The sequence below is a fragment of the Nocardiopsis sp. NPDC055551 genome (genome assembly GCF_053619415.1).
Window position 1 is genome coordinate 1 of the sequence record NZ_JBSHJJ010000004.1, and the last position, 56,992, is coordinate 56,992.

Genomic DNA, 56,992 nt, shown 5'->3' on the forward strand with positions numbered 1-56,992 from the left:
TGATAGGTGGATCCGGTCATAGGGGAAGGGGTTGTGGATAACCCAGAATGGCCACCCCATCTATGGTAGGCACATTCACCGACATGGAAATAGGTTGAATATACCCGCCGGTAAGCCTGCCATTTTCTGGGGTGTTCTCATATAATCAGAGTATGAGCTTTCCTCCCCACGCACCGCGCCCGACCGGGAACACCCCGGTCGATCAGGCGATGGCGGGTGCGCGGGAGATGGCGGTGGAATTCTCTGGCCGGGATATCCCGTTCGGGTGTGAAGCCGATGTGCTCGCCCAGTTTCGCCGGCTCAATGGGGAAGTCGACCGGATCCGCTATGGGATGCTGCCCGCCCTGGCCCGTATGGAGGCCACCGGTGTCCTGTTGGAAGAAGGCGGACAGCGCAGCATCCAGGCGTGGATCACCCACCAGTGGGGGACCTCTCCGGCCGAGGCCAAGAGCCTTGCCACCCTCGCCCGAGCGTTGCATCAGCAGCAGCTCTCCCTGCTGGAAGAAGCCTTCCAAACCAGCGCCCTGTCCTTGGGTGAAGCGTGCGCCATCGCGACCTCCACCGAAAAGGCCACCACCGAGTGGGCGAAGGTCCTCGAAACAGCGGATGAGGAATTCCGTGCCCAGCACCCTTCGGTGGAGGGGTTTCGGGCCCGGTTGGAATTCGGGCTGATCGCCTATAAGCAGGAGTGCCCGCAGGCTTCGGTGCGCCAGTTGCGGGACGCGGCGAAATGGTTCGTCGCCCGCCTGGACCCGGATAAGGCCGACCGGGACTACGATGAAACGTTCGAGAACCGGGGCGCGCAATTCTCGCCCACGTTCGAGTCCGGGTTTCTGTTGCGGATGTGGGGGCCGGGGGCCGATAACGAGCTGATCCAGGCCGCCCTGCAGGCTTACACCGAGCCGTATGGGCCGGAGAACGCCGCCGTGGCGAAGCATCAGCACACCTATGACGCGATGATGCGGATCTTCGAGACCGCTCTGGGCCACCGGGGTTGCTCCAGCCTGAGCCGCCAACCGTTGGCGACCCTGAACATCACCGTGCCGCTGAAGCGGTTCCTGGGTGATGGGTCGGCTGAGCCGGCCGTCACGGAGGATGGTGTGGTGTTGCCTGATCAGATGGTGGCCCGCCTGGCCCCCGAGAGTTGGTTGCGCCGGTTCGTGACCGATGCCCAGGGTCGGACTCTGTTGGATGTGGGGCGCAAGCAGCGGTGTGCTCCGGAGCCGGTGCGTCAGGTGGCGGGGTTCAAGAAGTCCTACTGTGAGTGGCACGAGGGTTGTGATGTGCCGCGTAGCTGGTCGCAGTACGACCACATCGTTCCGTTCTCCCACGGCGGGGCCACGAGCGCGGACAACATGCAGATCTTGTGCTCGACCCACAACAGGCTCAAGCACCGGCTCCAGGCCAAGGTGAACCGGCAGATCTGGGAACACCACCACGCCCAGAACCGCCAAGAAGCGGGAAAGGAAGCCGGGTCCGGGGATGGGGAGGGGGAGCCAGCCCCAGCCACCGCCCCCTAACCACCGCGTACTTCCACCACCCGTTTCCGCCAGGTGGAACACCACCCCGGCGAGACCCCCGCTGTGACCACCCCGAGTGGGTGTCAGACCCCAAGGGCCCCATGCCCTGTGGGGATATCCCCATGCCCAGGGGCAGAAACACCGCGCCCCCGCCCAGAGCCACATTCCGGGACCGGAGTGGCTCCCGTTGGGGGTGTCGGCACCACTTCCACCCCCGGTACCGGCTCCCGCCCCGGGTACCGGCCCACCGGCACCATCAACCTCGTGTTGTCTCTCCACCATGATGATCTTGTCCGTAGCGCCATGTTGGGCGCCCAACATGGCGCTACGAGCAAGATCATCGCTGAGAAGACCAGGGCCGGCCACCGCGAGGACGCGGCCCGGGCCCGCCCCGTGCCTGGCCTGTAGCGGGTACTTCGTGACCGGACCCGTCACGTAGTGGCGACGCGGCCCACGAGGACACCAGGCGGAGGGGAAGGAATCCGGCCGGCCACGGCCGGACCGGGCGAAGCCCGGGGCCCTTGGGACCTCAACCACTCTCCCCCCTTCCCCGATAGCCGCCAAACCGCCGCCCGTGCCGTACGGGTCAAGGCCACCCACCACAGCGCCACAGAACCCGACATCGCCTTGACGCGTGCGGTGCGGGCGGCAACAATCACGCGGCGGGGAAGGAGGGAGAACCCACCCCCACCCCGCCCAACCACCCCAAGAGCCAGAAACCCGAGGCGCCCCACCAACCACCCACACAACGCCCAACAACCCCAAGACTCTCAATCCGAGGCTCACCCACCTCAGATGCAGGACCGTTCACCTGGCCGAGGTTCGTCAACCGGCAGACTCTCTGTGCTCCCTTCTGCTCCTCCCGTTCCTTCCCGGTCCTTCCCCTCCCGTCCCGTTCCTTCCTATTCCTTGCTCTCGACCTGGTAGGCGTCGTGTCCTGTGGCAGCGTCATCGATGAGTTTCTTCCAAGGTGCGGGGTCGAGGCCCAATGCGTCGAGGAGGTAGCCGGCGGCGGCGTCCGCTACCAGTGCGACGCGGGCCGGGTCCTCGTCGGTGGTCTCGGCGACCGCCTCTCCGGCGATGCCGCCGAGGGTGTGCTCGCCGTCGGTGATGGTGAGCAATCTCTTGGGGGCGGGGGAGAGGCTGTAAGCGTCGGTGAACCAGTCCGGCCCCCGGGTGGACATCGCCGACTGGTCCTTGTCCCCGGCGATGACGAGCGCCGGCGCGGTCATGGTGGAGTAGTCCGGCCGCATGAACGGCAGGTGCTCGGCGGCGAACGGGGTGAGGGTGTCTCCGGTGCCGGTCGCCGTGATGAGCACGCCGGCCTTGACCCCCGGGTGGGTGAAGCCCTCTCCGGGGTTACCGTCGGAGTCGAACACGCGGGCACCGAGCAGGGTGCCGACCGTCTGGGCGCCCCAGGAGTGCCCGACGACGGTCACACGGTCGAGGCGAGCCCGGGTGTTCAGTTCCCCGGCGCGGGCCAGGACACCGCCGAGGTCATCGATGATGGCGTGCAGGTCGGTGATCCGGGTCCGCCAGATGGTGCCGAACCTGGGGTCGTCGAACCCGATGCCGTGTCGACGGGAATCGAGGTGGGTCGGCTGCACGACGACGAAACCCGCCGCCGCCCAGCGGTCGACGAGTGGCGCGTAGCCATCCATCGACCAGGCGTTGCCGTGCGAGAACACGATGATGGGAAGGTCCTCACCGGTCGCGGGTGCGGTGACCTTCACCCGCAGCTCGATGTCTCGGTCGGGCGCGGGGACGATGATGGGCCTGACCGTGATGAGCTGCTGTTCGGACGGGTTGATAGGCATAGGAGTGCTCTCTTTCGAGGGTGCGGTCCTGCCAGACTTGGCGGAACATTGTTCCGTCAATTTAGCGGAACATGGTTCCGCGAGCAAGGGGAGAGAAGTGACCGAGCCGATCGGCGTGCGAGCGGCGGGAGCGCAACGCACCCGCAAGACCCTCTTGGCGGCCGCGGCGGCCGTATTCGTGGAGCAAGGGGTGAACGCGCCCATCCGTGACATCGCCGGCCGTGCCGGGGTCGGAGTGGGCACCGTCTACCGTCACTTTCCGAACCGGGCGGAACTGGTCATCGCCGTGTACCGGCACCAGATCGAAGAATGTGCCGCGCTGGCCCCACGACTCCTGGGAGAGTCGATCGCCCCGAACGAGGCGCTCTCGCGTTGGGTCGACGCGTTCGTGGAGTTCCTCGTGACCAAGCACGGGCTGGGCGCGGCGCTACAGTCCGATGACGCCGGCCTCCAAGGCCTACATGCCCTCATGCTCGATGAGCTCGTCCCGGCCTGCGGATCACTGATCGACGCGGGAGTCGCGGCGGGCGAGATCGATCCGGACGTCGCCCCGTACACGCTCATGCGCGCGATCGGGAACCTGTGCGTCCTCGGCCCCGGTTATGGAGGGGAGGACGCCCGAACCATGGTGGCCCGCCTACTCGTCGGATGCCGCAGCGCCGACTGAAACAGGCGATATTTCCTCGTGCGCGTAAATGGCATTTTCCTGAATCGCGTGCCTATTTCTCGATGATGGCGCCGGTGGCGATACTTCTCACATAAAAGGGCCCATGGTCCTGGCATAGGGTTGTGCGGTGACCGAATCTCCCACGGCTTTCCAGGTCCTTCGTCGACCGCGCCTTCTCACCACCGAAGTACTCGCCGGCATCGTGACGACCCTCGCGCTCATCCCCGAGGTGATCGCGTTCTCGGTGATCGCGGGCGTCGACCCGAAGGTCAGCCTCATGGCCTCCGTCGTGCTGGCCGTGTCGATGTCGATCCTGGGCGGACGGCCCGCCATGATCACGGCGGCCGCCGGCGCCGTCGCCCTGGTGGTCGCGCCGCTCGTACACGAGCACGGTGCCGAGTACCTGCTGCCGACAGTGATCCTCGCCGGCCTCGTGCAGATCCTGTTCGGCGTCACCGGCCTGGCCCGGCTCATGCGCTTCATCCCGAGGTCGGTCATGATCGGCTTCGTCAACGCCTTGGGCATCCTCATCTTCGCCGCCCAGCTGCCGCACGTGATCGGCGTTCCGTGGCTCGTCTACCCGATGTTCGCGCTCACGCTCCTCATCGTGATCGGCCTGCCGCGACTCACGAAGGCGGTGCCCGCACCACTCGTGGCGATCATCGTCGTCACCTCGATCGCGATGGTCGCCCACATGACCATTCCGACCGTGGGAGACCAGGGGGCCGTCGGCGGTGGGCTGCCCGGAATGACCCCGCTGCTGGTGCCGCTCAACCTCGAAACGCTGCGCATCATCGGGCCGACGGTGCTCAGCGTCGCCTTCGTCGGTCTCATGGAGACCCTGCTCACGGCCAAACTCGTGGATGACATCACCGACACCAAGTCCGACAAGGGCCGTGAGTCGTGGGCGCTCGGTGTCGCGAACATCCTCGCCGGCTTCTGGGGTGGCATCGCCGGTTGCGCCATGATCGGCCAGACCGTAGTGAACGTGAAGCTCGGCCGCGCCCGTACCCGCATCTCCACGTTCATCGCCGGGGTCATGCTCTTGGCCCTGGTCACCGTGCTTTCGGACGTCATGGAGCAGATCCCCATGGTGGCCCTGGCCGCCGTGATGATGGTCGTGGCCATTTCCACCATCGACTTCCACAGCGTGCGGCCCTCGACACTCAAGCGGATGCCACGCTCGGAGACGAGCGTCATGCTCGTCACCGTCGCGGTCGTGGTGGCGACGGACAACCTCGCCATCGGTGTCGGCGTGGGCGTGCTGCTCGCGATGGTGCTGTTCGCGCGCCGGGTCGCGCACGTGGTCACCGTCGAGCGCGTCGTGGAGGCGGAGTCGGTCGTCTACACCGTGCACGGTCCCCTGTTCTTCGGCAGCAGCAATGACCTGGTCGAACAGTTCTCCTACGCGGAGGATCCGGAGTCGGTCACCGTCGACTTCTCGGCGGCACAGATCTGGGACGCCTCGACGGTCGCCGCCCTTGATTCGGTGCAGGCCAAGTACGCCGATCACGGCATCGACGTGCACTTCACCGGACTGGACGAGAACTCGACCCACTTCCACAGCCGCCTCACCGGAACACTCGGCTGAGCCGAGCCGGCACCTTCCGGTCAGGCGTGCTCGTCAGGGTGGGGGAGAGGAAAAGGTTTCTACCTTCACGTTTGTGAAATCACCCTCTTTCAGGTCGGATTTTTGAATGAACCAGAAGTGGATCATGGTGAATTCAGGAAAGTAACCCAAATGGTGCTGGGCCTGGGCCAAGAGGAGCCACTCTCCGCCCTTCTCGTCCGGTGGAGTGTTGGGGTGGGGTGGGTCCTGGGGAGAAAAGGCGTGTCCACCCAGGGTGAGGTCGTATCTCCACATCTCATGACCCTGCTGGTAATAATCCAGATCGTGTTCTCTGTACAGCCGACTCATTTCCGGGTCGGCGGCGATGAACGCTTCGTCGTAGCTCATCGGCATGTCCCAGGATCGCCGAGCGTATATGGGGTGCGGCTCCGTATAGGGAGACGGATCGTACCCTTCTTCGTCATACCGAAAAACTCGCTCTACAGTGGCGGTACCTGCCGGAACATGGATCACGCGGCCTTCGCTGTTGTCCTCCTCGTGGCGGTTTCGGCGGCCACCGCTTCGATGACGTCGCGCAGGGCCGTGAAGCCGTGCGCGGGCAGTAGCGCGTCGCAGTGGGGCAGGGCCGCGGACATGCCGCCCGTGGACGGGGTGAACCCGTGAGCCGCGGCCCTGGGGTTGGCCCACACGATCCGGTGGGCGCGGCGACGCAGTCGTGTCATGGCCGCCGTCATCGCCTCGGGTGAATCGCTGTCCCATCCGTCGGAGAGCACCACCACGACCGCGCCGCGCAGCAGGGCGCCGTGGCGGGAGGCGAGCAGTTCCCGCAGGCTCGCGGCGATCCGGGTGCCGCCGAACCGGTCCGTCACCGCTTCGGTCACCTTGGCCACCGCCTCGTCCACGGTGCCTCGGCGCAGCAGCGGCGTCAGGCGGGTGGTCCGGGTTCCGAAGGCGAAGGTCTCGGTCTCCAACAGTGAGGTGAGGGCGCGCGCCAGATGCAGGTGCGCGGCGGCCTGGGCGCGCATGGACCCGCTGACGTCGCACAGCACCACTACGCGGCGCGGCCGTTTCTCGGGACGTTCGCGCACCAGGGTGAGGGGTTCCCAGCCGGTGCGCCGGGCCCGCGTCAGGGTGGCCCGCAGCGACACCTTCCCCCCGGTGCGTCCTCGGGCCCGCCTGCGGGTGCGTCGACGGGGAGGGTCGGGTCGCAGTGTCGCCAGCCACTCGCCCAACAGCGTGATCTCCGCGTCGGAGAGCCGCTCGAAGGGTTCCTCGGCCCGGGCCTCCAGGTCGCTGGGCGAGAGTTCGGGCAGCTCGTGGGTCTCCTCGTCCTCGGATTCCCCCGAGGGCGACAGGGTCGCCCAGGGCAGCCCACCCGAAGCCTCCCCCTCGGGTTCGTCGCCGCTGTCGGAGGTGCCGGGGGAGTCGTCGCGCACCCGCGGGGAGGACGGGGCCGGGATGGTCTCCGTGCCCGACATCCCTCCCTCGAAGGATTCGGCGAACACGGCGTCGAAGCGCGCCAGGTCCTCCGACCGCCGCACCAGGCACACCCGGGCCGTCCAGTACAGCTCCCCTGTGTCGTCGGGAAGCCGCACGGCCAGCGCACGCGCCAAGGTGCCCGCGGCGTCCAGGTCCACCCGGGCCCCGCGGGTGCGCAGACGCTCGGTGAAGGCGATCGCGAACGCCGCCCGGTCCACCCCCGGCAGTGGGGAGGCGGCGGACTCAGCCGAAGACGGCATAGCCGATGAGGAATCCCGCCGCAAGCGCCACCACCACGGCGATCGCCGGCCACAGCAGCCTGCCGCCACCGGAGACCGCCATCAGGTCCACCGGTTCGGCCTCGGGCCCGTCGATGGTCCGCTTGGTCGGCGCGGTCGGAACCGTCGAAGCGGGCTCGGCGCCGCCGTCGCTCTCGTTCCTCTCGTCGGACAAGGGTCCGCTGCCGGCCATCTGGTCACCGCCGGACATGTGCGCGCCCCCGCTCATGTGGCCGCCACCCGACATGTGGGCACCGCCGGACATGTGCGAGGTCGATCCCGTTCCCTCGCCGGCCTGGTCCTTGTCTTCCGTCATGTCTTCAGCCTCCGTGGTGTCGGGGGCGGCGAGCCTTTCCTCCGCCCTCTCCACGAACTGCCCCAGCAGGCGCTCCGAAACGTCCTTGATCATTCCGCCGCCCAACTGGGCGAGCTTTCCGGTGATCTTCAGGTCGGTCTCGACGGTCACGTCGGTGCGCCCGTCGGCCTCCGCCAGACGGACCGTGACCGTCGCCGCGGCGTTGCCCGCGCCCCGGTCGGCCCGCCCGGAGGCCTCCACGACCGCGCGGTGCGCCTCGTCGTCGCGTTCCACGAACCGGGCCGTGCCCTTGTAAGCGGCCACCACCGGCCCGACCCTCACCTTCACCTTCCCGGAGTAGACCTCGTCCTCCACGCCGGTCAGCTGCGCGCCCGGCATGCACGGAGCGAGCTCCTCCACGTCGGTGAACAGCTGCCACACCCGTTCGATGGGTGCGTCGACGGTGAACTCGTTGTCGATCCTCATGTGGTCGTCTCCGCTCGGGGCCTGGTCGGGGGTAGTGCCGCGACCACGGTTTCGTGGTCGTCGGGGGTCTTGACGAGTGCGGACAGGGTGCGAACGACGTCGTCGCGGACCAGGTCGGTCACTCCCAGGGCGCCCAGGGCCGAGACCCAGTCGATGGTCTCGGCCATCCCGGGCGCCTTGTCCAGTTCGAGTTCGCGGACCCGGCCCACGAACTCGGTCGCGGACGCCACCAGGGCGGCGTTCGCCCCGGGGACCCGTCGGCGCAGGATGGCCGCGGCCCTCTCGGGCTCGGGGTAGGTGATCCAGTGGTAGAGGCAGCGCCGCCGCAACGCGTCGTGCAGGTCGCGGCTGCGGTTGGAGGTGAGCACCACCAGGGGCGCCCGCTTGGCGGTGAAGGTGCCCAGCTCGGGCACGGTCACCGACGCCTCGCCCAGGAACTCCAACAGCAGCGCCTCGAACTCGTCGTCGGCGCGGTCCACCTCGTCGATCAGCAGCACCGGCGGCACCGACCCCCGGTGGCGGACCGCCCGCAGGATCGGCCGGTCCAATAGGAACCGTTCGGTGAACAGGTCGTCGTCGGACAACCGCTCCCCGCGCGACTCGGCGAGCCGGACCGCGAGCAGTTGCCGCTGGTGGTTCCACTCGTAGAGGGCCTCACCGGCGGTCAGCCCCTCATAGCACTGCAATCGGATCAACGGTGTGTCCAGGACCCGGGCGAGGGCCTTGGCCACGGCGGTCTTGCCGACCCCGGGCTCCCCCTCCAACAACAGGGGGCGCCCCAGGGTCATCGCCAGCCACAGGGCGGTGGCGGTGCCCTCGTCCACCAGGTGGTCCTGGGAGTCCAGCCGCCACCGGACATCCTCGGCGTCGAGCATCTAGCCCTCCGCCGCCTTGCGGTCCCGGCAGCCCGGGCAGCAGAACCACACGTCCTGGCCGTCGACCTCCAGGTGGGGGGTGGTGGGTCCCACGGTGACGGTCATCCCGCACACCGGGTCCACCGCCGTGACCGGGGCCGAGGTCCGCGTCGTCTCCTCGGAGGCCGGGGCCTGCGGGGCGGTCAGCCCGTTCACCCGGACCTCCCGCACGAGCTGGGCCAGGATCGACAGCGCGATCTCCGACGGGGTGCTCGCCCCGATGTCCAACCCGACCGGCGCGTGCACCCGACCGCGTTGGCAGTGGCTCGGCTCCAGGGAGTCCAGCACCGCGGCGCCGCGCTTGCGTGAGGCCACCAGCCCCACGAAGCCCACCCCGGCGTCCAGGGCGGCGCGGATCACCGCGGCCTCGTCACCGCCGTGACTGGCCACCACCACGGCAGTGGCCCCCGCCACCACCTCGGTACCGGCCCCCGACTCCACGACGAACCCCAGGGGCGGGGCCATCTCGCGCAGCGCCGACACGATGGGGGAGTCGCCCACGACCCCCACCACCGGATCCGGCAGCCGCGGCTGGAGGAAGATCTCCAACGCGCCCCCGGACAGGCACGGGTTCACCACCACGTGCGCGCCGGGGGTCTCCGGGAAGGGCTCGCCCTTACCCGGCAACACCCGCAGCAGCACACTGCGTCGGTCGCGGATCGCGCCCAAGGCGGCCTCGCGCACCGAACCCTGGGCGCACTGTCCACCCACGAACCCCTCGATGGAACCGTCCTGGAGGACGATCGCGCCGTCCCCCGGTCGAACCGAGGCGGGCACCTGCGCCCGCACCACGGTCGCCTCGACGAACGGCACCCTGCCGGCGAGCAGCTCACGGCCGCGCCCGGACACGTCAACGGCGACCATCACGTGGCCCCCTTTCCTGTCTTCTTCCCACGCCTCAGAACGAGGGCTCGGCCCGACCGTTCATGGCGTCCCACACCCGGGAGGGGGTGAGTGGCATGTCGGCGTGGCGCACACCGAACGGCTTCAGCGCGTCCACGACCGCGTTGACCACCGCCGGCGGCGAACCCACGGTCGCGGACTCGCCCACGCCCTTGGCGCCGATCGGATGGTGCGGCGACGGCGTGACCGTGTACCCGGTCTCCCAGTCGGGGACCTCCATCGCGGTGGGCAGCAGGTAGTCCATGAAGGAGCCGCCCAGGCAGTTGCCGTCCTCGTCGAAGGAGATCATCTCCATCAAGGCCATCCCGACCCCGTCGGTCAGACCACCGTGCACCTGGCCCTCGATGATCATCGGGTTGATGCGGGTGCCGCAGTCGTCGACCGCGATGAACCGGCGCACCTTGACCTGCGCGGTGCCCGGGTCGATGTCCACGACGCAGATGTAGGCGCCGTGCGGGTAGGTGAGGTTCTCGGGGTTGTAGCAGACCTGTGCCTCCAGGCCGCCCTCGATCCCGTCGGGCAGGTCACCGGCGCCGTGGGCGCGCAGCGCGATCTCCTGGATGGTGACAGAACGCTCCGGGTCGCCCTTGACGGAGAACGCGCCCTTGGTCCACTCCAGGTCGGCGACCGAGGCCTCCAACATGCCCGAGGCGATGATCCGCGCCTTGTCGCGCACCTTGCGCGCGACCATGGCGGCGGCCGCCCCTGATACCGGGGTGGACCGACTGCCGTAGGTGCCGAGCCCGAACGGGGTGTTGTCGGTGTCGCCGTGCACGACGTCGATGTCGTCGGGCGCGATGCCGATCTCCTCGGCGACGATCTGCGCGAACGTCGTCTCGTGGCCCTGGCCCTGGGACTGCACCGACAGCCGCACCACGGCCTTGCCGGTGGGGTGGACGCGCAGTTCACAGCCATCGGCCATGCCCAGGCCGAGAATGTCCATGTTCTTGCGCGGACCGGCGCCGACGGCCTCGGTGAAGAAGGACAGCCCGATGCCCATCAGCTCGCCCCGGGCGCGCTTCTCGGCCTGTTCCGCGCGCAACTCGTCATAGCCGGCGATACGCATCGCCTCGCGCAGGGTGGGCTCGTAGTCGCCGGAGTCGTACACCCAGCCGGTCTTGGTGGTGTACGGGAACTGGTCCGGCCGGATCAGGTTCTGGGACCGCAGCTCCGCCGGGTCGGCCTCCAGCTCGTAGGCCAGGCAGTCCACCAGGCGTTCGACCAGGTACACGGCCTCGGTGATCCGGAAGGAACACGCGTAGGCGACGCCACCCGGCGCCTTGTTCGTGTACACCGCCGTCATCTTGGCGTGCGCGGCCTCGATGTCGTAGCTGCCGGTGAACACCCCGAAGAAGCCCGCCGGGTACTTGGTCGGCGCGGCCTGGGCGTTGAACGCGCCGTGGTCGGCGAGCACGTTCGTGCGGATTCCCAGGATGCGGCCGTCATGGGTGGCGGCGATCTCCCCTCGCATGATGTAGTCGCGGGCGAAACCGGTGCTGATGAGGTTCTCGGACCGGTCCTCCATCCACTTGACCGGCTTGCCGACCACCAACGACGCCACGATCGCGCACACGTACCCCGGGTAGATCGGCACCTTGTTGCCGAACCCGCCGCCGATGTCGGGGGAGATCACCCGGATCTTGTGCTCGGGCAGCCCCGCCACCATCGCGTACAGGGTGCGGTGGGCGTGCGGCGCCTGGGTGGTGGACCACAGTGTCAGCCGGCCCTCCACCGAGTCGTAGTCGGCGACGGCGCCGCAGGTCTCCATGGGGGAGGGGTGCACGCGCGGGTACACGATGTCCTCGGTGACCACCACGTCGGCCTTGGCGAACACCGCCTCCGTCGCGGCCTCATCACCCGTCTCCCAATCGAAGACGTGGTTGTCGGCCTTGCCCTCCAGGTCGTCGCGGATGACCGGGGAGCCCTCGGCCAGGGCGTTGCGCGCGTTCACGACCGGGTCGAGCAGGTCGTACTCGACGTCGATGAGCTCCAGGGCGTCACGCGCCGAGTAGTGGTCCTCGGCCACCACGAACGCGACCTCCTGGCCCTGGAAGCGCACCTTGTCGGTGGCCAGGACCGCCTGCACGTCGTTGGACAGGGTCGGCATCCACGCCAGGCCCTTCTCCGCCAACGCCTCGCCGGTCACCACGGCCTTGACCTTGGGGTGTGCCTCGGCGGCGCTGGTGTCCACCGACACGATCCGGGCGTGCGCCACGGGGGAGCGCAGGATCGCCAGGTGCAGCATGCCGGTCAGCTGAACGTCGTCGACGTAGCGTCCGCGCCCGCGCACGAACCGGGGGTCCTCCTTGCGGAGCATCCGGCCGTGGCCGAGGGGCTTGTCGTCGACGGTCTCGTGGTCGTTCAGCGCGGTCATCGGACCTCCTCCTGCGTGGAACCGTGGGCCGGACAGCCCTTCGCCTCGTGTTCGGCCGCCCAACGCACCGAACGCACGATCGTGGCGTATCCGGTGCAGCGGCAGATCTGACCGGAGATCGCCTCGCGGATCTCCTCCTCCGACGGGTCGGGGTTGCGGTCCAGCAGGGCGCGGGAGGTCATCATCATCCCGGGCGTGCAGAACCCGCACTGCAGGCCGTGGCACTCCATGAACCCCTGCTGCACCGGGTCGAGTTCGGCGCCCTTGGCGAGCCCCTCGACGGTGCGGACCTTGCGACCGTCGGCCATCGCCGCGAGCACGGTGCAGGACTTGACGGGTTCGTCGTCCATCCACACCGTGCACGCGCCGCAGTTGCTGGTGTCGCAACCCCAGTGGGTGCCGGTCAGGCTCAGGTGGTCGCGCAGGAAGTGCACCAGCAGGAGCCGGCTCTCGATCTCCCTGCTGACCTCTTCGCCGTTGACGGTCATGGTGACGCGCATGTTCAGGCCCTTCCGGTCCCGGCGACGGCGCGGCGCAGCGTCCGTCGGGTGAGTTCCTTGACGAGGTGGCGCTTGTACTCGGCGCCGCCTCGGCTGTCGGTGGTGGGGTCGCAGGAGGCCGCGGCGACCTCGCCCGCCCGCGTGTACAGCTCCTCGGAGGGGGCCCGACCGCGCAGGGCCTCGGCGATCCCCTCGACGGCCACCGTGTTGGCGCCGACGGCGGTCAGCCCCAGCCGGACGTCGGTGAGGACCCCGCCGTCCAGCCACACGGCGGCGGCGACCGCGGCGACCGCCCAGTCGCCGGCGCGACGCTCGACCTTCTCGAACGCGCTGGACCCGCCAGGCCGGACGGGGAATCGGACCTCGACGAGCATCTCGCCGTGGCCGACGGCCGTCTCGTAGGGGCCGACGTGGAACTCGGCCATGGGGACCAGGCGTTCGCCGTCGGTGCCGCGGATGACGCAGACCGCGTCCAGGGCCCCGCACACGGCGGACAGGTCCTCGGAGGGGTCGGCCTGGCACAGTGAGCCGCCCAGGGTGCCGCGGTTGCGGACCAGGGGGTCGGCGATGACCTTCTCGGCCTCGGCGAAGACGGGGAAGACCTCCGCCAGTTCCGTGGACTCCAGGAGTTCCCGGTGCCTGGTCATCGCCCCGATCCGGACCTCGTCGGCCTCGACCCGGATGTACCCGAGCTCGTCGTGGAGCTCGTTGATGTCGATGAGGTACTCCAGGTCGGTGAGCCGGAGCTTCATCATCGGCAGCAGACTGTGGCCGCCCGCGACCAACCGCGCGGACTCACCCAAACGGTCCAACAGACCGATCGCGTGATCCACGCTGGTCGCGCGTTCGTATTCGAACGGTGCCGGGACCTGCATGCGCACTCCTTCGCATCGTGTGTGAGGCAGTGCACACCGCTTCGTGTTCGGCGGTCAACGGCGACCTAAGGCTTCGCTTAATCAGCGAGGTGGCAGGGGGCGGTGTGAAAGGAGTGCATGATGGGGCGCGGCCGAAAACCCGGTGCGCCGAGCCGGAACATCGTCACCGTCGCCCGCGCGGTCTGAACGACCTCACGTGGGTCGCTGCCCGGGGGGTTCTCCCTCGTCCCTGGGGAAGCGCTCGTCACTCGGTGGGTCCCGTGGCGGATCCTGGGGCGCGTCCTGGGGGCGGTCCCGGTAACCCTCCGCGGGGCCGGAGACGGTGGGCCCCTCACCCCAACCGGTCGGATACGTGCGCCCGTCCGGCTTCTCGTTCCAGTACTCGGGAGAGCGGACGGCCTTCTCCGCCTGACGTTGAACCACGTAGAAGATGCCCAGCACCAGGAAGATGGCGATGACGACCACGGCGATGATGATCAGTGGGACGAACGCGGAGAACGCGGACATCGAACTCACCTCCTTGGTCCGCGCCTACCCGGTCACCCGGGTCCTCACCCATCGACGAGGGGAGGAGGGGCCACCCGGCCCCTCCTCCCCATGTACGGACCGCGCCGTTCCTACCGGACGGGCAGGCCGGTGATGGTGCGGCCGATGATGAGCTTCTGGATCTCGCTGGCACCCTCGAAGATCGTGTAGATCGTGGCGTCGCGGTGCCAACGCTCCACCGGGTACTCGCGGGTGTAGCCGTTGCCGCCCAGGATGCGCAGGGCGTTCTGGGTGACGAAGGTGCCCGTCTCGGAGGCGTAGAGCTTGCTCATGGAACCTTCGGCGTTGTCGAAGTCCTTGCCGTTACGGGCCATCCACGCGGCGCGCCAGACCAGCAGGCGCGCGGCGTCGACGCGGGTGGCCATGTCGGCCAGCAGGAACGCCACGCCCTGGTTGTCACCGATGGGTCTGCCGAACTGCTCGCGCTGGACGGAGTAGTCGCGGGCGTACTCGTAGGCGGCGCGGGCGGTGCCGACCGCCATCGCGCCCACGACGGGACGGGTCGTCTCGAAGGTCTTCATGGCGGCTTGTCCCTTGGAGCGCTTGCCCTCCTTGGCGCGGGCCAGACGCTCGTCGAGCTTGTCCTTGCCGCCCACCAGGCAGGATCCGGGCACGCGCACGTCGTCCAGGACCACCTCGGCGGTGTGCGAGGCGCGGATGCCGTGCTTTTGGAACTTCTGCCCCTGCGACAGCCCCGGGGTGTTCGGCGGGATGATGAAGGACGCCTGCCCGCGCGAGCCCAGTTCGGGTTCGATCGAGGCGATCACGATGTGGACGTCGGCGATGCCGCCGTTGGTGGCCCAGGTCTTGACGCCGTTGAGGACCCACTCGTCCTTGGCCTGATCGTAGACGGCGCGGGTCTTGATGGCGGAGACGTCGGAGCCGGCGTTGGGCTCGGAGGCGCAGAACGCGCCGAGCTTGACGTCGTCGGGGGTGCCGAACATCTGCGGCGCCCACTCACCGACCTGCTCGGGGGTGCCCGTCGCGCTCAGGGAGGCGGCGGCCAGGCCGGTGCCCATGATGGACAGACCGATGCCGGAGTCGCCCCAGAACATCTCCTCGATGGCCACGACCATGCCCAGGCCGCTCTCCTCGAAGGCCTGGGTGGCGAAGAAGTCCAGGGAGTACAGGCCGATCTTGGCGGCCTCCTGGATGATCGGCCAGGGCGTCTCCTCACGCTCGTCCCATTCGGCCCCGGCGGGGCGGATGACGTCCTTGGCGAACCCGTGGGTCCAGTCTCGGACGTCGCTGATCTCTTCGGGGAGTTGGAGCGAGAAGTCGGACATGGGGGTGGCTCCTTGGGGTCGGGCAGGGGTGTTACCGGTGGTTACGCATCTATGTTACCCATGGGTAGCAGTCCGCTTTCCGTTCTGTCCAGCCTTGGGGTCCAGGGGTGCGAAAAGCCGCACCCTTTCCCTTGAAAACCGAAAGGACTAGGGTGATGTGTGTCCTAAGTCACACATCGAGGAAGCCGCCCCCAGGAGTACACATGACCTCCGTTCCCGGCACCGCGGACGCCCCCACGAACCGCACCCTTCCCGAACTCCTCCTGAGCAACGCACGCGATCACCCCGATCGCCCGGCACTGTCCTGGCGCGAACCCGGGGCCACCGACTGGACCACCCTGACCTGGGCGCGGGCCCACGACACCGTCGTCGCCCTCGCCGAGGGTTACGCCTCGCTCGGCCTCCGAGCCGGCGACCACGCCCTCATCATGATGGGAAACCGGCCCGAACACTGGCTCTCCGACCTCGCCCTGGTCCAGGCCGGGGCCGTCCCCACCACCGTCTACTCCACCTCCGCCGCCGAACAGATCGCCCACATCGCCCGGCACAGCCGGGCCCGCGTCGCCGTCGTCGAGAACACGGAGGTGGCCGCCCTCTGGGAGAGCCTCCTCAAGGACCCCGACACCCCGTTGGAGCGACTGGTCGTGGTCGAGGGCGCCGATCCCGACCGCGGCCACACCCCCTACGCCATCCTCACCGCGGCGACCCCCTCGGGGGCTGCCGACCGTTGGCGCAACCGCGCCCCGGACGACCTCGTCACCGTCGTCTACACCTCCGGTACCACCGGCGACCCCAAGGGCGTGGCGATCTCGCACCGGCGGGTCCTGGCCCAGGCCGGTGCCCTGGACGCGGCCCTGGAACTCCCGGAGTTCCCCGACCACGTCTGCTACCTGCCACTGGCCCACATCGCCGAGCGCATGCTGAGCGTGTACATGCCGCTGGTACGCGTCTCGCACGTGTGGATGTGCGCCGACCCCACCGCGGTGGTCGGGGTCCTGCCACAGGTACGACCCCCGCACTTCCTCGGGGTGCCGCGCGTGTGGGAGAAGTTCGCCGGAGCCGTCCAGGCGGTCCTGTCCTCCCTGCCCGAGGAGAAACGCACCGCCATCGACCAGGCCCGGGCGGTGGCCACCGAACACGTCGAACGGCTCGAACGCGACGGCGAGGTCCCCGCCGAACTGGCGGAACGCTACCGGCGGGCCCACTCCACGGTCCTCGAACCACTGCTGGCCAAGATGGGGCTGGACCGGGTGCTCCTGCCCTCCAGCGCCTCGGCGCCCATGCCCCTGGAGGTGGTCCGTTTCTGGGCCTCCCTCGGCATCGTGATCATGGACGTCTGGGGCCTCACCGAGTCCGTGGGCGTGGCCACCATGAACGTTCCCGAAGCCGGGGGGTTCCGGCTCGGCTCGGTCGGTCGCCCCATCGAGGGCGTCCAGATGCGTCTGGGAGAGGACGGTGAGGTCTTCCTGCGCGGGGCCTCCGTCTTCGAGGGATACCTGGGGGCGGACGGAACCGTCCGTCCCGACACCGACGCCGACGGCTGGTTCGCCACCGGTGACGTGGGCCGGGTCGACGAGGACGGCTTCCTGTGGATCACCGACCGCAAGAAGGAGATCATCGTGACCTCCGGCGGCAAGAACGTGTCGCCGGCACTGGTGGAGAACACCCTCAAGGAACATCCGCTGGTCGGCCAGGCCTTCGCGCACGGTGATGGCCGCCCCTACCTGGTGGCGCTCATCGTGCTCGACCCCGAACTGGCCCCGCTGTGGGCCGCCTCCAAGGGGATCGAGGCGACGGGGGAGGAACTGGCCGCCCACCCGGAGGTCATCGCCGAGATCGAAGAGGCCGTGATGGCGGCCAACGGTCGCCTCAACCGCGCCGAACAGATCAAGCGGTACCGGGTGTTGTCACGGGAGTGGGGGCCGGAGACCGGTGAGCTGACCCCCTCTCTCAAACTGCGCCGCCGCGTGGTGGCCGAAGGTCACGCCGACGAGATCGACGCCCTCTACGAGGACTGACACCCGGGCCCTGGAAGGGTGACCCTTCCAGGGCCCGGTGCTCAGCCGCCCACGAGCCTCGGGGCCAGCCGCGTCAGGGTGCCGAGTCGGTCGTACTCGCCCGGCAGCGGCTGCACCACCACGTGGTCGGCCCCCGCGGTCAGGTGCGCGGTCAGCGCCGCGGCCACCTCCCGCGCCGAACCCTGGGCCACGAGGTCGTCGATGAGGGCGTCGCCGCCGTCGCCGCTCAGGTCCGACTCGCCGAACCCGAGCCGTTCCAGGTTGGCGACGTAGTTGCGCAACTTCAGGTAGAAGGACATCCCGTCACGGGCCGCCGCCCTGGTCCGGGCCTTGTCCTCGCCCAGGACCACCTTGTGCTCCACGGCCAGCAGCGGAGCGTCGCCCAACTCCTCTCGGGCCTCACGTGTGTGGGCCGGGGGAACGAGGTACGGGTGGGCCCCCGCGGCTCGATCGGCGCTCAACCCCAGCATCTTCGGCCCCAACGCCGCCAGTACTCGGCGCTCGCGAGGCACCCCCTTGCGGTCCAGCACGTCCAGGTACTCGCGCATGCCCCGGAGGGGCTTGATCGCCTCGGGACCGTTGGCCTCCCGGTGGCCCGCGCCGATCCCCAGCAGGAAGCGCCCCGGGTAGGCGTCCTCGATCCTGTGGTAGGAGTCGCCGACCTCCTCCGCGGGAGCGGCCCAGATGTTCACGATGCCCGTGGCCACCGCCAGGCGGGACGTGGCCGCCAACGCGGTCGCCACGGGCTCCAGCTCCGAGGAGGGCGAACCGCCGACCCAGAGGGTCCCGAAACCCAGGCGTTCGATCTCGGCGGCCACGTCCTCATCGATCTCCTGTTGTGGCAGCCACACCCCGTGCCGCCCCAACCTCACCGGTGTCGCGTCCGACCCCAAGGGCCCTCCCATCATCGTTCGATCCGTGCGTTCACCAACCTACGGCGATGTCCGCCTCGGGGCCTCGGCGAAACCCGCGTCGTCCCAAGGGGAACGCAGTATCCTCAAGGACTCGACCCCCTTTGGAGACGGCACATGAGCGTGTTCCCCTCACCCGACGACTCCGAACAGATCATCACCGTCCAGCAGGACTACGACGGTGACACCCCCATGGAGACCCACCACCTGGAGACGGGGGAGTCCCGCACCTTCGGACGTGGTGGGCGCAACCGTCAGGTGGACATCCCGTTGGCCGGAGGCGACCGGGCGGTCTCGCGGGTGGCGGGCGAGATCGTCTCGCACGGGGACCACTGGCGGATCAGCAACCTCAGCCCCACCAAGTCCTACGTCGTGGAGAACACCGAACGGCTCGCCGGGTTCGTCCAGGTCCCGCCGCACACCCAGGGCATGCTGGTGCCCTTCGAGACCTCCCGGGTACTGGTCCCCGGAGGCCAGGGCGAGCACGGGTTCCTGGTGATGGCGCCCGCCGCGTGCAGCAGCGTGCTGGTGCCCTCCGGGGAACCGTTCATGGAGGCCGACACCACCGACACCCACGCCGAACGCACCGACATCCGCAGCTTCCGGATCGACCGTCTGCACACCTACTACCGGGTGCTGGCCGCCTTCTGCGAACCCCGCCTGCGCGACCCGGGCACCCGGTACACGCCCACCCAGCACCAGGTCGCCGAACGGCTGAAGCTGTCCAAGGCCGCGGTCAACTCCCACATCGACTACCTGCTCAAGAGCAAGTTCCGCGTGGAACCGGAGGACGCCCGCCAGGGGCAGGACTGGCGGGTGGACATGCTCACCGAGAAGGCCCTGCACTTCGGTCTGGTCACCGAACGGGACCTGTCGGTCCTCCCCTGAGCCGGCTTTGGATCAACACCACCACGATCAGGAACAGCCCGCTGACGACCTCCTGGAAGGCCGAGGTCAGCGTGCCGACCGCGTTGATGATGTTCTGGATGACGCCGAGCAGGAGCACGCCGCCCAGGGTGCCGGCCACGAACCCGTAACCGCCGGTCAGCAACGTCCCGCCGATCACCACCGCGGAGATGGCCTGGAGTTCGATGCCGATCCCGAAGATCGTCACGCCCGACCCCAACCACAACGCGTTCAGCGCGCCCGCCGCCCCCGCGCACAACCCGGAGAACGTGTACACGGCCACCTTGGTGCGCGCCACCGGAACGCCCATGAGCGCGGCGGTCCGTTCGTCGCCGCCCACCGCGTACACGTGCTGGCCCGCCGTAGTGCGGCGCAGCACCAGGCCGCCCACGAAGAACAACGCCACCACCAGCAGGAACGAGTATCCCAGCACGCCGAAGAGCCGGCCGTGCACCAGCGGGGCCAACGCCAGCCCCTCCGGTACCAGGTAGGTGGTGTTGCCCTCGTCGGAGATCGACAGCATCAGCCCCCACGCGCCCAGCATGGTCGCCAGAGTCACGTTGACTTCCTCCCCGTGCCTGAAGGCGGGGATTCCGGCAACCACCTACCGGTGGTTCGAGGCTTTCACCTCGTCACGGGTCGCCCCGTGGCCTTCCTGTTTCGACGCCGATCGCCTCGTCCGGGAGGATTCCCGTTGAGGTCTTACATCGGCTCCGCAGGCAGATGCCGCCGGTCCGGCGGCCTTGAGGTTGATCGCCGCGTTCACGTCGCGGTCGTGGGTGATGCCGCAACGCTCGCACGTCCAGGTGCGCGCGTTCAACGGCAACCGGGCACGTACGTGCCCGCACCCGGGCGTCGAGCACATCCTGGTCGAGGGGAAGAACCGGTCCACCACGACCAACTCCCGCCCATACCAGTCCGCTTTGTACTCCAGCATCGACCGCAGCTGTGTCCAGGCCGCGTCCGAGATGGCGCGGGCCAGGGTGCGGTTCTTGACCATGGTGCGTACGGTCAGGTCCTCGATCACGACCACTTGGTTTTCGCGGACGAGACGAGTGGTGAGCTTGTGCAGGAAGTCCTTCCTGCGGTCGGTGATACGGGCGTGCACCCGCGCCACTTTGACCCGGGCCTTGGCCCGGTTCGCGCTGCCCTTGGCCTTACGGGCCAGGGAGCGTTGGGCCTTGACCAGCTTGGCCCGGTCGCGCCTTTCATGGCGGGGGTTGGTGATCTTCTCCCCGGTGGACAACGTCACCAGGGAAGTGATCCCCACGTCGACCGACCACGTCCTCAGACGCCGGGGCGGCTGTGATGGTGTCCTGGCACAACAGCGACGCGAACCAGCGCCCCGCCGCGTCCCGTGAGATGGTCACCGTGGACGGCACCGCGCCCTCGGGAAGGGGGCGCGACCACACGATGTCCAACGGCTGGTCCATCTTGGCCAGGGTGAGTTTCCCGTCCCGGTAGCGGAAGGCGCTCGGGGTGTACTCCGCACTGGCTCGCGACTTCTTGTGGGACTTGAACTTGGGATATTTGGCGCGCCCCGCGAAGAAGTTCGAGAACGCCCATTGCAGATGGCGCAGCCCCTGTTGGAGCGGGACACTGGACACCTCGGTGAGAAAGGCCAGATCGTTGGTCTTCTTCCAACCGGTGAGCAGGGTCGAGGTCGCGGAGTAGCCCACCCTCTCCCCACACTGCTCCCAAGCCTGGGAGCGGGCGGCCAACGCCTTGTTGTAGACCAGGCGCACACACCCGAACGTGCGCGACAGCTCCGCTGCCTGCACGTGGGTGGGATAGAAGCGGTACTTGAACGCCCGCTTCACGGTCTTCCTGGCCATGGATCATGTTTTAGCAGCCTGAAGGCCGGTACACACCCCGAACATGGAAAGAAGAAGGTGTTTCCTCCCCGCCCACCCGGGGCAAGGTGTCGAGTCTCACCTTCCCTCACCCCCGTCCGGCCCTTGGGCGATCGCCGCCATCAGGGCGTCCTCGGTGACCTGAGCGCCCGCCAACTCACCCACCACCGCACCGTCCTTGAGCACCACCACACGATCGGCGCCCGCCACCAGTTCCTCCAGGTCCGAGGAGATGAGCAGTACGCCCAACCCCTCCTCGGCGAGCTCGTCGACCAACCGCTGCACCTCCGCCTTGGCGCCCACGTCGATCCCGCGCGTGGGTTCGTCGAGCAGCAACACCTTGGGGTTGAGCGCCAACCAGCGCGCCAACAGAACCTTCTGCTGGTTGCCGCCGGACAGCTCCTCCACCTTCTGGTGCGGGCCCACGGCCTTGATGCGCAGGCGTTCCATGAACACCCGCACCACCTCGTCCACCCGCTTCTCCGACACCAGCCCGAACCGGCTCAACCGAGGCATCGCGGCCAGCGCGATGTTCTCCCGGATGGACAGCCCCGGCACGATGCCCTCGTGCTTGCGGTCCTCCGGCAGCAGACTCACCCCGGCTCGGATCGCGGCCGGGACGGACGAACCGCGCTTGAGCGGGGTCCCCACCACCGACACGCTCCCCGCGTCCAGCGGCAGGGCCCCGGCGATCGCCTTCGCGGTCTCGGTGCGCCCGGATCCCAACAGGCCGCCGAGCCCGACGACCTCGCCGGGACGGATGGTCAACGACACCTCGCGCAACCGGTGCCGGGCGGTGAGCCCTTCGGCCTCCAAGGCCGGGGTGCCCGCCCACGCCTCCCGTTCACCGGAGAAGGTGGTGGCGCCCTCGCGCTCCACCCGCTCCATGTCCCGGCCCAACATCAGGGACACCAACCGCAACCGACTCAGGTCGGCCATCGCACCGGTGTGCACCGCGCGACCGTCCCGCAGCACGGTCACCCGGTCGCACATCCGGTACAGCTCGTCCAACCGGTGACTCACGTACACCACGGCCACGCCGTCCTCACGCAACCGGTCGATCACCCCGAACAGGGTCTCGACCTCTCGCGGCTCCAACGACGACGTGGGCTCGTCCATGACGACCACACGGGCGTCGGCCGACACCGCGCGCGCCAACGCCACCATCTGCCGGGCGCCCATGGACAGTGAACCGAGCGGGCGCCGCACGTCCACGGCCACCCCGTATCCGCGCAGCGTCTCGGCGGCCCGGTGATGCATGCGCGTGAAGTCGATCAGCCCGAACCGCTTGGGCTCACGCCCCAGATACAGGTTGCGGGCCACGCTCAGCAACGGCAGGAGGTCGACCTCCTGGTAGATGGTGGCGATCCCGGCGCGCTGCGCGTGCAGAGGGGTCGTGAAGCGGGCGGGTTCGCCGTGGTGCCACATCTCCCCGCCGTCGGGACGGTACACGCCCGTCAGCACCTTGATCAGGGTGGACTTGCCGGCGCCGTTCTCACCGACCAGCGCGTGGACCTCACCGGGCCGCAGGGTGAGGTCCACCCCGTCCAGGGCCAGGACACCCGGGAACCGTTTGGTCAGCCCGCGGGTGTCCAGGACCGGACTAGTACGCATTGCCGAGTTCCTCCTCGGCGTTGGCGGCGTCGTACTCGCGGTCGGTGATGATGAGGTTCGTCCCGACCTCCTCACCGGCGCCGAACGCCTCGGCGGCCTCGAACGCCAGTGGACCGAACCGCGGGTTCGACTCGATCACCGCGGAGATCCACCCGTCGACGATGTGCTCCACCGCCGCCTCCGTGCCGTCCACGGTGACGATCGCGACGTCACCCGGTGCCTTGCCCGCGCCGTTGAGCGCGGTCACGGCACCGATGCCCATCTCGTCGTTCTGCGCGTAGATCCCGTCGATGTCCGGCTCGGTCTGGATGAGCTGCTCGGTCACCGACTGGCCGCCCTCACGGGTGAAGTCGCCGGACTGCTCGAACACGATCTCGATGTCGGGCGCCTCGGCCTCCAACCGCTCCACGAACCCGTCGGTGCGGTCCGTGGTGACGTTGTTGCCGGGCGCGCCCAACAGGATGGCGACCTCGCCCTCCCCACCGAGCGTGTCGATCATCTGGTCGGCGGCCCGTCGGCCCTGCTCCACGAAGTCCGAGCCGATGAAGGTGACGAAGTCGGCGCAGGCGGTGCCGTTGATGGGCCGGTCGATGGTGATGATCGGGACCGAGGCGGACTCGGCCGCGTCCAGGACCGGCTTCCACCCGTCGGAGTTGAGCGGGGCGATGATGAGCACCTCCGCGTCCTGCGACATCAGGTCCTGCACGTCGCTGATCTGCTGGGCGAAGTCCGACTGGGCGTTGGAGGTGATGAGGTCGACGCCGCGCTCCTCGGCCTCGTCTTTGATCGACTGCGTCTCGGTGATCCGGAACGGGTTGGACTCGGCCTCGGACTGGGAGAACCCGACCGTCTTGTCGGTCAGGTCGAACGCCTCGATGCCGTGATCGGCGGCGCTACAGGTCTCGTCGCCACTGGCGGCCTCGTCCAGGACCTGGGCCTGGCCCTCGCCGCCGCCCTCGTCCGCCGCCGATGGGGCGGTGTCGTCCTCTCCCCGGGCGCAGCCGGTGGCGGCCAGGGTCAGGGCGGCGCACACGGCCGCGGTGGTGAGCAGGGCGCGGCGTGGGCCGCGAGGGGGGATGGGGTGCTGTTCGTTCATGGTCGTTCTCCGCCGGTGCGTCGGATCAGGGGGTCCAGGGGTCTTCGACGGACCAGGTCACGTCGTGGTCGTAGTTCTCGGAGGTGTCGCGGTCCTCCCCGGCGCCGCCGGCCCCGGACAGCCACAGCTCGGACTCGTAGTGGCGCAGATACCGGTCGGGGAAGTTGTAGGAGCGCAGGGAGACGCCCTCGCCGCCGAGACCGGGGACCGCGCACCAGGTGGCGTCCTGGGCGAACAACGTGCTGTCGTCGGAGGGATCTCGGTGGACCCGCGACTCCTTGTGCCGCAGGTACTCGCCCGGGAAGTTCACCGACTCCACGGACACGCAGGTGTCGTCGGCGAGGCCCGGCACGAAACGCCAGGTGGCGTCGGCGCGGGTCTCCTCGGAGCTGGAGCCGTCGACCGGGGTGGTCACGCCCAGCCCCTCGGAGTGGGCCAGGTAGCGGTCCCGGTGGTCGGGTGTGGTGACCCGCAGCGACAGGTTCTCCTCCACCGGTACCTCGGCGACCCCGCCGACCGGCTCACCGGACAGCAGTTGCTCGTGCGCGGCGGCGATGACCTCCGGATCGACCTTCAGTACCCGCCGGTCGTAGGTCCAGAACCCGTTGAGTTCGGTCTCCACGTCGGTGATCTCGGTGTAGATCGCCCCCGAGAGCCCGTGCGTGCGTTCCAGGCGCTGCACGCCCGCCATCAGACCGGAGTATCGGGTGGCCAGCGACTCCCCGTCGGTGATGTCCTCGTAGCCGAACCCGTCGCCCGGGCTCCACTCGTGGCCTTCGACGGGCAGGTTGTAGCCGCCGAACTCTCCCAGCACGGAGGCGCGATGCTCCTCGGCCGGGGCGGGGTCGCCGGGGCCGACGTAGATGTGGGAGTCGACGATGTCGCCGTTGCCGGTGTCGTGCCAGCCCGAGGCGCCGGTGACCAGGCGGGAGGGGTCGGAGTCCTTGACGTCCTGGGTGATCCGGGCGTCCTCGTCGTACTGGCCCCAGGCCTCGTTGAACACGATCCAGTTGACGATCGACGGGAAGGAACGGTGTTCGTCCACCAGGGCGCGCAATTCGGTCTCGAAATGCTCACGCCCCTCCTGGCCGGGGTCGCCGGACATCGACGGCATGTCCTGCATGACCATCACACCGAGCCGGTCGGCCCAGTAATACCAGCGGTCCGGTTCCACCTTCACGTGCTTGCGGATGGTGTTGAAGCCCAGGTCCTTGTGCGACTCGATGTCGAAGCGCAGGGCCTCGTCGGTGGGCGCGGTGGAGATGCCGTCGGGCCAGTAACCCTGGTCCAGGGTGCCGACCTGGAAGACGTACTCGCCGTTGAGGAGGGGGCGGGTCACCCCGTCGACCCGTCCCACCTCGATCGAACGCATACCCGTGTAGCCGGCGACCCCGTCGCCCGAGTCCAGTGTGACGTCGACGTCGTACAGGTAGGGGTCGTCCGGGCTCCACAGGTGCGGGTCGGGGACGTCCACGGTGATCGCGGAGTTCGTCGCGCCGGTGGCCGAGCCGACCTCCGCGCCCTCGGCGTCGCGGACCGTCACCGTGGCGGTGGAGTCGTCGGAGCCGGCCGCGTTCACGACCACGTCCAGTCGTTCGCCGGGCACGTCCGGGGTGATGTCCAACCGGGTGACGTGGGTTTCGGGGACCGGCTCCATCCACACGGTCTGCCAGATACCGGTGTGGGTGGTGTACCAGATACCGCCGGGCTCCAGGCGCTGCTTGCCCACCGGCTGTTCACCCGCGTCGCCGGGGTCGTACACCCCGACGATGATCTCGTTCTCGCCCTCTCGGAGGGCGTCGGTGACGTCGAAGGAGAACTTGTCGTAGCCGCCGGTGTGCGAGCCCACGGAGGTGCCGTTGACCCACACCCGAGAGTCCCAGTCCACGGCGCCGAAGTTCAGCAGGACCCGGTCGCCGTCCCAGGAGTCGGGGACCTCCACGCTGCGCCGGTACCAGACCCGGTCGTGGTGTTCCTGTACGCCCGACAGCGCGGACTCGATCGGGTAGGGGACGAGGATCTCGCCGTCCAGGTCGGTGTCGAACGGGGGCTCCTCGCCCTCCTCCGCGGGCGCCCACTGCCAGGTTCCGTTGAGGTTCTCCCAGTCCTCGCGGACCATCTGCGGGCGCGGGTAGTCCGGAAGGGCGTTGTCGGGGGAGACCTCGTCGGTCCAGGGGGTCGTCAAAGGGAGTTCGGGTCGCGCGCCGGCGGGGGAGGCCGACAGCGCGGAGAGGGTCAGGATCGCGGCCAGAACGGGGGCGGTCGCTCGGACCCATGGACGTCGGCCGGGGATGGGGGTGCTGACGGGGGGTTGTCGCATGTGGGTTCTCCGTGTCGAGGTGCGGGCCGTGAGTGGTCCGCGCATTTACAACGTGGGAAACCTGACTTGGCGATGATGAGAACACGAACCGAGGGCTCTGTCCAGACCCTTAATCGAAACTCATGGAACACCGATGTGACAGCGGAATCGGGCTCCCCGGCACGGCTGGGCAGGGCCGGCACCCGTGTTGTATAACGATGGAAAGGACACCGAACAAAGGTCACCGATCCCGGGCGCCCCGTCCGGCGGAGGAGGAGCGCGTGGGTATCAGCCTGAAGGACGTCGCACAGCGGGCGGGGGTGTCGATCAAGACGGTGTCCAACGTGGTCAACGGCTACCGGCACGTCACACCCCAGACCCGCCAGCGCGTCCAGCGGGTCATCGACGAGCTCGGATACCGGCCCAACCTCACCGCGCGCCACCTGCGCAAGGGGCGGACCGGGATGATCGCCCTCGCCCTGCCCGAGCTCGGCAACCCCTACTTCGCCGAACTCGCCGACGCCGTCATCGAGTACGCGGGCGGCCTTGAGTACATCGTGCTGCTCGATCACACCGGCGGCCGTCGCGACCAAGAGGTCCTGTTCGCCCAGGGGTTCCGCGCCAGGGTCATCGACGGACTGATCCTCAGCCCCATCGAACTGGAGAACGAGGACCTGCTCGCCCGCGACAGCGACGCGCCCCTGGTCCTGCTCGGTGAACGTCAGTACGACGCCCCCTACGACCACATCGCCATAGACAACGTCGCGGCCGCCCGCACCGCCGCCGCCCACCTGGTCGAGCTCGGCCGCCGCCGAATCGCCTTCCTCGGGGCACGCCACGGCCGTGCCCGCCAGACCGCCCACCTGCGACTCCAGGGATGGCGCGAGGTCATGTCCGAGACCGGGCGCCCCACCGGCGAGGAGTTCATCGCGGTCACCGACGGCTACACCCGCGAGGACGGCGCCCAGGCCATGGCCCGCCTCCTGGACTCAGGGATCCGCCCGGACGCGGTGTTCTGCTACAACGACCTCATCGCCATAGGCGCCATGCGCACCCTCGGTACCCGTGGCCTGCGTGTCCCCGAGGACGTCGCCGTGGTGGGCTTCGACGACATCGAGGACGGGCGCTACTGCGCCACCACCCTCACCACCGTCGCCCCCCACAAGCGCGGCATCGCCCGCGCGGCCACCGACGCCCTACTGGAACGCCTCGCCGCCGGCACCGGCAACGCCATCGAACCGAGGCGGCTCCAGCCGGGCTTCGCGTTGATCACCAGGGAGAGCACCGCCGGCAAACCCTGACCGGGTCGGTGCCACCGACGTCACATGGGGTGGAGGTGGAGGGCGGCCTCGGCGCGCACGCATTCGGTGATCCGGTCGAGCAGGGGCGAGCGCAGGTTCCAGCGCTGCCAGAACAGTCGCACCTCCACCGGGTGTTCCGGGGCCAGGGCCACCAGCCGCCCGCTCTCCAGGTGCGCCCGGCACTGCTGTTCGGGGACGGCGCCCCAACCCAGGCCCAGCAGCACCGTGCGAGCGAAGTCCTCCGAGGCCGGGATGTAGTGGCGCGGCCCCGTCGAGCCCTCACCGGTCAGGTCCCGTAGGAAACGGTCCTGGAGTTCGTCCTTGCGGTCGAAGTTCACCACCGGCGCCGCGTTGAGCCCTTCGACCCCGCGCAGCCCGTGGCGTTGGGCGAACTCCGGGTGGCACACCGCCTGGTAGCGCATCACGCCCAGACCCCGGACCGAACATCCCTGCACCGCCTCGGGGGTGGAGGTCACCGCGGCCATCACCGAACCCGAACGCAACAGGCTCGTGGTGTGCTCCTCGTCCTCGCGGTGGATCTCGAACACCGCGCCGAGTTCGGCCGGCAGTTCGGCGAGGGCTTCGAGGAACCAGGTGGACAGGCTGTCGGCGTTGACCGCGAGCGGCACGTGGTCGCGCCGCTCCTCTCCGCCCTGGCGCAGTTCGGACAGCACCTCCTGGTCCAGCAGCAACACCTGACGTGCGTAGCGCAGCACCGCGTCGCCGGCCTCGGTCGGGGTGACCGGGTTGGTTCGCCGCACCAGTACCTTGCCGGCGCTCTGTTCCATCGCCCGGATCCGCTGCGACACCGCCGACGAGGTCACGTGCAGCCGTTCGGAGGCGGCCTCGAAGGTGCCCTCGTCGATCAGCGCGGTCAGCGTGCTCAGATGGTCGAACTGGAACGGCATCCGCGGCCTCTCCTAAGCGTCCCTTAAGCCTTCTAAGAAACTTTAGCTTTACTGCGGACCCGTGGTCGGGGGAGGCTACCGGACGTGAACGAAACGCTCCTTCCCGCACTTCTCGGCCTGGGCACCGGGCTCGCCCTCATCGTCGCGATCGGCGCGCAGAACGCCTACCTCCTGCGCCTGGGCATCGACGGAAACCCCCGCACGGTTCTGGCGGTGGTCCTGGTCTGCGCGTTCTCCGACGCGATCCTCATCGCCGCCGGTGTGGTCGGCATCGGCGGCCTGGTCCAGGCCATGCCCGCCGCGCTCGTGGTGATCCGGATCCTCGGCGCGGGCTTCCTCATCGTGTACGGGTTGCTCGCCGCGCACCGGGCACTGAAACCGGGAGCGGCGCAGACGCTGGTTCCGGCGGGGCCGGAGCCCGAACCCGTGCGGGACGGCGGCGCGGTGACCACACTGCGAACCGGCACCCGTACGCGCTCTGCGTCGAGTGCCGCCGTCCTCACCGCGCTGGCCCTGACCTGGCTCAACCCCCATGTGTACCTGGACACCGTGGTCTTCCTGGGCTCGCTCGCCAACCAGCAGGTCGGCGACGCCCGCTGGTGGTGGTCGGCCGGGGCGTTGACCGGCAGCTTCGTGTGGTTCTTCGCCTTGGGGTTCGGGGCCCGGCTGCTGCGTCCCTTCTTCGCGCGCCCCGGCGCCTGGCGGGCGCTGGACGGGATCATCGCCGTCCTCATGCTCGCCCTGGGCGTCCGCCTGGCCCTCGGCGTCTGAGCGTTCGTCGACTCAGTGCCCGAAGGCCCCCGCGCTCACGACGAGGACCGGTTCTCGCCCGTGCTCCGGACGCGATAGGCGCGTGCCTGGATTCCGTACAGCTCGGCGTAGCGCCCATCGAGTTCCATGAGGTCGTCGTGGGTTCCCCGCTCGATCACCCGTGCCCCGTCCAGGACGACGATGAGGTCGGCCATGCGCACGGTCGAGAACCGGTGGGAGACCAAAAGCGTGAGATGGTCCCGGCCGCGGAGGGCGCGGGCGCGTTCCGCGTACCGCTCGAACAACAGGTGCTCGGTCTCGGCGTCCAACGCGGACGCGGGTTCGTCCAGGAGCAGCAGCAGGGGGTGGTCGCGCATGTAGCCGCGGGCGAGCGCGACCTTTTGCCACTGGCCCTCGGACAGCTCCACCCCTTGGGCCCACGTGTTGCCCAGCTGTGTACTCAGTCCTCGGGGGAGCCGCTCGACGAGGGCACCCGCGTCCGCGCGCTCGACGGCCCGCTCGACCGCGTCCTCCTCCTCGGCCCGGGGCAGGTCGCCGAGGCCGATGGAAAGACGCAGCGGGTACTCGAAGCGGGCGAAGTCCTGGAAGGCGCCCGACAGCCGCTCGCGCCATGTGTCGGCCGCCATGCCGGCCAGGTCTTGCCCGTCGACGAGGATCCGCCCGGAGTCGGGTTCGTACATCTTGGCCAGTAGCTTGACCAGCGTGGACTTGCCCGCCCCGTTCTCGCCGACCACGGCCACCACCGCGCCCGCCGGCAAGTGCAGCGAGACCTCCTCCAGGACGGGTCGGTCCGTCCCCGGATAGCGGAACGACACCCGGTCCAGGGTGATCCCGCCGCCCACCCGCTCCGGCGCGGACACGACGCCCCGTCGCTCGGCGGCCGAGGCCAGTTCCTCCAGCCACAGCAGGCGGCGGCCCCCTTCCAACCAGATGGTGCGCAGGAAGTGGACCTGGCCCAGGATGTGGCCGATGTACTGGGCCAGTCGGCTCCCGGCGGTGAGCAGCAGGACCACCTGGGCCGCCGAACCGGTACCCAGGGACACCCAGACCAGCGCGCACACGAACGCGCCGGCGAAGACCGTCAGCGCCGCCGCCTGCCACGCGGCGGTGACCCACCGGGCCCGCGCCATGATCCGATGGCGCGCCTCCCAGGCCCGGTGACGACCTTCCCGAACCCGCTCCCGTGCTCGACCGACACGGAGTTCGCGCCCGGGTGAGGCCTTCGTGCCGAGTAGGAAGAAGTGCCGCGCCAAACGCTCGTGGTGGCCGACCCTTTCCTCCAAGGCGTGCTCCGCCCCTCCGCGCCAGTGGGAGACCAGGCTGGTGGGCACGGCGAACAGGCACAGCAGACCGAGCAGGGGATGGATGGTCATCAGCAACGCCGTGGTCAGGGCCAGGCGCAGGATGGCGCCCACCGCCTTGAACAGGTACTGGTAGACCTCGCTGAGCGTGTCCGCGTGGTCGCGCAGGAGTTGGGCGCGGTCGACGTAGGTGGGGCGTTCGTGGTGTTCCAGGGAGGGGATGCCGCCCTGCAACCGGACCACGTGCGCTTCCATGAACACGGCGGCGCGGTCGGCGAAGCGGCGGTCGGCCCGCTCGCTCACCACGCGCAGCAGCCAGCTCAACGCGGCCAGCGCGCCCAAGGCCACCGCGGCCACGACCATGTGGCTCCCCGCACCGGAGATCACCGCGTCGATGAGCCAGGCCAGGGCGATGGCGATCAGGACGTCGGGCAGGGCCGCGCCGACGGTCGTGACGAACGCGACGGCGATGAGCCCGGGGGAGGCCGCCCAACCCAGGCGCAGCGTTCGGGCCAGCGCCCGCCAGGACGAGGGCAGCGGGTGGTCCTCACTCGACACGGTCGGCTCCGTCCTGTTCCTCGTTGAATCGCGCGGCCTGGAGACGGAAGAGCCGCGCGTAGGTGCCCTTCAGCGCCATGAGTTCGTCGTGGCTTCCGAGCTCCACCACCCTGCCCTCGTCCACCACGCAGATCCGGTCGGCCCTTCGGACCGTGGAGAAGCGGTGGGAGATGAGGATGGTCGTGCACCCCCGGGTGGCCGCCAGGACCCGGTCGAAGACCTCGGCCTCCCCGCGCACGTCCAGTTGGGCGGTGGGTTCGTCCAGGACGACCACGCCCGCGCCCTGGTGCACCGCGCACAGCACACGGGCGAGGGCGACCCGCTGCCACTGTCCACCGGACAGGTCGGTGCCCTTCGAGTACCCGGGGGAGAGCACGGTCTCCACGTCGCGCAGGTCCGTGGCGCCGGCGATCGTCAACGCTTCCTGGACCTCCTCGGGGGAGGCGCCCAGCGGGGCGACGTTGTCCTTGAGCGGCAGTTCGTAGCGGATGAAGTCCTGGAAGATCGCGCTGACGCGGCGGCGCCACGATTCCAGGTCCAGGTCCCTCAGGTCCGTGCCGTCCACCTCGATCGTTCCCGAGACCGGGTCGTAGAGCCGGCACAACAGCTTGACCAGGGTGGACTTGCCCGCCCCGTTGACGCCGACCACGGCCAGCGAACTTCCGGCCTCGACGGTGAGGTCGAGACCGTCCAGGACCGGCGCCGACCCGCCGGGGTAGGAGAACCCCACGTCACGGAACCGGATCTCGGAGGTGGGCGTGCCCTCCGCCGGTTCTCGCCCGGAGACCACCGAACGTGCCGCGGCCGTGGTCGACATCGTCCGCTCCACACGAAGCACCGACGCCACGGCGTCGGTGGCCAGGGACAGGGCCCAGTTCAGGCCGCCGAAGGCCAGCGCGCTCGCGCCGACGGCGGCGTAGGCGAAGGTGCTCACCTGCCCCGGGTCGATGGCGCCCGACGCGGCGTCGCGGCCCAGGGACCAGAAGAACAGCCCTCCCGAGACCACGAGTACCGCCACCGCCCAGCGCATCGGTTTGCGTCGTAGCCGGGTGGCGTGCCAGCGCAGCTCGACGAGGTCGCGCCGGTCCGCGGCGAAGCGCTCCGTCAGCCGGCTCGCCAGGCCGAAGAGCCGGATCTCCTTGGCGGCGGGGGAGTCCACCGCCAACCGGTAGGAGTACTCGGCTCGGCGTTGGGCGTCCAGGACCTCGCCGGTATCGCGGTCCCACTGTGAGCTCTCGCGCAACAGCCAATGGGTGGAGAGCCAGGCCCCGCCGACCAGGAAGGGGGCCCACCAGGCGTAGCCGGCCAGGACGACCGCCTGGGCCAGGCCCGCCACGGCCTCGACCAGCCCGCCCGCGATGATGCCCATGGACAGGTGCAAGGGTGGACCGGTCATACCGAGGTCGAAGTCCCGCGCGGCGGTCAACTCGTCCATGTGCGCGCGGTCCTCCAGGTGCTCGACACCGTCGGGGGCGTTCGCGGCGGCCAGGAGCCGGTCGTGCAGGCGGTCGGAGACCTGTTCGCCCAGCAGGGAGCCGACCTGGGTGTGCAGGGGCGTCATGACCTGCATCAGGACGAAGACGACACCGATCAGGATCAACGGCGTACGCAGCGATTCGTCACCGGCGACCGCGCCGACCAGCATGCCGACCGCCACGACGAACACGGCGGGAAGGATCCCCTGGACCAGGATCAGCGCCCACCACGTCACGGTGAGCCGACGATGCGATCGCCACAGTGTGGCGAAGAAGAGCAGGTTCTTGGCAGGGGTCGACACCCTGGGACACCGACCTTGGGGTGAGGGGGCGGAAGCTCGGCGAAGTGGAGCCTACGGCGGCCCCGAACGGAGTATCAATCGATTTTCCCCGCCCCGATACCGCGAACCAGGGTTCGAAACCGGGGGGACTGAGCCTCGAAGTTGCCTAGGATGGACATGATATGCAGTGTTCCCCGCGCACGTGGGGATGGCCCATGCACAGATGGTTCAACGACATCGAGGTCGAATGCCTGTTCCGCACATGGGTCCTTCGCAGTCGCCATCCAGATGTGGAGGGAACGCCATGACCGCGATGCCAGTGGACCCTGAGGGCACTCCTGGGGTGGGTCGGGATCTCACCGGATACGTGCTCGTGCCTGCGAGTTGGGTCGAGCACTATGAGCGGCTTCTCGAAGAACATGACGACGCTGAAGCAGTGCGGATCTCAGAAGATGTGAGAGCCGGCAGAGAAGAAGTCTTCGACCACGACGAAGTGTGGGGAGACGAGGAGTGAGCCGGTACGAACTGCGATACACCCACGCAGCCCGTAAAGGCATCAAGAACCTTGATGGATCGGTTCGTAAGCGTGTGCGCCGAGCGATCGAAGCTCTGGCTGAAAACCCTCGGCCAGAAGGTCGTGTCCAGATCAAGGGACAGACCGACATGTGGCGGATTCGAGTTGGTGGTTATCGTATCCGTTACGAGATCGACGATGATGTGCTCGTGGTCTTGTTGCTGAAGGTCGCGCCTCGAGGTGGTTTCTACGACGACCTGTGATGCGGAGAGGGGGCGCCTCCGAGTCCCGTGTTCGGTGCGCCCCCTCGGACTACTTTCCGAACCCGGCGGCCAACCCACCGAGCAACTGTCTGCGGCCGAACAGGTACAGGGCGAGGATGGGCAGGGACGACAGCACCACGGCCGCCATCAGCCCGGGGACGTCGGTTCCGTACTGGGTCTGGAACGCCCACAACCCCAGCGGTAGGACCCGCGTGGACTCGGACTGGGTCAGCACCAGCGGGAAGATGAAGTTGTTCCAGGCGTTGAGGCCCACGAAGATCGCCACCGTCATCACGCCCGGCCGCGACAGCGGCAGCACCAGACGCAGGAAGACCTGACGGTTGGTCGCCCCGTCCAACGCCATCGCCTCGTACAACGACCCGGGCACGTCGCGCAGCGAACTGGTGAGCACCAGGATGGAGATCGGCAGGCTGAAGGCCGCCGTGGGCAGGATGACGGCGATGAGGGTGTCGTACAGGTTCATCCTGGTGATGAGCAGGTACACCGGGATGATCACCGCCTGGGCGGGCACCGCCAACCCCAGCAGGAACAGCGAGAAGGTCGTGGCCACGACGCGGCTGCGACTGCGCACGATGCCGAACGCCGCCGGGACCGCCACGAGCAGCACCAGGCCGACCGCGCCGAGTGCCACGACGAGGCTGTTTCCCAGGAACCTCAGGAACCCCACTTCGAACACGTGGAGGTAGTTGTCGAAGGTGAGGCTGTCGGGGATGGCCAGCGGCCCCTCCGACATGTAGTCGCCGGAGCCGCGCAGGCTGGTGGCGATGAGGAAGTACAGCGGGATGGCGACGATGACGAGCCAGAAGGCGGCGCCGAGCCCGGACCAGTAGGAGGGGCGTCCGCCGGATCGACGACGCCGCCGGGGAACCGGCCTGTCCTTCACGTTCGGGGCCATGTCAGATGCCCTCCCTCTGGCTGGTCATGCGGGAGTATCCGGTCACGCGCACGACCAGCAGCGACATCCCGGTTCCCAGGACGACCAGCACGACCGCGATCGCGCTCGCGTAGCCCATCTCGAAGGAGACGAAGCCCTGGGAGTACATGTACAGGGGCAGGATCCGGGTGGCGTTGCCCGGGCCGCCGTTGGTCAGCAGAAGGACCGTCTCGAAGTAGGTCATCGACCCCACGATCATCAGCACCGACGAGGCGATGATGGTGTGGCGCAGTTGCGGGACGGTGATCCTCAGGAACCGTTGGAACGGGGAGGCCCCGTCCAGTTCCGCCGCTTCGTAGAGCGACCGGGGCACCTGACGGGCCGCCGCCTGGTACAGCAGCATGTGGAACGGCAGGAACTGCCACAGCACGATGAACGCGATCGCGTACAGCGCCAGGGTCGAGTCGCCCAGGATGTTGCCGTTGAACCCGAACAGCGGTCCGATCTGGCCGGGCAACCCGTAGTGGGGTTCGAGGATGGCCTTCCAGAGCAGGGCGATGGCCGCGGTGGACAGTAGCAAGGGCAGGAAGAAGATCGAGCTCACCACGGCCCGGGACTTCTGGGTGCCGGCCGCCCACGATCCGAAGGCCAACGCCATCGGTGTCTGGGTGGCCCAGCACAGCACGGTCAGGAACAGTGTGATGCCCAGGCTGGATCGCACCTGTTCGTCCTCGCCCAGACGGACCCAGTTGTCCAGACCCACCCACGCGGGGGTGCCGAGCCCGCTCCAGTCGGTCAGGCTCAGGTATAGGACGATCAAAACCGGGCCCAGTCCGAACAGGCCGAAGAACAGCAGGGCCGGAGCGACCCAGACGAACCCGGGCCGCTCCGTGGTGTGGGTGGACCTCACAGGAAGGACTCCATGTCCTCGGCGAAGTCTTCCGGAGTGGTCTCGCTCAGGAAGAGCAGCTGCAGGTTGGTCAGCAGGGCCTCGGCGGCGGCCGGCGGGATGGCCTGGTCCCAGGACTGGGTGAAGCTGGGGGCTTCGGAGACCATGCCGTGGGTGAAGACCGCGAAGTCCGCGTAGTCGCTGCCGGCGAGCTGGTCCTCGATGCCCTCGACGGCGGGCACCTGGCCGGCGTCGATCAGACCGGTCACGTACTCGTCGGAGGTGACGGTCTCCACCAGGAAGTCGACGGCCGCGTCGGGGTTGAGGCTGTCGTTGTTGATGGAGAAGTAGTTGCTGGGGTTGCCGACGACGGCGCCCTCCTCGCCCTCGCCGCCCTCCACCGTGGGGAAGGGGACATAGCCGAGGTCGCCGCCGGAGGCGAAGTCGGGGTGGTTCTCCTGCTGCTGGGACAGGTCCCAGCTGCCCATCAGGAACATCGCGGCGTCACCGTTGGCGAGCATCGCCGAGGCGCCGCCGCCGTCGTAGTCGATGGAGGCGAAGTTGGGGCCGAACGCGCCCAGTTCGACGAGTTCCTGGCACTTCTCCATGGCCTCGATCATGGCGGGGTGTTCCCAGGCGCCCTCTTCGCCGTCGACCACGGCCTGGAAGACGTCGGGGCCGCCGATCCGCTCCACCAGGTAGGACAGCCACATCAGTTGGGTCCAACCCTGGGCACCGGGCAGGACGATCGGGGTGACCTCGTCCTGCTTGAGGACCTCGATGGCCTCCAGCAGCTCGTCGTAGGTCTGCGGGGCCTCCAACCCGGATTCTTCGAGGACGGCGTTGTTGGTGAAGAGCACCACCGGCTGCATGCCGAGCATCGGCACCCCGTAGTAGCCGTCCTCGATCCGGGCGACGTCCAGGACGCTGGGCAGGAACGAGTCCCGGAACTCGGGGTTCTCGTCCAGGGCGGTGGTCATGTTGAACACCTGGCCCTGGTCGACGTACTCGCTGAGGTTGCCGCCGCCCCAGTTGAAGAAGACGTCGGGGGCGTTGGGGGAGCCGAGGGCGACCTGGAGGCGCTGTTTGTAGGCGTCGTTGACGAAGGTGACGAGCTCGGAGTCGATCTCGGCGCCCTCGTTGTAGGAATCCATGGAGGCCTGGAGGACGTCGTTGACGGCCGCCTCCTCCAACGCCCAGACCTGGAGGGCGTCCTCCGACATTCCGGGTCCGGAGGATCCACAGGCCGTGGCCACCAGGGTGAGGGCCAGGGCGGTACTTCCGATCACGCTTATCCGGTGAGTGCGACTCATGGCGTGGACACCGTTCTCTGGTCGAACATGGGGGGCGACCGAAAGCTTCCGAAATGTTTCCGATAGCTTTCGGGATGCTTGACGCTAAGTCGTCCACCAAGAGACGTCAAGGGGAGCACGGGTTTCGAGGAGGTTACGGTGTGGGGTGGCGAAATGTTTCGGGCTACAATCCGCTGAGCGGACCACGGGACCTCGATCCCCGACGTTGAGGAGGCATATGGCGAAGAGACGACCCACCCTGGCCGAGATCGCGGGGGAGGCGGGGGTCTCCGTCTCCACCGTCTCCAAGGTGATCAACGGACACATAGACGTCGCGGCCGACACCCGACGTCAGGTGGAACGATTGCTCGAACAACACCGCTACCAGCCGCGCAGGCATCGGGGCAGGCGGACGGTCGGCCTCATCGACCTGGTCTTCCTCGACCTGGGCAGCCCCTGGGCGATGGAGATCCTCACCGGCGTCGAGGAGGTCACCCACGAAGCCGGGTTCGGCATCGTCGTCTCGGCGGTGCACGACCGCAAACGCAGCCGTCCGGGCCGCAAGTGGCTGGACAACATCCAGGCCCGTCACTCCGACGGCGTGGTCCTGGTGCTGTCCGAACTCTCCACGCAGCAACAGGCGCAGCTCGACGCCCTGGGCATCCCCGTGGTGATCGTCGACCCGATAGGGGACCCCGCGCGCGGCGTCCCGGCCGTGGGCGCCGCGAACTGGGACGGCGGGCTCACCGCCACCGAGCACCTGATCGCGCAGGGCCACCGGCGGATCGCCACCATCGCGGGCCCCGCACACGTGATGTGCAGCCGGGGGCGCGTGGACGGGTACCGCAGCGCCATGCGCAACGCGGGCCTGCCCGTCCTGGACGGCTACGTCACCCACGGCGACTTCATGGCCGGCACCGGCAAGGAGCTCACCGAGGCGCTGTTCGAACTGCCCGAGCCGCCCACCGCGATCTTCGCCGGTTCCGACCAGATGGCCCGGGGCGCCTACGAGGCCCTGCACGAACGTGGCCTGAAGGTGCCCGACGACGTCTCCGTGGTGGGCTTCGACGACCTGCCCGAGGCGCGTTGGGCGATCCCGCCGCTGACCACGGTCCGGCAACCGCTGCGGGACATGGCGCAGATGGCCACCCGCATGCTCATCGACCTGGTCGGCGGCGACGTCCCCGAGACCACCCGGGTGGAGCTCGCCACCCGCCTGGTGGAACGCCACAGCACCGCGCCGCCCAAGGACGCCTGAGCGGGTCAGAGCGCGTCGGCGAAGGGGTCATCGGCCGGCGTCCGACCCGTCTCCTCCTCGGTGACCAGGCAGGAGTCGAGCAGTTCCACCAGGCGTTCGGCGTCCAGGTCCACCCCGGTGAACGCCAGGTGCTGGCGACGGTCGCCCACCACCGGGTCCCAGTCCAGGAGGGCCGAGGCACGGCGGGTCTCGCCGACCAGGTCCAACGCCGCCTCGGGCAGGGCGTGCAGCCAGGGGCCGCCGCTCTCCAACAGCAGGGCGTCGTTGTAGGCGTTCCACACCAGGAGGGTGTCGGTGCGGCCGGCCAACCACACCCGTCCACGGCCGCGCAGCCCGAAGGAGACGATGCGCTCCATCGCCTCGCGCAGGCGGCCCGGGTGCAGGGGGCGTTTGCGGGTCCACACCACGGTGGAGACCCGTTCGTCGGACCGACCCGTGTACTGGGCCCAGACGGGGTCGAGCCGGTTGCGCGCGCGGTCCGGGTCGAAGCGTCCCCCGGTGAGGGCGACCAGACCACCGCCGGGCGGCACCACCACGGCGGCCGGGTTCAGGTGTTCGAGCAGCGCGCGTGCCTCGTCGCGGTGGCGGGCGCCGTGCAACACCAGCACGGTCGGGTATTCGACCTGGTGGGACAGGACCTCGGCGACCGCGCGCTGATCCTCCACGGCGATCCCCAGGGAGCGGTCGGCGAGGTCGTCGTGGCCGGACAGGTCGGGGAGCAGCCGGTCGGAGTCGACCGCGGTCACCACGGTGGCCAGGAGCAGCCTCGGGTGGTCGGCCAGGACCTCGCAGACCCCACGGGGTTCGATCCCGTCGAAGGTCTCCACGACGACCATCGTGTGCTCGCCGCGCTCGGCCAGTTCCTCCAGTGTGGGGACGAGGTCCCGACGCAGGGTGCAGGAGGCGCACAGGTGGTCGAGTTCGACGCGGTCGTGACCCACCGGCCCCCATCGGTCGCGCAGCACGCGGTACACGGTGCCCTCCGCGATGCCGTCGAGGTCGTGGTGGACCGCCAGTGAATCCGGGACCGCGGTGATGAGGTCGTCGACCGTACGGTGGCGGGCGGCGCGGTGGAGACCGGAGACGACGACCACGCGCAGGGGAGAGGAGACGTCGGACATGGGGCGGAACCTCCCAGCGACGGAAACGATAATCATTATCGTAAACCATGCGTGGGTGTCCGAGGACAGGATCCGGTGGCCGCGGAGTTCCGGTCGGGATCGTCCACATCGTCCAAGGCGAACGACACGGCCGACCAGGAGACCCCGCGGCCGTCGCGGCGTCCCGGCGGGGATCAGGCGGCTCGCGCCTCGAACATGGTGGCGTAGCGTTCCAGGGCGAACTCGTCGCCCACCGGGTCCTTGGCGGGCTGGAAACCCAACTTGTTCATGAGCCTGGCGCCACGGGACAGGGCGGCCTCGGCGCGTTCGCGCATCCACATCTCGTACGGTTCGACCTCCGGGGCGCCGGTCTCCACCGACTGCGGCGCCACCGCCTGGGCCTCCCGCACCGTGGGCCGCACCGCCGCCTCATAGGAGAAGTACGCCCGATCGTGGTCGCCGTCTCCGTAGGCGAGCTCACCGGCCAGGGCCAGGGCGCCGATCAGGGCGGTCCCGGGGCCGTGCCCGCTCAGCTGGTCCGGACAGTAGGCGGCGTCCCCGACCAGGACGACTCGGCCCTTGGACCACAGGTTCATGCGCACCTGCGTCGAGGAGTCCACCGTCACCTCGGTCTCGCGCATGGCCTCCAACAAGCGCGGCATGCACCACCCGTCCGCGCCGAAGTACTCCTCCACCACGCGGTGCAGGGACCCCTGGTCCAGGCTTCCCGGGCGCACCGGGAAGCGGTCGCGCATCATCAACACCACGTACAGGCGTTCGTTGTCGGGCAGGGTGGCGGCCACACAACCCCGGTGCGGCCAGGTGTGCCAGGACAGGGAGTCCCGGGTGCCCAGCACGTTGGGCGCCTCGAAGGTGGCCACGTTGGCCTCCAACCGGCGCAGGTGGTTCTCGTCGGGCCCCTCGAAGGCCAGTCGTCGCACCGGGGAGTACAGGCCGTCGGCGCCCACCACCAGGTCGAAGCGACGGCCCTGGGCCCGGGCGAAGGTGACGTCCACCCCGTTCTCGTCCTGGGTCAGGCCGGTGACGGTGTCGCCGTCCATCCGTTCGACGCGGGCGTCGGGGAGGCCGTCGGTCTCCTCCCGCAGTACCCGGACCAGGTGGTCGTGGCGGACCATCACGGATCCGGGGTCGAAGGGAAGGAGGATGGGGGCGGTACGACCGCTGATGTGGTTGCGGATCTGAGTGTGGTTCGCGCCCAGGGCACGGACCCTTCCTCCCAGACCCATGCGGTCCAGGAGTTCCATGCCGCGCCGGGATACCTCGACGTGGTCGCCCTCGGCGCGAGGGCCCGGGGCCGAATCGACGATGGTGGGAGTGAAGCCCTTTCGGGCCAGCCAGAGAGCGAGCGCCGAACCGGCGACACCGCTTCCCGAGACGAGGATGTTCCTGTTACAGAACGGCACGCGATCCTCCGTGTGCAAAGTCGGCCGGGATCATCCACCCGGTCCGAGAAAAGCCGATAAAGGCGGGGATCCACCCCGAGCATCCCCCGTGGGTGCGCACCGCACACGCTCAACACGTGTGAAGACGGGATGAGCGGAGGGCCTCGACGGTCACCGTACCCCTCGGGCGGTACGAAGTCAGACGCGGTGGGTGTCGGCCAGGGCACGCAGTACCGGGGAGCATCCGTGGTCGAGGGTCAACGTGGCCATGTCGTCGCAGCGGGTCGTGCCTCGGTTGAGGATCACCACCGGCTTTCCCATGGCCACGGCGCGCTTGACGAACCTGCGGCCGGAGAAGACCGTCAGCGACGAACCCACCACCAGCAGGCTCGCGGCCTCCTCGACCATCGCGTAGGCCTCCAGTACCCGGGGCTTGGGCACGTTCTCGCCGAAGTACACGATGTCGGGCTTGAGCGTGCCGCCACAGCCCGCGCAGTCGGCCACCCGGAAGTGCTCGGTGCGGGCCAACACCGCGTCGGCGTCGGGGGCAACCTCCACGTCGGCGACCTCCTCGACGAAACCCGGGTTGAGCCCGGTCAACCGCACCGCCAGTTCCGCACGGTCGCTCACCACGCGGCAGGCCAGACAGACCACCCGGTCGAAGCGCCCGTGCAGGTCGATGACGCGCCTGCTACCGGCGGCGTCGTGCAGGGTGTCGACGTTCTGCGTGATGACCCCGTGCACCGCCCCGGCGCGCTCCAACTCGGCCAAGGCCAGGTGGCCGTCGTTGGGCCGGGTCCGCTCCACGTGCCGCCACCCGACGTGGTTGCGCGCCCAGTAGTGGCGCCGAAAGGCGGCGTCGCCCACGAACTCCTGGTAGGTCATGGGTTTGCGCGGGGGCGAGTCGGGCCCCCGGTAGTCGGGGATGCCGGAGTCGGTGGAGACCCCGGCCCCGGTCAACACGGTCGTCGGGCCCGTACCGAGGATCGCGCGGATCCGATCGGCGGCCTTCTCGGCGGCGTGAGCGTGGAGCGTGTCGGTCACGCCCCGAGGATACGTCCCCCTGTCCACCCCCGGCGTGGCGCTCAGGCGGTCTTCACGATCCGGAACACCTCGGCCAAGGACCCCTCCGGCAGGCCGCCCTTGACGGCGTTCTCACCCATCCATGTGCGCAGGAACGGCGCGAGTTCGTCGATGTCGGAGATCTGGCTCTCGTGCGCGGCCAGCGCCGCCAGCTTGCGCTCGAAGACCGGGGTGATGTCGGAGTAGTGGTGGGGGCTCGGACCACCGGTCACCCACACCTCCGGCACGGTCCAGGGGGCCAGGCCCTCCACGTGCAGGAGCTCCCGGTGCGCGTGCGGGTTGCGCGCGTCGGGGAAGACCGCGTTGATCGCGGCCTCGCCGGTGGCCATGTGGTCGGGGTGACTGGCGGCGATGCTGTCCCAGTCGCGTTCGGGGTCGGGGATGACCATGCGCTGGGGGCGCACCTGGCGGATGATCCGGGCGATGTCGCGGCGCAGGTCCAGTGAGGCGACCACACGCCCGTCCGGGTGGCCCAGGAACCGCACGTCCTTCACCCCCACCTCGGCGGCGGCCCTGCGCTGCTCGCCCCGGCGCATCGCCCCGATCTCGGCACTGTCCAGGGTGAGTTCGTCACCGCCCGCCTCGCCGTCGGTGACCATCAGGTAGACCACCTCGGTCCCGGCCTCGGTCCACAGGGCGACGGTGCCGGCACAGGAGAAGTCGGCGTCGTCGGGGTGCGCCATCACGACCAGGGCGCGTTCGGGGGCGTCGGACACAGGAGCTCCTTGTCTTCGCGGGAGGGACCCGCGTTCTCGGCGATTCCCCCATGCTACGAAGTCAGGGCCTGTGGGCCACACCCGCGTACATGTCGGTGCGCGGGACCGTCCCGACCTTCGAGTTCTCGGGGCGCCACCGGGTGGAGGGGACCACGCCGGGCTCCAGGAGTTCCAGACCGTCGAAATAGGAGGTGAACTCGGCGAGGGTGTGGGTGCGGTAGGCCAACGCCGCCCCCTCGTTCCACCGTTCCAAGGCCTCGATGGCGACCGGGTCGTCGGGCATGACGTTGTCGCCCACCACCAGGAAGCCGCCCGACGGCAGATCGGACATGTAGGCGCGAACGAGGTCGGTGGCCTCCGCCATCGTGGGCACGTGTCCCAGGACGCCGATGATCGACAGCGCCACCGGGCGGTCGAGGTCGAGCACCTCCCCGGCCCGGGACAGGACCAAGGACGGATCGTGCAGATCGGCGTCGACGAACGCGGTGGCCCCATCGCGGGATCCGGTCAGCAGGGCGCGGGCGTGGGCGACCACCATGGGGTCGTTGTCCACGTACACCACTCGGGACTCGGGGGCGACGGCCTGGGCGATCTCGTGTGTGTTCTGGTGGGTCGGCAACCCCGTACCCAGGTCCAGGAACCCGCGTACTCCCTCCCGCTCGGCCAGGTGGGTGATGGCGCGGACCAGGAAGGCCCGGCCGGCGCGGGCGTCGACGGCGATCTGCGGGTAGAGCGACACGATCTGGTCGCCGAAGGCGCGGTCGACGGGGTAGTTGTCCTTGCCGCCGAGCCAGTGGTTCCACACCCGGGCGGAGTGCGGGACGGAGACGTCGACGCCGTCGGGGACGGCCGGGCTGCCGCTCATGGGAATCCGATCCGGTGCGGGGACGAGGCGCGACCAGTCTGTCCCAAGCGAGCCCGCCCGGGAACCCCGAAACGCCGAGAACCCCCGCACCACAGGGCCTCCTGCGGTGCGGGGGTTCGGGGTTCGGGATCAGCCCAGGCGGACGATCAGGTCGCCGCCCTCCACTCGCTGGACACCCTCGACCGCGACGCGCTCGACCACGCCGGCCCGCGAGGCGGTGATCGAGGCCTCCATCTTCATCGCCTCGATGGTGGCGACGGTGTCACCGGCCGCCACCTCGTCTCCCTTGGCCACCACCGGGGTGACCACACCCGCGAACGGCGCCGCCACCTGGGAGGGGTCGTCCCGGTCGGCCTTCTCCGCCTCGGGGGCGTTGGAGGCCAGGGCGCGATCCCGCACGTGCAGTGGACGCAGCTGGTCGTTGAGCGTGGTCATCACGGTGCGCATCCCGCGCTCGTCCGGCTCGCTCACCGCCTGGAGCCCGATGAGCAGTCGCACACCCGGCTCCAGGTCGACCACGTGCTCCTCGCCCTCGCGCAACCCGTAGAAGAAGTCCATGCTGTTCAGCACGCTGGTGTCGCCGTAGGAGGCGCGGTGTGACTCGAACTCCTTCGTGGGCCCGGCGAACAGCAGCCGGTTCAGGGTGGGACGCGGGTCCTCGGCCAGACCGGCACGGTCCACCGAGGTCAGCTCCACGGCCTCGCGCGGCTCGCCGCGACCGCGCAGCGCCTTGGTGCGGAACGGCTCGGGCCACTCGCCCGGGGGGACCCCGAGCTCACCGCGCAGGAAGCCCACCACCGAGTCGGGAACGTCGAACCGGTCCGGGTCCTTCTCGAAGTCCTCCGGGGCCACGCCCGCGCCCACCAGGTGCAGGGCCAGGTCGCCGACCACCTTGGAGGAGGGGGTGACCTTCACCAGTCGGCCCAGCATGCGGTCGGCCGCGGCGTACATCGCCTCGATGTCCTCGAACCGGTCGCCCAGCCCCAGCGCGATCGCCTGGGTGCGCAGGTTGGACAGCTGGCCACCGGGGATCTCGTGGTGGTACACGCGGCCGGTCGGGGAGGCCAGGCCCGCCTCGAAGGGCGCGTAGACCTTGCGCACCGACTCCCAGTACGGCTCCAGCTCGTTCACGGCGTCCAACGAAAGCCCGGTCGGGGTCTCGGAGTGGTCGAAGGCCGCCACGATCGCCGACAGCGACGGCTGCGACGTGGTGCCCGACATCGACGCGACCGCACCGTCGACGGCGTCGGCGCCGGCCTGCACCGCGGCCAGGTAGGTGGCCAGCTGGCCACCGGCGGTGTCGTGCGTGTGCACGTGGACGGGCAGGTCGAACTCCTCGCGCAGCGCGGTGACCAGGCGCTTGGCGGCCGGGGCGCGCAGCAGGCCGGCCATGTCCTTGATCGCGAGCACGTGCGCGCCCGCGTCCACGATCCGCTCGGCGAGCTCAAGGTAGTAGTCGAGGGTGTAGAGCTTCTCGTTCGGGTCGGACAGGTCGGCGGTGTAGCACAGCGCCACCTCCGCCACCCCGGTACCGGTCTCCCGGACCGCGTCGATGGCCGGACGCATCTGGTCGACGTCGTTGAGGGCGTCGAAGACGCGGAACACGTCCACCCCGGTCCTGGCCGCCTCACGCACGAACGCGTCGGTGACCTCGGTGGGGTAGGGGGTGTAGCCGACCGTGTTGCGCCCGCGCAGCAGCATCTGCAGGCAGATGTTGGGTACCGCCTCGCGCAGCGCCGCCAGCCGGTCCCACGGGTCCTCGGCGAGGAAGCGCAGGGCCACGTCGTAGGTGGCGCCGCCCCAGGCCTCCAGGGACAGCAGCTCGGGCAGCGTGTGGGCGACGGTGGGCGCGACGGCCAGCAGGTCGTTGGTGCGCACCCGGGTGGCCAACAGCGACTGGTGCGCGTCGCGGAAGGTGGTGTCGGTGACGCCCAGGTTCGGCGACTCGCGCAGCCAACGGGCGAAACCCTCCGGGCCCAGCTCGTCCAGGCGCTGCTTGGAACCAGCCGGTGGCGCCTCCTGGGGCGCCTCGACCAGCTTCGCGGTGGGGTCGAGCAGTTGCGGGCGCTCGCCGTGCGGCTTGTTCACCGTCACGTCCGCCAGGTAGGACAGCAGGCGGGTGCCGCGGTCCGCGGAGGGGCGCGCGGTCAGCAGCTGCGGGCGCTCCTCGATGAAGGAGGTGGTGGCGCGACCCGCGCGGAAGTCGTCGTCCTCCAACACCGCCTGTAGGAACGGGATGTTGGTGGAGATGCCGCGAATCCGGAACTCGGCGACCGCGCGGCGGGCGCGGCTCACCGCGGTCTCGAAGTCACGACCGCGGCAGGTGAGCTTGACCAGCAACGAGTCGAAGTAGGCGCTGACCTCCGAACCGGCCGCCGCCGTGCCACCGTCCAGGCGAATGCCCGAACCACCGGGGGAGCGGTAGGCGCTGATCGTTCCGGTGTCGGGGCGGAACCCGTTGGCGGGGTCCTCGGTGGTGATGCGGCACTGGAGGGCGGCGCCGTGCACGACGATGTCGTCCTGGCTCAGGCCCAGGTCGGCCAGGCTCTCCCCGGCGGCGATACGGAGCTGGGACTGCACGAGGTCGACGTCGGTGACCTCCTCGGTCACCGTGTGCTCGACCTGGATGCGCGGGTTCATCTCGATGAACACGTGCCGGCCGTCCTTGCCGAGCAGGAACTCGACGGTGCCCGCGTTGCGGTAGCCGATCTCCTTGGCCAGGCGCACCGCGTCGTCGCAGATCCGCGCGCGCAGCTCCGGTGACAGGTTCGGCGCGGGGGCCATCTCCACCACCTTCTGATGGCGACGCTGCACCGAGCAGTCACGTTCGTACAGGTGGATGACGCCGCCCTGGCCGTCGGCGAGGATCTGCACCTCGATGTGGCGCGGGTCCACCACGGCCCGCTCCAGGAACACCGTGGGGTCGCCGAAGGCGGTCCCGGCCTCGCGCATGGCGGCCTCCGCCGCCTCGGCCAACGTGTCGGCGGTGTCGACCCGGCGCATGCCACGGCCACCGCCGCCGGCAACGGCCTTGACGAACAGCGGGAACCCGATCTCGCGGGAGGCCGCGATCAGGGTGTCCATGTCGGTGGAGGGCTCGGAGGAGTCCAGGACGGGGATGCCCGCCCGCTTGGCCGCCGCGATCGCGCTGGCCTTGTTGCCGGTCAGGTCCAGGACCTCGGCGGGCGGCCCGACGAAGGTGATGCCCGCGTCCGCGCAGGCCCGGGCCAGGTCCGGGTTCTCCGACAGGAACCCGTAACCGGGGTAGACGGCGTCCGCGTCGGCCTCCACGGCCGCCCGTACGATCTCCTCGATCGACAGGTAGGCGCGCACCGGGTGGCCCTGTTCCCCGATCTGGTAGGCCTCGTCGGCCTTGAGCCGGTGCAGGGAGTGGCGGTCCTCATGGGGGAAGACCGCCACGGTCCTCGCTCCGACCTCGTGCCCGGCGCGCATCGCACGGATCGCGATCTCTCCGCGGTTGGCGACCAGTATCTTTCGGAACATGCCCGATGCCTCCTGAACTCGTGCGGCGCTGCCCTGTCCGGCCTCGTCGCCGGTGGCCCGGCGGGTGCGAGCACTCACCGGGACCACCGGAACCCTAACGATCCGGACCTGCCCCGTTTTCACCTGGGGTCTCTTTGTCCGGCGACTTTTTCGAGGAATTCCCGGGAAGGTTTTCGCTAATGTGAAGAGTTCGGTTTTTTTCGGGATGAATCGTGTGCCGGACCACATCCGGGCTCACCGACTCAGCGGTTCACCGGATGGCCGATCCAGGAGGGCACGTGGTCGAACCGGTCCGGGTCAGGGTTTGCGGGCGACGGCGCCGAACTCGTCCACGTCCCGGGGCTCGCCCACGTCGGTGGGGCTCGGGCGCCATCGCGTGATCGGCACCATCCCCGGTTCCACCAGGTCCAGTCCGTCGAAGAACCGGGCGACCTCGTCCGGGGCGCGCAGCGTCATGGTGACCTCTCGTCGTCGTGCGCCGACAGACTAGGGGAACCGCTCCGTGAAGGCCGCGCGCAGGGCCTCGGTCTGGGTACGCCTGAACTCGCGCACCACCTCCGTCCGCGAGAAGAGCGCGTCGAACCCGTGGAAGGCGCCCGGAACGACCGTGAGCACGCAGGGCACCCCGGCCTCGCGCAGTCGCTCGGAGTAGGCCACGTCCTCGTCGTGGAACAGGTCCAGTGTGCCCACCCCGATCCACGCCGGGGGCAGCCCGGACAGGTCCTCGCTCCGGGCCGGCGCGGCGTAGGGGGAGACACCCGCGCCGCCCGGGAACCGGTTCAGGTAGGCCCGCCAGGCGAACCGGTTGTCGGCCACCGACCACATACGGGTCGAAAGCGTGTCCAGGTCGGAGCGCAGGGTGGTGCGGTCGTCCAGCATCGGGTAGACGAGCAGCTGGAACAGAGGGTCGGTCGGGCCACCCCGGTCACGGCACAGCAGGGCCAGGGCCGCGGTGATGCCGCCGCCCGCGCTGGCCCCGCCGATCGCGATCCGGGCGGGGTCCACGCCCAGCCGGTCGGCGTCGGCCACCATCCAGGACAGGGCGGCGTAGACGTCCTCGACCGGGGCGGGATGTGTGCTCTGGGGTGCCTTGCGGTAGCGCGGGGCGACCACGGTGATCCCGAGGTCGAGCGCGAACCCGATGCTGCGGTTCTCGTCCTGGACGGGGCTGCCGAACAGGTACCCGCCGCCGTGAGACCACAGCAGCGCGGGGGCCGGCCCTTGGAGTGAGCGGGGTCGGTAGAGGCGCACGGAGACCGGCGGTGCGCCCTCCGGGCCGGGGACGGTGTGCTCCTCGATCAGGACGTCGTCTGGAGCGCGGGGCGGGCGCATGCGTTCGCTGGCCCGTTGGACCATGCGCGCCGTGCGCGTACCGATCGGGAAGGGCGGCAGGAAGCGCGCGTGGGCCAGGTCGGGGTGGAAGGGGGACATCGTTTCCTCGGTGGTGGTCAGCGGGTGATCGGTCCCAGTCCGTCGTCGACCACGTCCAGGGCCGCGCGGATCAGGTCCGCCATGTCCTCGCCCTGGTCGTCGTCGCCGGTGCGGTCGGCGAACCGTTCCGCGGCCACCCGCAGCGCCACGTTGATGGTGGCGGCTCGGACCCGGACGGAGAGCGTGTCGGGTGCCAGGCCCGCGCGGTCGGCGATGGCCTCGGCGAAGACCTCCTCGGCGGAGTGGTGCACGTCCAGCCACACCGCTCGGAGGCCGGGTTCGGCGCGGGTCATGCGGATGAGGTCGATCATCGACGCCATCGATGGTGTCTCGGCGTCCTCGGCCAGGGCGCCGGACCGTTCCAGGTGTTCGGTCAGGGGCAGTTCCGGGGGCCAGGTCCGCAGCCGCTCCGTCATGAGGTCGAGGCCGCCGGTGAGCAGCGGGCGCACGCAGCTCTCCTTGCTCGGGAAGTAGCGCCACAGGGTGCGGGTGGAGATGCCGAGCTCGTGTGCGATGTCGTCGCCGGTGGTCGCGGAGACGCCCTTGGCGGTGAACAGTTCCACGGCCGCGCGGGCGATCTGGGTGCGCATGATGTGTTTGCGCCGGTCGCTCATGGGCGGGCGACCCCGGCCCATGGCCTCCGGGGAGGGCGTCTCGGTGCGCGGCAAGGGCACCTCCTCGGTCTGTTCCCTCAGGCCGCCCACTCTATCGAGACGGGTGGCACTCGAAGTATATTTGTCGCTGAGTGACAAAAAGTCCTAGAGTGACAATATCGCAGGCCATCGGAGCCGGCACCCCGCACGAGAAAGAGGGAAACCCCCATGACGGGTCTGGACGGAAAGAACGCCATCGTCACCGGAGGCGGCTCCGGCATCGGCCGCGCCACCGCGCTGCAGCTGGCCGAGGCCGGTGCCCGGGTCCTGGTCGCCGACCTCAACGCCGACGGAACCCGCGAGACCGTCGAGCAGGTCCGCGCCGCCGGTGGAACCGCCGAGAGCGTCGTCGGAGACCTCGGCGACCCGAAGGTGGTGGCGGAGGTCGTGGCCACCGCCCTCGACCGCCTCGGCGGGATCGACGTCCTGGTCAACAACGCGGGCATCATGGACGACATGTCCGCCACCGCCGACGTCTCCGACCAGGTGTGGGATCGGGTCATCCGGGTCAACGTCACCGCGCCCTTCCTACTCACCCGCGCGGTCCTGCCGCACATGACCGAGAAGCAGAAGGGTTCCATCGTCTTCACCGCATCCGAGGCCGCCCTGCGCGGTGGCGCCTCGGGCACCGCCTACACCGCCTCCAAGCACGCGGTCGTGGGCCTGGTGAAGTCCACCGCGATCATGTACCGGGACCAGGGCGTTCGGGTCAACGCGGTGGCCCCGGGCGGCGTCGCCACCGGGATCAGCGTCCACGCCGACTCAGAGGCCATGGGCCCGAACGTCCTGGGCCGCTACATGGGCAACATGGGCCCGATCGCCGAGTCCGGACAACTCGCCTCGGCCATCGTCTTCCTGGCCTCCGACGCGGCGAGCAACGTCAACGGCGTGATCCTGCCGGTCGACGGCGGCTGGTCCGCCGTCTGACCGTCTCTATCCGTCGTCCTTAGGGGCGTGCTCCAGGACGGTGACGGTGCCCTCCACGCCGTCGACCCGCAGCAGGTCGCCGGTGCGGATGACGGTGGTGGCGTCCAGGACGCAGATCACCGCCGGGATCCCGAACTCGCGGGCCACCGTCGGACCATGGGCGATCGCCGAACCCGTGTCGCTGACCAGACCGGCCGCGGTCATGAACAACGGGGTCCAACCCGGGTCGGTGGTGGGCGCGACCAGGATCTCTCCGGGCTCCACACGGGCATCCGCCGGATCCAGCACGACCCGGGCCCGCCCCTCGGCCCGTCCCGGGGCGGCGGGCACCCCCGGGAACCCGCCCTCCACCATGGGTGGGCGCGGCAGGGTCGTGGTCACGTCGGTCCCGTCGGTCAGGAGGGTCGCCGGAACCGAACGTCTGCGCAGTTCGCGTCGGTGGAAACGGCGTCGTTCGACCACCGTCCCCCGATGGTCGACACCCTCGCGCGCGGCCGTCCGGAGTTCGTCCGGCTCCAGGAAGAAGAGGTCCTCGGACCGATCCAACAGCCCGCGCGAGGTCAGCTCCGCACCGGCCATCGACAGCTGACGCCGCATCTCGGCGAACGGCACCAACCACGCGAACTTGGCGTACTCCCGCATGCCCGCCAACTCGCGTGAGCGCCGCATCAGGAACGCCGCGAGCAGCCCGCGTACCGGGCGAACCCGCACGGCCCGCCGCTGCAGTTCCGCCAGCATGGACTCCGCGGCGGTCGCGGCCCGGGCGTGGCGCCGGTCCGGGGCCTGCTCCCCACCCGGTGAACGCAGGTGTTCGGCGATGACGACGAACACCTGGGTGGGGTCCTCGCGCCAACGTGGCACCCCGATGTCCACCTCGGCCGCCGTGCGGTGCCCGTAACGGTCCAGGAACTCCGCCATCCCCACGTCCGGAAGCTCCCCGCGCAGGTACCGTTCGGCCAGTTCCCCCGGTGGGGTGGCGGTGAACAGGTCGTGGTGCGCGCGGGCCCGTTCGGCCATCCGCCACAGCTCCAGGTTCATTCGCGTGGTGACGTTGTGCGGTGCTCCACCGAGGACGGTGTCGGTCTCCTCCCTCGACGCGACCCCGCGTAGCAGGGCGGCCGGGGCCATGATGGTCAGCAGCCCCGCCCCCACCGGCCCGATCACCTCCACCAGGTCCGGGCCGAGCAACGCGTCGAAGGCGTCATCCAGGACCCACTCCACCCGTGCGGCGGCGTCGGCCTCGGCCCCCGGTCCACGCAGGGAACGCCACCGGTCCACGGCCTCGTACGCCCGGGCCCGGGCGGCGGGCGGGTCGATCAGGGCACGGCCCATCCCGAGCACGATCGGGGGAAGCAGGGCGACGGCCATCGCGAGCACGGTGCCCACGGGGAACGACGCCCCAGGACGTGGCGCGAACCGGGGGTCGTCGTACAGGTGCTCCACCGCCGCGCGTACTCGGGGCCCGTACACCTCCATGCTCCGCGCCAACCCGGAACGCGACCATGGGTCGCGCAGCGGCGAGGTGATGTCCACGTAGAGTCGCCGACCGATGCCGACCATGAACGGTGTCGACCCCGCAGTCTCGCCGGGCGCCCCGAACGCCCGCCACCCGTGGGTCCACATGTCTTCGAGCAGGGAGAGCCCCATGGGTGTGAACGGGCGCAGCATGCCCTGCATGTTCCCGACCTCCATGTACAGCCGGGGTGGGTCGGGCACGTCCTGTGGCGGCAACGGGAAGAGGGTGGTGACGGGGCGGGACTGCAACAGCCACAGCCCGCCGTCGCGGTCGTGCGCCCACTCCACGTCCTGGGGTGAGCCGAAGAGCCGCTGGAGTCGGCTGCCCACTGCGGCCAACGCGCGGACCCGTTCCCCGGACAGGCACCCGCCCGAACCCTCGACGATCCGTTCCGTGTCGAGGACGTAGTGGTCCGGTTCGGCCGTGCCGTCCACGACGCTCGTTCCGAGCCCGGGGACGGCGTCCACCACGGTGCGCGAACGCGAACCGGTGAGCGGGTCGGCGGTGAACATGACCCCGGCGGTGTCGGCGTCCACCATCGACTGCACCACCACCGCGATGCGCACGTCGGCCTCCTCGACCTCGTTCGCCTCCCGGTAGGCGATGGCGCGCGCGTTCTCCAGGGAGTCCCGGCAACGGCGGACCGCGTCCACGACCGCGTCGGTGCCGTCGACGTCGAGGTAGGTGTCCTGCTGCCCGGCGAAACTCGCCTCGGGCAGGTCTTCGGCCGTGGCACTGGATCGCACCGCCACGGGTCCGCCGCCCAGTCGCCGGTAGGCCTCGGCGATCTCCCGGGCGGGTACGTCACCGGAGGACAGGGCCGTGGTGGTCACGCAGAACCCCGGTGGTACCCGCTCCCCGGCGGCGATCATCTCCCCGAGGCCGGCGGCCTTGCCGCCCACCAAGGCGCCCATGTCCCGCCGCACCTCGTCGAGGCCGATCACGGTCGCGTCCCGTTCCCGCATGATCACTCCCCCTCGTGCCGCGCCTTCGTGGAGAGTGTTCCCGGAGCATGACCCCTTGCACCTGTGTCAAGGTCCACCACGTCCGGGAGCGATGGGACCGGTAGGGCTCAGCGGCGACCGACCGCGTAGCCGTACTGCACCGGCCACTCCGGACGAACGTCCAGCTCGCGTGCGGCGCGGCGCGCCCAGTACGGGTCCCGCAGCAGCTCTCGGCCGAGCAAGGTGGCGTCGGCGGCACCGGAGGCGATGATCCGCTCCGCCTGGTCGGGCTCGGTGATGAGCCCGACCGCGCCCGTGGGCAGACCGGTCTCCTCGCGCACCCGCGTGGCGTAGGGCACCTGGTAGTCGGGGCCGGCCGGGATCCGCGCGTCGTGCACCATGCCGCCGGTGGACACGTCCAACAGGTCCACCCCGCGGGCCTGGAGTTCCTTGGCCAGGAGCACGGTGTCGGCCCCGGTCCAGCCGGTACGCGTGTCCTCGGGGTTCTCCTCGATCCAGTCGGTGGCCGAGACTCGGAAGAACACCGGCAGATCCTCGGGCCACACCGCGCGCACGGCCTCGACCACGCGCAGCGGGAAGCGCATCCGACCGGCGAGATCGCCGCCATAGGAGTCGGTGCGCCGGTTGCCCGCCGGGGACAGGAACGAGTTGAGCAGGTACCCGTGGGCGCCGTGGACCTCCACGACCTGGAAGCCGGCGGCTAGGGCGCGTTCGGCGGAGGCCGCGAAGTCGGCCACCAACTCGTCGATCTCGGCGACGGTGAGCTCGTGCGGCGTCGGCAGACCCTCGAACGCCCAGGCGCTGGGCGCCACCGTCTCCCAACCGCCCTCGGCCTCGGTCAGGCCGCGACCGCCCAGCCACGCCCGGTCGGTGGCGGCCTTGCGGCCGGCGTGGGCGAGCTGGATGGCGGGGACGGCACCGTGGGAACGGATGGCGGCGGTGACGCGGGCGAAGGCCTCCTGCTGCCGGTCGTTCCACAGTCCCAGGTCCCAGGGGCTGATCCGGCCGTCGGCGCGTACCCCGGTGGCCTCGGCCATCACCAGCCCGGCGCCCCCGGCCGCCCGGGAGGCCAGGTGGGTGAGGTGGAAGTCGGTGGGCGCGCCGGTGTCGGGCCCCTCCGCGGCGGCGGAGTACATGCACATCGGGGCCATCCACACACGGTTGGGGATGGTGAGCGAACGCAGGGTCAGCGGGGTGAACAACGAGCTCACGGAAGGTTCCTTCGGATCGACTTGGGCCACGGAGATCACGATGACCAAAGTACGATAACCATCGTAGTACGAGGATTGTCAAACTATGAGGACTCTCGTACTTTGAGGGGAGGAACCACGGAAGGTCGAAGCATGTCCGAGTCCGCATCCCCCACCGTGTCCGGGCGCCGGTTGGAGCACCCCGAGACCGCACGGCTCCGCCTGGAGACCGTGCTCGGCGCCCTCGCCGACCCGGTCCGGCTGAGTATCGTGTGCGCGCTGGCCGACGGGCACGAGGACATGGCCTGCGTCGCCTTCGACCTGCCGGTGAGCAAGTCGACCTCCACCCACCACTTCCGCGTGCTGCGCGAGGCCGGGATCATCCGCCAGTACTACGTGGGCACCGCCCGCAAGAGCGCCCTGCGCACCGACGACCTTCAGGAACGCTTTCCCGGTCTGCTTCCCTCGATCCTGAACGCCGAGCGGGACCGTCGGGAGGAACACCCCGACGATCCCGCCTGAGCCCCGGAACTACTCCGGGACGGTCGCCGGTCGGTAAGCCGCGATCGGATTCTCCAAGGTCCCGACCAGCCGCAACGCCCCCGACGGGTCCTCCAGGTCCACCATCTGCCGGTTGTCGCGCAGCTGGAGCCGGTTCAGGCACGACAGCGCGAACCGGTCGGTGAACAGGTCGTAGCGCTCGAACCGCTCCGCCAGGTGCGGCACCGACGCCTGGTAGTCGGCCGCGCACTCGGCCACCGTCCGCCAGAAGTCGTCCTCGGTCAGCACGCCCCGGTCGGCGAGGATCCCGTTGAGGAACCGCAGGAAGCAGTCGAAGACGTCGGTGAACAGGGACAGCAACCGCATGTCCTCGGGCACTTCGGCCCGGATCCGCTCCACCTCGCCGGGTAGCTCGACCTCGGCGTCCATCACCGCGATCTCCTCGGCGATGTCCTTCATCAGCACCCGCTCCGGCACTCCGTCGCGCAGCACCAGGATGACGTTCTCGCCGTGCGGCATGAACACCAGGTCGTGCGCGTAGAACGAGTGCAGCAGCGGCACCAGGTACGCGTCCAGGTAGCGGCGCAACCACTCCGTGGGCGCCAGCCCGGACTCGGCGATGAGCGCCTCCGCGAACGAACCTCCCTCGGCGTCGGTGTGCAGCAACGACGCCATGGTCGCCGGGCGCTCACCCGCGCGCAGCCTGGGCACGGGGCTCTCCCGCCACAGCCCGGCGATCATCTTCCGGTAGGGCGAACGCTTCGGGGCGGCTTCGGCGTAGTGCGTGGCGCGGTAGCCCACCGCGGCCCGCTCGCGCAGCACCTCCATCCCGGTGCCGCCGAGCACCTGGTCGCCCTCGATGAGGTCGACCAACCAGTCGTTGATGGCGGGGGTGGCCTCCATGTACTCCGCGGACAGCCCGCGCAGGAATCCCATGTTCAGCACCGACAGCGCCGTCTTGACGTAGTGCCGTTCCGGGTGCGAGGTGTTGAAGAAGGTGCGGATGGACTGCTGTGCCCGGTACTCGTCCGGTCCGTGCCCCAGGCACACCAGGTCGCGGCGGGCCACGTCGGCGGCGAAGGTGACGGCGAGCCGGTTCCACCACTGCCACGGGTGCACCGGCACGAGGTGGTAGTCGGCCGGGTCCAGCCCCAGGTCGACCAGCTGCTCCTCGAAGGCCTCGAACAGGTCCGGGCCCAGCTCGGAACGTAGGAAGGTGTCGGGGTCGGTGTCCGCCGAGTGGGAGAAGGTGGTGCGCGAACGTCGCGCCGCCACCCACACCAGTCGCACCGGCTCACCGGCTTCGGGTGCGTAGGCCCGGTACTCGGCGGCGTCGAACCCGAGCCGCCCGTTGTTGGCCACGAAGCAGGGGTGCCCCTCGGTCATCCCGGTCTCGATGTCCTGGAAGCCGGACCGCGCCAGTTCGGCGGCGGTGGGCTGCCCCTTCGTGATCCGGAACGCGCTGCTCGCCAGGGTGCTGGAGACCTCCTCCAGGTAGACCGGCAGGACCTCCTCGCTCAGCCCGAGCGTCTCGCGCAGGTCCATGACCAGGTCCAACGCGTCGATCTCGGTGATCTCGCCCTCGGGGGAGCGGCGCACGACGCTGTCGGCGTCGATCCGCCAGTGCTCCAGCGTCATGACCCGGGCGGTGAAACGGTACTCGGCACCGTTGTCCGCGAGGACCTTGTAGGCGTTCTCCCCCTCGGGTTCGGGGACGAGCAGCCGTTCGTGGGTGAACTCGGCCAGGGCCTTGCGCACCAGCAGCCGATTGGCGCGGGCCCACGGTTCGGGGGCCAGGTGGTCGACGATCGCGCGCGGGTCGTGGTCGATGGTCATCGGGCGACTCCTCTCATGGCCGTTCGGAAGTCCTCGCGGGTGCAGGTGCTCAGGTGGGCGTCCTTGTCGCTCTCGGCGAGGTGGACGGTGGACTCGATCCGGAAGCCCACCGCCTCGTTGAGCCTGTGCACGGCGTGGTTGCGCACGTCGGGTTCGACGACGACGCGTTCGGTGGCGGGATCGGCGAAGGCCAGCTCCATCACCGTGGTGATCACGGCGAGGGTGAACCCGCGCACCGGGGCGTCGGTGGGAGCCACCAGGAAGTGCATCCCCACATCGCCCGGGAGCGTGTCGTGGTGCGGGGCGAGCTCGCCGTGCGCGGGGGAGTAGAGCTCGGCGAGGAAACACGGCCGACCCTCCCACGAGCCGATGTAGGCGTTCTCGTGCTCGGACTCGTGCACCGACCGGAAGTAACGGGCGGTGTCGTCCTTCGAGAAGTCGGTCATCAGCCAGAACGCCGACTTGGGATGGGTCAGCCATCCGTGGAGGAGATCGATGTCGGCCTCGGGATCCACGGGGGCGACCCGGAAGGCCCCCAAACCGGTGGAAAAGGTGCGACTCATCGCCCGCTCGCCTCCAAGTCGGCCTCGACGGGTGCCCCGAACTCCTGGAAGGCGATGGAGCGTTCCACCGCGTAGGGTTCGCGGCCCAGCAGCGCCCGCAGGATGTAGGAGTTGCGGTAGGCGCCCATGCCCAGGTCCGGGGAGACGAAGCCGTGCGTGTGCAGTTCCGCGTTCTGCACGAACACCGCGCCCGCCGGCGCCGGAACCCCGACGCCTCCGTGGCCGTTGGCGTCGTGCGCGGCCCGGTCGACGCGGTAGTCGCGCCGTACCCGGAAGCGGTCCTCGTCCTCCCAGGCCAAACGGTCGGAGATCGCTTCCAGGAACGCCGGGGCCCGGTACCGGTAGCCGGTGGCCAGGACCAGCCCCTGGGTGTCCAGGGCGAAGTCGCGTTCCTGGTCGGAGTTGCGCAGCTCCAAGCGGTACCCGGCCGCCGTCTCGTCCCGGGTCACACCGATGACCTCGGTGTTGGTCATCAGCCGCACCGGCAGTGGTCCGAGTCGGCTCTTGGCGTACATCAGGTCGTAGATCGCGTTGATGACGTCGGTGTCGATGCCCTTGTACAGGTTCTTCTGCGAGGCGACCAGGCGGTCCCGGGTCGCACCGGGCAGCGCGAAGAAGTGGTCGGCGTACTCCGGGGAGGTCATCTCCAGGGTGAGCTTGGTGTACTCCAGCGGGAAGAACCGCGGCGACCGGGTCACCCAGTTCAGTTCGTAGCCGTGGGTGTCCACGTCCTGGAGCAGGTCGTGGAAGATCTCCGCGGCGCTCTGCCCGCTGCCCACCACCGTGACGCCGCGCTTGCCCTGGAGGCCTTCCTTGGCGAAGAGGT

The 56,992-nt window shown here is 69.6% G+C and carries 47 protein-coding genes and 2 pseudogenes (1 of these 49 cut by a window edge); 12 read left to right on the plus strand and 37 right to left on the minus strand.

The features are described from left to right. Positions 1 to 152: 152 nt before the first annotated feature. Positions 153 to 1,520: a DUF222 domain-containing protein gene (locus ACWGSK_RS08670; RefSeq protein WP_452455539.1), complete on the plus strand. Its 1,368-nt coding sequence runs from the start codon at positions 153 to 155 to the stop codon at positions 1,518 to 1,520. Positions 1,521 to 2,422: 902 nt separating this feature from the next. Here the strand turns inward: ACWGSK_RS08670 and ACWGSK_RS08675 are convergent. Then, positions 2,423 to 3,337, minus strand: coding sequence for an alpha/beta hydrolase family protein (locus ACWGSK_RS08675; RefSeq protein WP_358513507.1), 915 nt, complete (start codon positions 3,335 to 3,337; stop codon positions 2,423 to 2,425). 97 nt (positions 3,338 to 3,434) lie between these two features. Between ACWGSK_RS08675 and ACWGSK_RS08680 the strand changes: the two genes are divergently transcribed. Both ACWGSK_RS08680 and ACWGSK_RS08685 read left to right on the plus strand, forming a co-directional pair. After that, entirely contained in the window at positions 3,435 to 4,004 is a 570-nt protein-coding gene (locus tag ACWGSK_RS08680; protein WP_358513505.1) for a TetR/AcrR family transcriptional regulator, read from the plus strand. A gap of 127 nt (positions 4,005 to 4,131) precedes the next feature. Continuing rightward, a complete protein-coding gene (locus ACWGSK_RS08685; protein ID WP_358513503.1) occupies positions 4,132 to 5,595 on the plus strand; it encodes a SulP family inorganic anion transporter in 1,464 nt (487 codons plus the stop codon). Between the two features lie 33 nt (positions 5,596 to 5,628). On the opposite strand, the gene ACWGSK_RS08690 is transcribed toward ACWGSK_RS08685, so the two are convergent. The 10 genes from ACWGSK_RS08690 to ACWGSK_RS08735 form a co-directional block, all read right to left on the minus strand. Further along, the gene (locus ACWGSK_RS08690; RefSeq protein WP_452455540.1) at positions 5,629 to 5,961 is read right to left on the minus strand and encodes a hypothetical protein; all 333 of its coding nucleotides are present in this window, start codon (positions 5,959 to 5,961) and stop codon (positions 5,629 to 5,631) included. Positions 5,962 to 6,083: 122 nt separating this feature from the next. Then, entirely contained in the window at positions 6,084 to 7,313 is a 1,230-nt protein-coding gene (locus tag ACWGSK_RS08695) for a vWA domain-containing protein (RefSeq protein WP_452455541.1), read from the minus strand. Further along, on the minus strand, positions 7,297 to 8,112 hold the full coding sequence (locus tag ACWGSK_RS08700; RefSeq protein ID WP_358513497.1) for an SRPBCC family protein: 816 nt from the start codon (positions 8,110 to 8,112) through the stop codon (positions 7,297 to 7,299). Before ACWGSK_RS08700 ends, ACWGSK_RS08695 begins: the two co-directional genes overlap by 17 nt. Next, entirely contained in the window at positions 8,109 to 8,987 is an 879-nt protein-coding gene (locus ACWGSK_RS08705; protein ID WP_452455542.1) for an AAA family ATPase, read from the minus strand. Before ACWGSK_RS08705 ends, ACWGSK_RS08700 begins: the two co-directional genes overlap by 4 nt. Further along, positions 8,988 to 9,890, minus strand: a complete 903-nt coding sequence (locus ACWGSK_RS08710; RefSeq protein WP_452455696.1) for an XdhC family protein — start codon at positions 9,888 to 9,890, stop codon at positions 8,988 to 8,990. It abuts the gene before it with no gap. Positions 9,891 to 9,924: 34 nt separating this feature from the next. Beyond that, a complete protein-coding gene (locus ACWGSK_RS08715; RefSeq protein ID WP_358513493.1) occupies positions 9,925 to 12,303 on the minus strand; it encodes an aerobic carbon-monoxide dehydrogenase large subunit in 2,379 nt (792 codons plus the stop codon). Then, positions 12,300 to 12,803, minus strand: a complete 504-nt coding sequence (locus ACWGSK_RS08720) for a (2Fe-2S)-binding protein (protein ID WP_452455543.1) — start codon at positions 12,801 to 12,803, stop codon at positions 12,300 to 12,302. Before ACWGSK_RS08720 ends, ACWGSK_RS08715 begins: the two co-directional genes overlap by 4 nt. 2 nt (positions 12,804 to 12,805) lie before the next feature. Continuing rightward, entirely contained in the window at positions 12,806 to 13,678 is an 873-nt protein-coding gene (locus ACWGSK_RS08725) for an FAD binding domain-containing protein (protein WP_358513489.1), read from the minus strand. A gap of 192 nt (positions 13,679 to 13,870) precedes the next feature. After that, positions 13,871 to 14,185, minus strand: coding sequence for a hypothetical protein (locus ACWGSK_RS08730; RefSeq protein WP_358513487.1), 315 nt, complete (start codon positions 14,183 to 14,185; stop codon positions 13,871 to 13,873). A 110-nt stretch (positions 14,186 to 14,295) separates the two neighbouring features. Then, complete coding sequence (locus ACWGSK_RS08735) at positions 14,296 to 15,510, minus strand: acyl-CoA dehydrogenase family protein (protein WP_452455544.1); 1,215 nt, start codon at positions 15,508 to 15,510, stop codon at positions 14,296 to 14,298. Between the two features lie 203 nt (positions 15,511 to 15,713). Between ACWGSK_RS08735 and ACWGSK_RS08740 the strand changes: the two genes are divergently transcribed. Continuing rightward, the gene (locus ACWGSK_RS08740; protein WP_452455545.1) at positions 15,714 to 17,528 is read left to right on the plus strand and encodes an AMP-dependent synthetase/ligase; all 1,815 of its coding nucleotides are present in this window, start codon (positions 15,714 to 15,716) and stop codon (positions 17,526 to 17,528) included. A gap of 41 nt (positions 17,529 to 17,569) precedes the next feature. Here the strand turns inward: ACWGSK_RS08740 and ACWGSK_RS08745 are convergent, their stop codons facing one another. Then, positions 17,570 to 18,421, minus strand: a complete 852-nt coding sequence (locus tag ACWGSK_RS08745; RefSeq protein ID WP_452455546.1) for an LLM class F420-dependent oxidoreductase — start codon at positions 18,419 to 18,421, stop codon at positions 17,570 to 17,572. Between the two features lie 135 nt (positions 18,422 to 18,556). On the opposite strand from ACWGSK_RS08745, the gene ACWGSK_RS08750 reads away from it, so the two are divergent. Beyond that, complete coding sequence (locus ACWGSK_RS08750; RefSeq protein WP_452455547.1) at positions 18,557 to 19,327, plus strand: winged helix-turn-helix domain-containing protein; 771 nt, start codon at positions 18,557 to 18,559, stop codon at positions 19,325 to 19,327. Here ACWGSK_RS08750 and ACWGSK_RS08755 read toward each other — a convergent pair. The 5 genes and pseudogenes from ACWGSK_RS08755 to ACWGSK_RS08775 all read right to left on the minus strand — a co-directional run bounded on the left by ACWGSK_RS08755 (position 19,296) and on the right by ACWGSK_RS08775 (position 26,228). Beyond that, a complete protein-coding gene (locus ACWGSK_RS08755; RefSeq protein ID WP_452455548.1) occupies positions 19,296 to 19,904 on the minus strand; it encodes an ABC transporter permease in 609 nt (202 codons plus the stop codon). The genes ACWGSK_RS08750 and ACWGSK_RS08755 overlap by 32 nt on opposite strands. Positions 19,905 to 19,949: 45 nt before the next feature. Then, positions 19,950 to 21,180, minus strand: a pseudogene (locus ACWGSK_RS08760) (RNA-guided endonuclease InsQ/TnpB family protein). A 96-nt stretch (positions 21,181 to 21,276) separates the two neighbouring features. After that, positions 21,277 to 22,812, minus strand: a complete 1,536-nt coding sequence (locus ACWGSK_RS08765; protein ID WP_452455549.1) for a sugar ABC transporter ATP-binding protein — start codon at positions 22,810 to 22,812, stop codon at positions 21,277 to 21,279. Further along, complete coding sequence (locus ACWGSK_RS08770; protein WP_452455550.1) at positions 22,802 to 23,908, minus strand: ABC transporter substrate-binding protein; 1,107 nt, start codon at positions 23,906 to 23,908, stop codon at positions 22,802 to 22,804. Before ACWGSK_RS08770 ends, ACWGSK_RS08765 begins: the two co-directional genes overlap by 11 nt. A 25-nt stretch (positions 23,909 to 23,933) precedes the next feature. Further along, positions 23,934 to 26,228, minus strand: a complete 2,295-nt coding sequence (locus ACWGSK_RS08775; RefSeq protein ID WP_452455551.1) for an AbfB domain-containing protein — start codon at positions 26,226 to 26,228, stop codon at positions 23,934 to 23,936. Positions 26,229 to 26,488: 260 nt separating this feature from the next. On the opposite strand from ACWGSK_RS08775, the gene ACWGSK_RS08780 reads away from it, so the two are divergent. Next, on the plus strand, positions 26,489 to 27,508 hold the full coding sequence (locus tag ACWGSK_RS08780; RefSeq protein WP_452455552.1) for a LacI family DNA-binding transcriptional regulator: 1,020 nt from the start codon (positions 26,489 to 26,491) through the stop codon (positions 27,506 to 27,508). A gap of 20 nt (positions 27,509 to 27,528) precedes the next feature. Here the strand turns inward: ACWGSK_RS08780 and ACWGSK_RS08785 are convergent, their stop codons facing one another. Then, a complete protein-coding gene (locus tag ACWGSK_RS08785; protein WP_452455553.1) occupies positions 27,529 to 28,416 on the minus strand; it encodes a LysR family transcriptional regulator ArgP in 888 nt (295 codons plus the stop codon). 84 nt (positions 28,417 to 28,500) lie between these two features. Here ACWGSK_RS08785 and ACWGSK_RS08790 point away from each other — a divergent pair, with 84 nt between their 5' ends. After that, positions 28,501 to 29,187, plus strand: a complete 687-nt coding sequence (locus ACWGSK_RS08790; RefSeq protein ID WP_358513465.1) for a LysE/ArgO family amino acid transporter — start codon at positions 28,501 to 28,503, stop codon at positions 29,185 to 29,187. Between the two features lie 35 nt (positions 29,188 to 29,222). On the opposite strand, the gene ACWGSK_RS08795 is transcribed toward ACWGSK_RS08790, so the two are convergent. Further along, complete coding sequence (locus ACWGSK_RS08795) at positions 29,223 to 31,046, minus strand: ABC transporter ATP-binding protein (protein WP_358513463.1); 1,824 nt, start codon at positions 31,044 to 31,046, stop codon at positions 29,223 to 29,225. Beyond that, positions 31,036 to 32,823 (minus strand): ABC transporter ATP-binding protein, encoded by a 1,788-nt coding sequence (locus ACWGSK_RS08800; protein WP_452455554.1) that lies wholly within the window; start codon positions 32,821 to 32,823, stop codon positions 31,036 to 31,038. The genes ACWGSK_RS08795 and ACWGSK_RS08800 overlap by 11 nt, the downstream gene beginning before the upstream one ends. 283 nt (positions 32,824 to 33,106) lie before the next feature. Between ACWGSK_RS08800 and ACWGSK_RS08805 the strand changes: the two genes are divergently transcribed. Next, positions 33,107 to 33,316 carry a hypothetical protein gene (locus ACWGSK_RS08805; protein ID WP_358513459.1) on the plus strand — a complete coding sequence of 70 codons (210 nt, stop codon included), beginning with the start codon at positions 33,107 to 33,109 and terminating at the stop codon, positions 33,314 to 33,316. After that, positions 33,313 to 33,579 (plus strand): type II toxin-antitoxin system RelE family toxin, encoded by a 267-nt coding sequence (locus ACWGSK_RS08810; protein WP_358513457.1) that lies wholly within the window; start codon positions 33,313 to 33,315, stop codon positions 33,577 to 33,579. The genes ACWGSK_RS08805 and ACWGSK_RS08810 overlap by 4 nt, the downstream gene beginning before the upstream one ends. Before the next feature lie 49 nt (positions 33,580 to 33,628). Here the strand turns inward: ACWGSK_RS08810 and ACWGSK_RS08815 are convergent, their stop codons facing one another. Genes ACWGSK_RS08815 through ACWGSK_RS08825 form a run of 3 tightly spaced genes read right to left on the minus strand, consistent with a single transcriptional unit; the run spans position 33,629 to position 36,652 of the window. Then, complete coding sequence (locus ACWGSK_RS08815; protein WP_358513455.1) at positions 33,629 to 34,495, minus strand: carbohydrate ABC transporter permease; 867 nt, start codon at positions 34,493 to 34,495, stop codon at positions 33,629 to 33,631. Between the two features lies 1 nt (position 34,496). Continuing rightward, a complete protein-coding gene (locus tag ACWGSK_RS08820; RefSeq protein ID WP_358513453.1) occupies positions 34,497 to 35,384 on the minus strand; it encodes a carbohydrate ABC transporter permease in 888 nt (295 codons plus the stop codon). After that, complete coding sequence (locus ACWGSK_RS08825) at positions 35,381 to 36,652, minus strand: ABC transporter substrate-binding protein (protein WP_452455555.1); 1,272 nt, start codon at positions 36,650 to 36,652, stop codon at positions 35,381 to 35,383. Before ACWGSK_RS08825 ends, ACWGSK_RS08820 begins: the two co-directional genes overlap by 4 nt. A gap of 241 nt (positions 36,653 to 36,893) precedes the next feature. On the opposite strand from ACWGSK_RS08825, the gene ACWGSK_RS08830 reads away from it, so the two are divergent. Further along, positions 36,894 to 37,913, plus strand: coding sequence for a LacI family DNA-binding transcriptional regulator (locus tag ACWGSK_RS08830; RefSeq protein ID WP_358513449.1), 1,020 nt, complete (start codon positions 36,894 to 36,896; stop codon positions 37,911 to 37,913). A 5-nt stretch (positions 37,914 to 37,918) separates the two neighbouring features. Here ACWGSK_RS08830 and ACWGSK_RS08835 read toward each other — a convergent pair whose 3' ends face one another. From ACWGSK_RS08835 to ACWGSK_RS08875, 9 genes and pseudogenes are all read right to left on the minus strand, one after another. Further along, complete coding sequence (locus ACWGSK_RS08835) at positions 37,919 to 39,034, minus strand: CobW family GTP-binding protein (protein WP_452455556.1); 1,116 nt, start codon at positions 39,032 to 39,034, stop codon at positions 37,919 to 37,921. 173 nt (positions 39,035 to 39,207) lie between these two features. Then, positions 39,208 to 40,437, minus strand: coding sequence for an FAD-dependent monooxygenase (locus ACWGSK_RS08840; RefSeq protein ID WP_358513445.1), 1,230 nt, complete (start codon positions 40,435 to 40,437; stop codon positions 39,208 to 39,210). A 177-nt stretch (positions 40,438 to 40,614) separates the two neighbouring features. Continuing rightward, on the minus strand, positions 40,615 to 41,460 hold the full coding sequence (locus ACWGSK_RS08845; protein WP_358513443.1) for an NAD-dependent protein deacetylase: 846 nt from the start codon (positions 41,458 to 41,460) through the stop codon (positions 40,615 to 40,617). Positions 41,461 to 41,501: 41 nt separating this feature from the next. Beyond that, positions 41,502 to 42,215 (minus strand): PIG-L deacetylase family protein, encoded by a 714-nt coding sequence (locus ACWGSK_RS08850; RefSeq protein WP_358513441.1) that lies wholly within the window; start codon positions 42,213 to 42,215, stop codon positions 41,502 to 41,504. A gap of 61 nt (positions 42,216 to 42,276) precedes the next feature. Further along, positions 42,277 to 43,080 carry an SAM-dependent methyltransferase gene (locus tag ACWGSK_RS08855; protein ID WP_452455557.1) on the minus strand — a complete coding sequence of 268 codons (804 nt, stop codon included), beginning with the start codon at positions 43,078 to 43,080 and terminating at the stop codon, positions 42,277 to 42,279. Between the two features lie 129 nt (positions 43,081 to 43,209). Continuing rightward, positions 43,210 to 46,584 (minus strand): pyruvate carboxylase, encoded by a 3,375-nt coding sequence (locus ACWGSK_RS08860; RefSeq protein WP_452455697.1) that lies wholly within the window; start codon positions 46,582 to 46,584, stop codon positions 43,210 to 43,212. Positions 46,585 to 46,881: 297 nt separating this feature from the next. After that, positions 46,882 to 47,043 (minus strand): annotated as a pseudogene (locus ACWGSK_RS08865) (SAM-dependent methyltransferase); the annotation flags it as partial. Between the two features lie 27 nt (positions 47,044 to 47,070). After that, complete coding sequence (locus tag ACWGSK_RS08870; protein ID WP_452455558.1) at positions 47,071 to 48,015, minus strand: alpha/beta hydrolase; 945 nt, start codon at positions 48,013 to 48,015, stop codon at positions 47,071 to 47,073. A 17-nt stretch (positions 48,016 to 48,032) separates the two neighbouring features. Next, positions 48,033 to 48,683, minus strand: a complete 651-nt coding sequence (locus ACWGSK_RS08875) for a TetR family transcriptional regulator (RefSeq protein ID WP_452455559.1) — start codon at positions 48,681 to 48,683, stop codon at positions 48,033 to 48,035. Between the two features lie 153 nt (positions 48,684 to 48,836). Between ACWGSK_RS08875 and ACWGSK_RS08880 the strand changes: the two genes are divergently transcribed. Further along, the gene (locus tag ACWGSK_RS08880; protein ID WP_452455560.1) at positions 48,837 to 49,595 is read left to right on the plus strand and encodes an SDR family NAD(P)-dependent oxidoreductase; all 759 of its coding nucleotides are present in this window, start codon (positions 48,837 to 48,839) and stop codon (positions 49,593 to 49,595) included. 6 nt (positions 49,596 to 49,601) lie between these two features. On the opposite strand, the gene ACWGSK_RS08885 is transcribed toward ACWGSK_RS08880, so the two are convergent. Both ACWGSK_RS08885 and ACWGSK_RS08890 read right to left on the minus strand, forming a co-directional pair. Continuing rightward, complete coding sequence (locus ACWGSK_RS08885) at positions 49,602 to 52,076, minus strand: PEP/pyruvate-binding domain-containing protein (protein WP_452455561.1); 2,475 nt, start codon at positions 52,074 to 52,076, stop codon at positions 49,602 to 49,604. Between the two features lie 107 nt (positions 52,077 to 52,183). After that, a complete protein-coding gene (locus ACWGSK_RS08890) occupies positions 52,184 to 53,287 on the minus strand; it encodes an NADH:flavin oxidoreductase/NADH oxidase (RefSeq protein WP_358511533.1) in 1,104 nt (367 codons plus the stop codon). A gap of 132 nt (positions 53,288 to 53,419) precedes the next feature. On the opposite strand from ACWGSK_RS08890, the gene ACWGSK_RS08895 reads away from it, so the two are divergent. Beyond that, a complete protein-coding gene (locus ACWGSK_RS08895; protein ID WP_452455562.1) occupies positions 53,420 to 53,788 on the plus strand; it encodes an ArsR/SmtB family transcription factor in 369 nt (122 codons plus the stop codon). A 9-nt stretch (positions 53,789 to 53,797) separates the two neighbouring features. Here the strand turns inward: ACWGSK_RS08895 and ACWGSK_RS08900 are convergent, their stop codons facing one another. The 3 genes in view from ACWGSK_RS08900 to ACWGSK_RS08910 are tightly spaced (each overlapping or abutting the next) and all read right to left on the minus strand, a layout consistent with a single transcriptional unit that may run on beyond the window. After that, positions 53,798 to 55,603, minus strand: a complete 1,806-nt coding sequence (locus ACWGSK_RS08900; protein ID WP_452455563.1) for an IucA/IucC family protein — start codon at positions 55,601 to 55,603, stop codon at positions 53,798 to 53,800. Continuing rightward, a complete protein-coding gene (locus ACWGSK_RS08905; protein ID WP_452455564.1) occupies positions 55,600 to 56,166 on the minus strand; it encodes a GNAT family N-acetyltransferase in 567 nt (188 codons plus the stop codon). Before ACWGSK_RS08905 ends, ACWGSK_RS08900 begins: the two co-directional genes overlap by 4 nt. Beyond that, positions 56,163 to 56,992 carry the 3' portion of a lysine N(6)-hydroxylase/L-ornithine N(5)-oxygenase family protein gene (locus ACWGSK_RS08910; protein ID WP_452455565.1) on the minus strand. The gene runs 538 nt beyond the window's last position, so the window shows 830 of its 1,368 coding nt (coding positions 539-1,368); its start codon lies off the right edge, out of view; its stop codon occupies positions 56,163 to 56,165. The genes ACWGSK_RS08905 and ACWGSK_RS08910 overlap by 4 nt, the downstream gene beginning before the upstream one ends.

What these genes read in the sequence shown, in the direction of transcription:
- ACWGSK_RS08670 (WP_452455539.1), top strand. Translation starts at nt 153, where the DNA reads ATGAGCTTTCCTCCCCACGCACCGCGCCCGACCGGGAACACCCCGGTC.
- ACWGSK_RS08675 (WP_358513507.1), bottom strand. Translation starts at nt 3,337, where the DNA reads ATGCCTATCAACCCGTCCGAACAGCAGCTCATCACGGTCAGGCCCATC.
- ACWGSK_RS08690 (WP_452455540.1), bottom strand. Translation starts at nt 5,961, where the DNA reads ATGAGCTACGACGAAGCGTTCATCGCCGCCGACCCGGAAATGAGTCGG.
- ACWGSK_RS08695 (WP_452455541.1), bottom strand. Translation starts at nt 7,313, where the DNA reads ATGCCGTCTTCGGCTGAGTCCGCCGCCTCCCCACTGCCGGGGGTGGAC.
- ACWGSK_RS08700 (WP_358513497.1), bottom strand. Translation starts at nt 8,112, where the DNA reads ATGAGGATCGACAACGAGTTCACCGTCGACGCACCCATCGAACGGGTG.
- ACWGSK_RS08705 (WP_452455542.1), bottom strand. Translation starts at nt 8,987, where the DNA reads ATGCTCGACGCCGAGGATGTCCGGTGGCGGCTGGACTCCCAGGACCAC.
- ACWGSK_RS08710 (WP_452455696.1), bottom strand. Translation starts at nt 9,890, where the DNA reads ATGGTCGCCGTTGACGTGTCCGGGCGCGGCCGTGAGCTGCTCGCCGGC.
- ACWGSK_RS08715 (WP_358513493.1), bottom strand. Translation starts at nt 12,303, where the DNA reads ATGACCGCGCTGAACGACCACGAGACCGTCGACGACAAGCCCCTCGGC.
- ACWGSK_RS08720 (WP_452455543.1), bottom strand. Translation starts at nt 12,803, where the DNA reads ATGCGCGTCACCATGACCGTCAACGGCGAAGAGGTCAGCAGGGAGATC.
- ACWGSK_RS08725 (WP_358513489.1), bottom strand. Translation starts at nt 13,678, where the DNA reads ATGCAGGTCCCGGCACCGTTCGAATACGAACGCGCGACCAGCGTGGAT.
- ACWGSK_RS08730 (WP_358513487.1), bottom strand. Translation starts at nt 14,185, where the DNA reads ATGTCCGCGTTCTCCGCGTTCGTCCCACTGATCATCATCGCCGTGGTC.
- ACWGSK_RS08735 (WP_452455544.1), bottom strand. Translation starts at nt 15,510, where the DNA reads ATGTCCGACTTCTCGCTCCAACTCCCCGAAGAGATCAGCGACGTCCGA.
- ACWGSK_RS08740 (WP_452455545.1), top strand. Translation starts at nt 15,714, where the DNA reads ATGACCTCCGTTCCCGGCACCGCGGACGCCCCCACGAACCGCACCCTT.
- ACWGSK_RS08750 (WP_452455547.1), top strand. Translation starts at nt 18,557, where the DNA reads ATGAGCGTGTTCCCCTCACCCGACGACTCCGAACAGATCATCACCGTC.
- ACWGSK_RS08765 (WP_452455549.1), bottom strand. Translation starts at nt 22,812, where the DNA reads ATGCGTACTAGTCCGGTCCTGGACACCCGCGGGCTGACCAAACGGTTC.
- ACWGSK_RS08770 (WP_452455550.1), bottom strand. Translation starts at nt 23,908, where the DNA reads ATGAACGAACAGCACCCCATCCCCCCTCGCGGCCCACGCCGCGCCCTG.
- ACWGSK_RS08775 (WP_452455551.1), bottom strand. Translation starts at nt 26,228, where the DNA reads ATGCGACAACCCCCCGTCAGCACCCCCATCCCCGGCCGACGTCCATGG.
- ACWGSK_RS08785 (WP_452455553.1), bottom strand. Translation starts at nt 28,416, where the DNA reads ATGCCGTTCCAGTTCGACCATCTGAGCACGCTGACCGCGCTGATCGAC.
- ACWGSK_RS08805 (WP_358513459.1), top strand. Translation starts at nt 33,107, where the DNA reads ATGACCGCGATGCCAGTGGACCCTGAGGGCACTCCTGGGGTGGGTCGG.
- ACWGSK_RS08815 (WP_358513455.1), bottom strand. Translation starts at nt 34,495, where the DNA reads ATGGCCCCGAACGTGAAGGACAGGCCGGTTCCCCGGCGGCGTCGTCGA.
- ACWGSK_RS08830 (WP_358513449.1), top strand. Translation starts at nt 36,894, where the DNA reads ATGGCGAAGAGACGACCCACCCTGGCCGAGATCGCGGGGGAGGCGGGG.
- ACWGSK_RS08835 (WP_452455556.1), bottom strand. Translation starts at nt 39,034, where the DNA reads ATGTCCGACGTCTCCTCTCCCCTGCGCGTGGTCGTCGTCTCCGGTCTC.
- ACWGSK_RS08855 (WP_452455557.1), bottom strand. Translation starts at nt 43,080, where the DNA reads ATGAGCGGCAGCCCGGCCGTCCCCGACGGCGTCGACGTCTCCGTCCCG.
- ACWGSK_RS08860 (WP_452455697.1), bottom strand. Translation starts at nt 46,584, where the DNA reads ATGTTCCGAAAGATACTGGTCGCCAACCGCGGAGAGATCGCGATCCGT.
- ACWGSK_RS08870 (WP_452455558.1), bottom strand. Translation starts at nt 48,015, where the DNA reads ATGTCCCCCTTCCACCCCGACCTGGCCCACGCGCGCTTCCTGCCGCCC.
- ACWGSK_RS08880 (WP_452455560.1), top strand. Translation starts at nt 48,837, where the DNA reads ATGACGGGTCTGGACGGAAAGAACGCCATCGTCACCGGAGGCGGCTCC.
- ACWGSK_RS08885 (WP_452455561.1), bottom strand. Translation starts at nt 52,076, where the DNA reads ATGCGGGAACGGGACGCGACCGTGATCGGCCTCGACGAGGTGCGGCGG.
- ACWGSK_RS08895 (WP_452455562.1), top strand. Translation starts at nt 53,420, where the DNA reads ATGTCCGAGTCCGCATCCCCCACCGTGTCCGGGCGCCGGTTGGAGCAC.
- ACWGSK_RS08900 (WP_452455563.1), bottom strand. Translation starts at nt 55,603, where the DNA reads ATGACCATCGACCACGACCCGCGCGCGATCGTCGACCACCTGGCCCCC.
- ACWGSK_RS08905 (WP_452455564.1), bottom strand. Translation starts at nt 56,166, where the DNA reads ATGAGTCGCACCTTTTCCACCGGTTTGGGGGCCTTCCGGGTCGCCCCC.